Raw genomic sequence first — 57,671 nt, 5'->3', positions numbered from 1 at the left:
GCGCGGAACAGGTCGGCCAAAAACTCAGGCTGTAGGAGCGGCTCGCCGCCGGATACCGTAATACCACCGCTGCGGTAAAACTCATGGTTGCTCTGGAACTCGTCCATCAGGTGCTCGACGGTCACCATCGTGCCACCGTTAACCGACCAGGTATCAGGGTTGTGGCAATACGCACAGCGCATGGGGCAGCCCTGAACAAACACCACAAAGCGGATGCCGGGTCCATCGACCGTTCCCATCGTCTCAATCGAATGCACGCGGCCCAGGGCAAACGCAGAGTCCTCGGGACGAGCGTCCACACCCTCGAGCGTCATCTCAGCCATTCCCGCTACCTTGCCTCTCATTGGTTTTAGCTACATAAATGCCAGAGTCATTCTAGCCCATATGCATGATGGCGAAACGGTTTAGCGGTCAATTGGGTTGTTCTATTTGACCCCACGCAAGAGCGGCGGGTAGGTTGTCGCAACCCGCCCGCCGCCGAGGCAATAGAAATCGATAGACGCCAGGCCTTACGCCTTGAGCGTGAGCACCGCGCCGAAGGCGGTCGGGCCGCAATGGCTCGAGATGACGCCGCCGACCTGAGTCCAGGTAATGTCCTTAAAGCCCAGGTCGTGCGCATAGACTTCCATGTCGTCGCGCAGCTCCTGGGAAAGGCCTACCGAATACGCCAGGCCAATGTGCGAGTAGTCAATCTCGCCCTTCGCAACCATGTGGTCAATAAAGGCACGGGCGCACTTGAGCATAGAGCCGCGGAACTTCTTGGTCGCCACAAACTTACCGCCCGTTACCTCAATGCAGGGCTTAATCTTGAGCAGGTGGGCGCCAAGGAATGCCACGTTGGACAGACGACCGCCTGCCTTAAGGAAGGCTAGGTCGGTAGGAACAAAGCCCAGCAGCACACGGTCCATGACGGAATTCGTAAAAGCAAAGATCTCGTCGACGGTGGCATCGGGGTGAGCCTCGATGTATTTGGCGGTCTCGACGACAACGAGCGACTGACCCACCGAGACAAAACGCGTGTCCATGGAGAACACGTAGTCGCGGCCCTTAGCCGCAATCTTGGAGGACTGATGCGAGCAGGTCGTGGCCTCGGAATACGCGAGATGCAAAATGGTCGCGTCAGGCTGCTCAGCGTGAATGCGGTCGTACACGTGAGCAAAATCCGCAGGCGCACAGCCACTGGTCTTGGGCATTACGCCAAACTCGTTGCAGCGCGAATAAATCTCGAGCGGATCGATCGAGCCGTCCTCGACGGTCTCGTCACCAATCGTGACATGCATAGGCACGCGCACGATACCGTAGCGTTCGCAGAGCTCCGGCGTCACATCCGACCCAGACTCAACCACGATTACGTACTTGCCCATTATTATCACGACCCATCTCTACGTTGGTTTTTCAATACATGACACGCGCCGCCGCACTGTTGCACAACGGCGTCCAAGCGCCAAAGAGACGCCGCCCCTTGCACACAACAAAGGACAGCGTCTCCCTGGAAAACTCAGTGCTTATCTAGGATTCCACACGGTTTATTAAGGAGGGTTACTTATTCCGCAAACGGTCGCTATATGCGGTAAGCGGTAGTTGGCCGCGACAACTGCGACACATTCCGTCCAGCAAATCCAATCGTGCCCCATGCACGGTTAATGCACGAGGCGGTAGAAATTCATCGATGCCGCACCCTCGGCGTGCAGCTCCATCGCCGGAACCGCCGGCGAATAGGTACGGCTCGTAAGTGCCGCCTCGCCGCCATTTGCAAAAATCTCGACCATCGTAGTGTCCGAAAGCACGCGCAGGTCGCGAAGCTCGCTGAGCTCGATCGACCTCTGGTCGCGCCCATAGCCTTCGTCACCCATGTCGAGGGTAAGCATCCCGTCTGCATAGCGCACAAAGACACCCTTGCGGATTTCGAGCTCGATCACCTGGGCGCCCTCACAGGAAACCACAAGATCAAACAGGCGGCCCGGCTCCTCAACGGTTTCACCGCCTGTCGCGCGAACGCAGTCGCCGCGCATCCTCTCAATCTCGTGCGCCGGTTGCTGGCAGAGCTTGCCATCGCGCATGCTCAGCTCTCGCGGCACCGTCAACGCGCACTGCCACCCGCGCGCCACCGTCGGGTTTTCTGCCGTCGCATCGGGGCAACCCGACCATCCGATCATCAAACGCCGGCCTGCAGCATCCTCAAAGGACTGCGGAGCATAGAAATCAAAACCGGCATCGACCATCGGGGGCATGCCCTGCCCGACGATTTTAAAGCTCGGCGCCTCCCAATCGGCCTCGATAGGGAACCACACGCACTGATGCGGATTGCGGTAACGCCAACCATCGGCAGGCACACCCTGCGGACAGCAAACGAGAATAAGCTCGCCATCGAGCTCAAACAGATCGGGGCACTCCCACATAAAGCCAAAGTTCTCGTCCAGCTCAATGCGCGTCGCATAGCTCCAGACCCCTAAATCACGCGAAGTATAGACAAGCACGCAGCCACGGTCGTCTTTCGTACGAGCGCCCAGAACCATGTAGTAGATACCATCGTGCTCAAGGATCTTGGGGTCGCGCACGTGCGTACCGATATCGTCGGGGTAATCGACTGGTCCAACAGCCATGCGCTTCTCGCCCAATTCGTCGGGATTCTCGGCAACCATATGAATCTGGTTTTGCTCACGGCCCGTCAACACGTAGTCGTAATCATCGCGGTCAAAATGCTTGACGTTGCCGGTATAGAAGTAGTGAATCTTGCCATCACGTACAAAGGCAGAACCAGAATACGCTCCGCTCGAATCCAAATCGGAATCGGGGAACAGCACGGGGCCGTGATTCTCGTACGTCACAAAATCCTTTGTCGTCAGATGGTTCCAAAGCACTGGACCGCCATGCGCAGCATCGAAAGGATCGTATTGATGATAGATGTGATACGTATCACCAATCTGAACCAAACCGTTGGGGTCGTTGAGCCAGCCAAGCTCAGGCTCCACATGGAACAGAAGCCTATCGGGGTCGGACGCGATGCGAGCCGCCGTCTCATCCTGTCCGGCACGCCACTGCTCATAGTCCGCGCGTGTCACCTTGTTTTTTTGATTTAACATCGCCGTTGACTTTCTCGTCTATGGGGAAGGACGCTCGACTCACACGAGTCGAACGCCCTTCCTCAAATGGACTTATCCGCACATTGCACTGAATGGCTCAACTAGAAGCTGACATCGAAGCCAGCGCCAGCGCCCTCTTCATCGGTGGTCGGCACGCCCCTTGCCTTGTTGTAGGCAAAGATCAAGACGATCGGCACGATAAAGGCGATGAGATTGCCAGCCACATACCACACGAGGGTCTCGGGCGTGACGATGAGCAGGCCAAGCACGCCGGTCAGACCCTGACCGATAGCGCGCACCTCAAAGAGCTTGACGAAGGCACCGCCGCAGCCTGCACCGATGCATGCGCAGATGAACGGAATGACAGAATAGCGCATGTTTGCAGCAAAGATAGCGGGCTCGGAGATTCCGACCAGCGTCGGGATAAAGGACGACATGCAGATGTTGCGCTCTTTGGAGTGCTTCTTGTGAATGAGGTACATACCGATGGCGCCGCCGCCCTGGGCGATGATGGAAACCGACCAGATGGCCTGGATGTAGTTGAAGCCAGTCGTGGCAACAAGGTTTGCCTCGATACCCTGGATGAACTGATGCGTACCGGTAACGACGAGCGGCTGCAGGAACGCGGCGAAGACAAAGGCACCAAAGACGCCCATCCTGTTGTACAGGATATCGATTACGCCGCCGAGGACGTCGCCGATCAGGTTGCCGAGCGGGCCGAACACGGTGAACAGGGCGACGTTAGCAAGAATCAGGGTAACGGTCGGGACAAAGACGAACGAAACGACCTCGGGGATGTACTTCTGGGCAATCTTTTCGACCTTGGCCATAAACCAGGCAGTCAGGATTGCAGGGAACACGCCGCCCTGGAAAGCAACCATGGGAATGGATAGCGGACCAAAGTTCCAGTACTCAGCACCCGTCGGGTCCATAACGAACGTGTTGCGGTTCATAAGGCTCGGGTGAACCATGACGATACCGACGAGGATGCCCAGGATCGGGTTACCGCCAAAACGCTTGACCGCGCTGTACATAACCAGGACAGGCAGGTAGTCGAACGTGGTGGCGATAATGGCAAAGAAGCTTGCGAGGTTCTTGAGGAACTCGCTGTGATCGGCGAGGCTGCCTTCCATGCCAAAGAGGCCGTTGGCAACGATCAGCGACTTAAGGCCGATGATGATTGCAGCGCCGACGAAGGCAGGAATGATGGGGATAAAGATATCCGAGAATACCTTGAGGACCGAGAAGAACTTGCCCTTCTTGTCCGCCTCGGCGCCCTTGACCTCGGAAGCACTGATCTCCTTAACGCCCGTCAGAGCCATAAACTCATCGTAAACCTTGTTGACGGTACCGGTACCGAAGATGATCATGAGCTGGCCGCTGTTGTACAGCACGCCCTTGACGCCATCGATGTTCTCGAGCTCGGCCTTGTTGTATTTGCTCGTATCCTTGAGCACCAGACGCAGACGGGTCACGCAATGCGTGGCGCCCTCGATGTTCTCCAGTCCGCCGACGTTGTCGACGACTTGCTGGGACACTGCCTTGTAGTCCATGTTCCTCTCCATTCCTTTTCTAAATCATAAAACGGTTCGTTGCCGCTACAGAGACGCGATCGTTGCGTTTGCGCACTTGAGCGCACCGTCGGTGACGGTAAGCGCCACACCCTGGCCCTGCTTGTTGCAGAAGCGAGCGTTGAGCGCAACATCATCGACAAAGATGGTCGCGATGTCGTCGTCGACGACCAGACGCACATGGTGAGTGCCCTCGCCCTTAAAGAACAACGGACGCTCGAGGCCCATGTTGTTGACCTGGAACCACGGATACTGGGGGGCCGCCGTAAACTCGAGTTTGCCCTCACGCAGGTTGGCGCGGAACTCATAGGCAAGACCGGACTCGGCGTCCTCGGCAAGCTTCACCGAGAAGCCGGCAGCGTCACCGGCGAGCTCGATGTCGGCGTCGAGCATATAGGTAGAACCGGCATCCGCGGCGAGCACCTGCTCGACCTTGCCCGACTCGCACGAAAGCTCAAAGGCCTCGACTGCCTTAGCCTCGCCAAAGGCGCCAAGCATGCTGTCGGGAAGCTTGGTGCCGAGCGTTCCGTCGGCACGCTGAACGATCTCGAGAGGCATAAAAGTGCCACCCCACAGGTAAGAGCTGGGGTCGCCGCCCTCGTCGCGCGTAGGAACCCAACCAAAGAGAACGCGGCGCTCGCCGTCAAATGCGGTACGTGCAGCATAGTACGCGCGGCCATCGAAGGAATCGTCCGCAGGAGTGATCCAAGGACCGTTGATGGACTTGGACATGCGGTAACGGGTCTTGTTGCCGTCGCTGTACTCGGAAAAGACGAGGTACCACCAGTCGCCCATCTTAAAGAGATCAGGCATCTCGAACATGGTGTACAGGCCCGGGTTCCACCAGTCGCCCTGGAACTCCCAGTTGGTCAGGTCCTTGGAGGTGAACTTGACCAGACGACCGGTCATCAGACGCTTGTCCTCGCCCACACGTGTGCCGAGGATGAGCATGTACTCTTCGTTCTCCTCATCCCAAAGCACAAAGGGATCGCGCCAGTTGCGGTCGTCGTAGCCCTCCTGGGGCGGAAGCAGCGTCTCGGCGATGTTCTTCTCCCACTTGACGGCGTCGTCGCTCGTTGCGTGAAGAAGAACCTGCTTCATCAAACGTGCGCGGACCTTATCGCGATTGCAACCAGTGTAGAGCGCATGGTACTTGTCGCCCACCTTAAACACCGTGCCGGCATAAATGTACTGGTCGACTTCCTCGTCGCCGCCACGCTCAAGGCTCTCGCCAAAGTCCTTGTAGTTGACGAAATCCTTGGTCGTAGCGAGTGCCCAGCCAAACGGCTCTCCGAAAGGTTCGGGGTTACGCGTGTCACGCTGATGATAGAGATAGAACGTGCCGTCCTCGCCGTACGGCATGATGTCGCCTACCCAAATTCCCTCAGGCTGGTAATACACCTTGTGCATCCGAGACTTCCTTTCCACGACATGCTAACTCGGTACAATGGCAAGATATGTCAATCGTTTTCATATGTCAAACGTTTTCATATCAATACGTCTTTTCGCAGTTCCAGTCGTCGGTAAACGGTTGACATATGCCGGCGAACGGTCATCAGAGGCGTTTGAGGAATTCTTTTCGCACGGGATGAACTACGCGGTTTTGCCCTCAATGAGTTCAACGGGGAGCTTGATATTCGATTCGGGATTATCGCCGTTAATAAGAGCGATGATGGATTGCGCCGCGAGCTCTCCGATGCGATCGATATCTTGACGTACGGTTGTTAAGTCAGGCATAAACGTCATAGTTCGGCGGGCACCATCCGCGCCCACGACCTTAATATCGTCTGGAGCGCTCAAGCCACGCTGCTTCATCACGTTGAGACAGATGGCCGCCATCGTATCGTCTCCCGCAAAGATGCCGTCAATATCGGGGTTCTCATCGAGGATCTTCGCAACGACCGCGCCCTTTTCGTCGTCGGGCTTAACGAACTCAACCTCACGGACAAGCGCGGATAAACCGGCCTGCTCAACAACATCGAGGTAGGCATCGGTACGCTTATTGGCAGGCATGCGCATGCGGCTATTGCTGCGCAGGCACAGGATACGCCTGCAGCCGTCATCAATCAGACGGCGCGTGGCGAGCTCGCCGATGCCATAGCTGTCACTTGCAATCTGGACAGAGCCCTCGCCGAGATCGCAGTCGATGCCAACCAGGCTCAAGCCCATCTCGGCATATGCCTCGGCACCGATATTGAGGGAGTTGACGATGACACCGTCGACCATATTGCGGCGGAGCATGTCAATATAGGAACGCTCAAGATCGGGTCGATTGGCGCTGTTGCACAGCAACATCTTAAAGCCGTTTTCCGCTAACGTGCGCTCGACCGCCTGCACAACCTGAGCATGGAACGGGCTGCTCACAAAGGGAACGATCATACCGATAAGATTCAGGCGACCGTTGAGCATGGCACGGGCGATATCGTTGGGCGTATAGTTGATGCGCTCCATCGCGGCATGGACCTTATCGCGGGTCTCTTGGCTAATATAGCCGCGATTATTAAGCACGCGAGATACCGTAGTAGGCGAAACCCCCGCCACCGCTGCAACTTCCTTGATACCAGGCTTAGCCGTATCCTTAGAACGAGCACCCTCGCGAGCCATAGCACCCTCCCCCATCAACATGTCATACGTTTACATACGAACAAAGCATACCCCAACAACAGCGGGAAGACGGTAACAGCACAAGTAAGTAAACGACTCATCCAAATAATTAGGAGAGTTCCACCTAAAGGGTGACTACACAGGACCCAGCCGGGGCTGTTTGGGCTACCTCCCAAAACATTCCGCAGGACGCAAAGAGGCTCGCCGCACGAAGTGCGCAGCGAGCCTCTTTGCATGTCCGAGGACACCAATTTAATTTAGCGTGGTTCCCTAAAGGACGACAACGCAGGAGACCCGGCAAGGCCGGGAGCACTTTGTCTCGCAAACATTCCGCAGCCGCGAAGCGGCGAGGACGTTTGAGAGGCAAAGTGCGTAGGCCTTACCGGGTCTCCGGTGGGAGTTGAGTCCCTTTAGAACTTGTCGTGGAAGGTACGCGAAATGACCTCGTCCTGCTGCTCCTTGGTGAGCGTGTGGAAGTTCACGGCATAGCCGGAAACGCGGATGGTCAGCTGCGGGTACTTCTCGGGGTGAGCCTGAGCGTCAAGCAGCGTCTCACGGTTGAAGACGTTGATGTTCAGGTGGTGGCCACCCTTCTCGGCGTAAGCGTCGAGCATGTGGACCAGGTTATCGGCCTGGGTCTCGGAAACTTCAGAAACCTTCATAATGTGTCTCCTTCGATTAATAGGCGCCGGCCGAAACCGGCGCGCTAATCAGTAATCGTTATTGTTAGTATAGCACTAACAATAGTTACTCGCCCAGCTGATCAAGGTCGATATCGCCAAAGAACACCTGATCCTCCTTGCCGAGCGCACTCGGGATAATGGAGAAGGTGTTGGAGATGCCGTCCTGAGCATCGCGGAACGGGAGCTTGGAAACCGAAGACAGCGAAGCGATGGCGCCGTGGCTATCGCGCTTGTGCATGGGGTTAGCACCCGGGGCGAACGGCTGGCCAGCCTTGCGGCCGTCGGGCGTGGAGCCGGTCTTCTTACCGTACACGACGTTGGAGGTAATGGTCAGAACCGAGGTCGTGGGCACGGAGTTGCGGTAGGTGTCGTTCATGCGGATGTACTCCATGAACTGGTGCACAACGTCGTGAGCAATCTGGTCGACGCGGTCATCGTCGTTACCGTACTTGGGGAACTCGCCCTCGGTCTCGAAGTCGACGATGATGCCGTTCTCATCACGGACGGGGTGGACCTTGGCGTACTTGATGGCGGACAGGGAGTCAGCCACGACGGAAAGGCCAGCGATGCCCGTAGCGAACCAGCGGTGCACGTGCTTGTCGTGCAGAGCCATCTGGATGCGCTCGTAGCAATACTTGTCGTGCATGTAGTGAATGATGTTCAGCGAGTTGACGTACACGCCAGCGAGCCACTTCATCATGTCGTTGTACTTGGCCACAACGTCGTCGTAATCGAGCGTATCGCCCTCGACGGCGCGATACTTGGGGCCGACCTGCTTCTTGGAGACCTCGTCAACACCGCCGTTGAGTGCATACAGCAGGCACTTGGCCAGGTTGGCGCGAGCGCCGAAGAACTGCATCTCCTTGCCAATGCGCATGGAGGACACGCAGCAGGCAATGCCGTAGTCGTCGCCGTGATAGACGCGCATGAGGTCGTCGTTCTCGTACTGGATCGAGGAGCTGGCGACGGAAGTCTTGGCGCAGAACTTCTTGAAGTTCTCGGGCAGACGGGTCGACCACAGAACGGTCATGTTGGGCTCGGGGCTGGTACCCATGTTCTCGAGCGTGTGCAGGTAGCGGTAGCTCATCTTGGTAACGAGCGTACGGCCGTCAACACCCATGCCGCCGATGGACTCGGTGACCCACTGCGGGTCGCCGGTGAACAGGGCCTGGTACTCGGGAGTACGGGCGAACTTGACCATGCGGAGCTTCATGATGAAGTGATCCACGAACTCCTGGATCTGCTCCTCGGTGAAGGTACCGTTGGCAAGGTCGCGCTCAGCATAGATGTCGATGAACGTAGAGGTACGGCCGATGGACATAGCGGCGCCGTTCTGCTCCTTGACGGCAGCAAGGTAGGCGAAGTACATCCACTGGATGGCCTCCTGCGTGTTGGTAGCAGGGTTGGAAATGTCGAAACCATAGGTCTCGGCCATCATCTTGAGCTCGCCGAGGGCGCGGATCTGCTCCTGCAGCTCCTCACGATCGCGGATGTTGTCGGCGGTCATGACCGTCGGGGTGGAAGCCTTCTGGGCCTCCTTGTCCTTAATCAGGTAGTCGACACCGTACAGGGCAACACGACGGTAGTCACCGATGATGCGGCCGCGGCCATAGCCATCGGGCAGACCGGTGATGATGTGAGCCGAGCGGCAAGCACGCATCTCGGGGGTGTAAACATCGAAGACGCCGGCGTTGTGGGTCTTGCGCTCGAAGGTGTAGCGCTCGACAACGTTCTCGTCGACCTTGTAGCCGTGCTGGCTGGCGGCCTGGCAAGCGATGCGGATACCGCCGTTGACGTGCAGAGCGCGCTTGAGCGGCTTGTCGGTCTGGAGGCCGACGATGGTCTCCTTCTCGCGGTGGGCGTTATCGATGTAGCCAGCGGGGTGGCTCACGATACCCGTGACGGTCTTGGTGTCCATATCGAGGACACCACCCTGCTCGCGCTCCTTAAGCAGCAGGTCGAGAACCTCGCCCCACAGCTCCTTGGTACGCTCGGTCGGACCGACGAGGAACGACTCGTCGCCCTCGTAAGGGGTGTAGTTCTTCTGGATGAAGTCTCGGACGTCAACCTCTCCCGTCCAAATGCCTTCCTTGAAGCCTTCCCATGCCTCCTGCATTGTGTAACCACGCTCCTAGTTACGTGTAATGCGGCGCTCTCTCACACCGCTGCTTATTGAATTCTTGAATTTTCGGCTTGCACTACCGGCTTCTTCCGTTCTTCACCACACGTTGGTGCAGGGAAAAACGTTTGTCCACCTTGGAACTGCAACCCAAAACCCAAGATTTCACCCGTTTGAGAAGGATAACATAGCGACCCTCTCCATCTGGGCTGTTATATGTTTCTTTTTTTATATCATAAGGGCGTTTTTTACAAACCCGCAGGAAATGCGAGCGTGAACAACTACCGTTCACCGATTTGTTTAGTTTTTTCCTTGCCTTTGTACGACGTTCGCTCTAGCTGTTATGCCAGCTTTAGCAGGGTAAAGTGCCTCTGAGTAGGCTTTGGGACATGCCTAACGATCTGCCCCAAACTTTACTGGCACCGACGGTGTACGGAGGTCGCCTAAAGGTAGTTTTCTAGGCATGTCCCAAAATCTACCGTATAGGGCGCGCGTGCAGGGGTATCATCTTTCACCGAAAATAGTTTCTAGTGTTAGGGGTTTTCGGTGGAAGATACCGATTTCCATGAACTTGGGCGTCAGCTCCTTACCGAGTTTGGCAGCATGCATCAGCGCATTTCGCGCTTTGCGGACAAAGCCCTCGGCGGCGAGATGGCCGTCATGCGCGCCCTCATGCTCGCTGGCGGTTCGCTCACGCCGAGCGAACTCGCTGATCGCGCCTGGGTCTCGAGCGCTCGCATCGCCAATATCTTGCGCGCCCTCGAGGCCAAGGGTTGGATTGAGCGCGAGCACTCAAAGACCGACCGTCGTCGCGTACACGTCATAGTGACCGACAAGGGATTCCAGGATCTCGAAATCAAACGCCGGGAATTCGAGGACCGCACCGCGGCTTTCCTCGAGCAGCTCGGCGAAACAGATACCCAAGAGATGGTGCGCCTTCTAAGACGTGCCAACGAAATTATCGACCGCAATCAAGAAAGGAGAGATGCCGAGTGAGGATTCTCAAGCTCTTTAAAAAGCATATCCTGGCACTGCTCGCAGCTATCGTGCTCATCGTAATCAGCTGTAACGCCGACCTGGCGCTGCCCACCTATATGAGCGACATCGTCGACGTGGGCGTACAGCAAGGCGGCATCGCCTCGCCCGTGCCCGACACCATTCGCGCCGAATCGCTCGACGACCTCGAACTCTTTATGAGCGCCAAGGACGCCAAAGCTGTGGAGGCCGTGTTTAGCAAGGCGGACAATAACGGCATTCGAACGTACAAGGGCACCGAGGAGGAGCGCGCCGACGGCGGCAAGATTGCCGACATCATGAGCCTGCCTGAGACCGTCGTGCTCGCCTTCAACCAGGGCATCGACGCCGACTCCATGGGCGACATGACCGGCGCATCCACCGAGGCAAGCGATGGCGGCGCCGCCCAGGCCATGCCCACCCCCGAGCAGATGGCGGCGATGACGCCCGAGCAGCTCGCCGAGATGCAGCAGAAGGCCGCAGCGGCGCAGAACATGCAAAAGCAGATTGATGCCGATGGCGGTAAGATCACCATGAAGAGCCTGCGCCTAGGCGTTGAAGGCGGTCTTATCGGTCAGGGCAAGCTCGTCGAGGGCGCCAACGATATGGCAGACAAAATGGGCTCCATGTCGGGCTCCATCGTCACCCAGCGCGCCGTGAGCTATGTACAGGACGAGTACAAGGCACAGGGCATCGACCCCGCCGACGTGCAAAACGCCTACCTGGGCCGCATGGCGACCACGATGTTTGGGCTGTGCCTGGTGTCGCTCGTCGCCACCATCCTGACCGGTGCCGTGGCTTCGCGTACCGCCTGCTTCATCGCCCGCGACCTGCGCCGCGAGACCTTCAATAAGGTTATGCACTTCTCGCCGGCCGAGGTGGGCAAATTTAGCCAGGCCTCGCTCATTACCCGCTGCACCAACGACATTCAGCAGATTCAGATGGCCGCAACTCTGTTTATCCGCATGTGCCTGATGGCCCCCGTCATGGGCATCGTCGCCGTCATGCGCGTCCTGGCCAACCACACCGGCCTTGAGTGGACCATCGCTGTGGCCATCATCGCGGTTTCGGCCGTCGTCGGCGTGCTCATGGGCCTCACCATGCCCAAGTTCAAAAAGATGCAGAGCTTTGTTGACCGCGTGAACCTTACCGCCCGTGAGCTGCTCGACGGCCTTATGCCCATCCGCTCATTCAACCGCGAGGAGCATGAGCTCGAGCGTTTTGACAAGGCTTCGCTCGACCTGATGACCACGCAGCTCTACACCAACCGCGCCATGAGCTTTATGATGCCGCTCATGATGCTCGTCATGAACTGCATCACCGTACTTATCGTCTGGTTTGGCGCGCAGGGCGTGTCCGACGGCGTGATGCAGGTCGGCAACATGATGGCGTTTATCTCCTACACCATGCAGATCGTCATGGCGTTTATGATCCTCACCATGGTTTCGGTTATCCTGCCCCGCGCCGAGGTCGCAGCCGAGCGCGTGGAAGAGGTCATCACTTGCCCCACCAGCATCAACGACCCTGTCTCGCCCAAACTGCCCGCGGCCAGCGCGCCGCGCGGTGAGCTCACCTTCCGCGACGTGAGCTTCCAGTATCCCGATGCCCGCGCCGACGTCATCAGCGGCGTAAACTTCACCACGCACGCCGGTCAGATGCTCGGCATCATTGGTTCCACGGGCTCGGGCAAGTCCACACTTGTGCAGCTGATTCCGCGCCTGTACGACGTCACGGGCGGCAGCATTTCGCTTGACGGCGTCGACGTGCGTGACATGACTCTCTCCGAGCTGCGTCGCCGTATTGGTTACATCCCGCAGCAGGGGCGCCTGTTCTCGGGCACCGTCGAGAGTAACCTCAAGTTTGCCGGCGACATGGTGAGCGACGAGGACATGCACCGGGCGGCACGCATCGCCCAGGCCGAGGACTTTATCGCCGAGCGCGAGGACGGGTACGACTCCCCCATCAGCCAGGGTGGCTCCAATGTTTCGGGTGGTCAGCGCCAGCGTCTGGCCATCGCCCGCGCGTTGGCTAAAAAGCCCGAGGTCGTGGTGTTCGATGACTCGTTTAGTGCCCTCGACTACAAGACCGACGCGCGCCTACGCGAGGAGCTGGCCAAAAACGTTACCGACGCCGCGCTCGTGGTCGTGGCCCAGCGCATCGCGACCATCATGCACGCCGACCAGATCATCGTGCTCGACGACGGCCACGTAGTGGGCACCGGCACGCACGAGGAGCTGCTGCGCAGCTGCCCGGCGTACCTGGAGATCGCACAGTCGCAGCTTTCCGCCGAGGAGCTGGGGCTTACCCAAGAAGAAATTGCAGCCGTCATGGAAGGAGGCGAGCGCTAATGGCAGACGAGACCAAGACTCAGATTCCCAAGCCCACCCGCCAGCGTGGTCCCATGGGCCGCATGGGCGGCATGCGTCGCGGCGAAAAGGCCAAGGACTTTAAGGGCACCATGAGGCAGCTGCTCGGCTATATTGGTCAGCACAAGATTGCCGTGTTTACCGCCGTCGCCTTTGCCGTGTGCTCGGTCATCTTTAACATTGTGGGGCCCAAGGTGCTCGGTCAGGTTACCACCAAACTGTTCGAGGGCTTAGTTGCCAAGGTCAACGGCACCGGCGATGTCGACTTTGCCTGGATTGCCAAGACGCTCGGCTTTTTGCTCTGCCTGTATCTGGCGAGCTCTGTTTGCAGCCTCATCCAGGGTTGGCTCATGACCGGCGTCACGCAAAAGATTTGTTATCGCATGCGCAAGGAGATCGCCGCCAAGATCGCCGTCGTGCCGATGAGCTACTTCAACGGCCACAGCAAGGGTGACGTACTCAGCCGCATCACCAACGACGTCGATACGCTGGGCCAGTCGCTCAACCAGAGCGTGACGCAGCTCATCACCTCAGTGACGCAGATTATCGGCGTGCTCGTCATGATGCTGTCGATCAGCCTGCCGCTCACCGGCGTCACCGTGCTCACGCTGCCGGCCGCCGCGATTATCTTGACCGTAATGATTCACTTCTCGCAGCCGTACTTCCGCGAGCAGCAGCAGGTTCTGGGCGCCGTCAACGGCATTATCGAGGAGGACTTTGCCGGCCAGAACGTTATTCAGGTGTTCGACCGCGCCGAGGCCTCAATCGAGGAATTCGACCGTCAAAACGACCGCCTGTTTATTAGTGGCTGGCGCTCGCAGTTCCTGTCGGGCCTGATGATGCCGCTTATGAGCCTGGTGGGCAACATGGGCTACGTGGGCGTCGTCGTGGTGGGTGCGCAGCTCGCGCTGACCGGCAATGCCACGCCCGGCGACATCCAGAGCTTTATCCAGTACGTTCGCAACTTTACGCAGCCCGTGCAGCAGCTGGGCAACGTGAGCAACACGATGCAGTCGATGGCCGCTGCCACCGAGCGCGTCTTTGAGTTCTTGGCCGCGCCCGAGGAGGAGCAGAAGGCCGACGCGCAGATTCCCGAGAGGCGTCCCGGCCACGTGGAGTTCGACCATGTCAAGTTTGGCTACACGCCCGACAAGACCATCATCCACGACTTTAGCTGCGAGACGCAGCCCGGCCAGACCGTGGCCATCGTCGGCCCCACCGGCGCTGGCAAGACCACGCTCATCAAGCTGCTGCAGCGCTTCTACGATGTGGACGGCGGTTCGCTGCGTGTCGAGGGCGTCGACGTGCGCGATTGGGACCGAGCGGCGCTGCGCGGCGAGTTTGCCATGGTGCTGCAGGATACGTGGCTGTTTAACGGCACCATCCGCGAGAACATCCGCTACGGACGCCCCGATGCGAGCGATGCCGAGGTCGAAGCCGCCGCACGCGCCGCACGCTGCGACCACTTTATCCATACGCTCGCCGGCGGCTACGACTTTATGATCAACGAGGAAGGCACCAACCTGTCGCAGGGCCAGCGCCAGCTCGTGACCATCGCCCGCGCCATTTTGGCCGACCGCCCGGCGCTGATTTTGGACGAGGCGACCTCCAACGTCGATACCCGCACCGAGGAGCTCATCCAGCGCGCCATGGATGCGCTGATGCAGGGCCGCACCAGCTTTGTCATCGCGCATCGCCTGTCCACGATCCGCAACGCCGACGTGATCTTGGTAATTCGCGACGGCGACATCGTCGAGAAGGGCACGCACGACGAGTTGCTCGCCCAGGGCGGCTTCTACGCCGACCTGTACAACTCGCAGTTCGACGAAGCGGCGTAAATTCTGCCGCAGGGAACGAATAACGCCCGAGAACGGGGGCGCAGGACAACCTGCGCCCCCGTTTTTGTTCTGCGGCCCTTGAGCCGCCTCCCCTGGGACCTGATTGACAGCCCCTTCGAGGCCCCGTGGGCAAAAAAGGGCAAATATGAGTACTGTTACTTTTTTAGTATCAGCCAAAACAGCCTCAAACGACCTCCTTGCGGCCTCTATACGCCTTCAAATTAATCAAAACGCCCGTTAGCGGGCTTCTGCGTGCCAACGTTAATGAACATATTTTTCACTTTGTCTATTATCTTGCTAGACCGATATGATACTAAGATAACAACCGTACTCATATTTGGCATTTTTTGCCCGCGGGGTGTTTCCTGGGGAACCGACAACAGCCTTAGGGTCGCGCGCGGTGCCACTCCCTCCCGACATCCGCCGACGTTTACCCAGATAAAACCTGCCAAAATAAACCTGTCCCTTTTTGGCAGGTTTCGGGGTAACAAGGGCTTGCACTTTAGCGTGCGACAGCGGATAATGCCGAACACTCAACAGTACGCTTATTGCTCTTTCTATAGATTGAGGAGGCCCCTATGGCCATGGAATTCAAACGCAAGTTGCCGATCCCCATGGAGATCCGCGAGGAAATGCCGCTTTCTGCCGAGCTTACCGCCAAAAAGCAGGCATTTGACGCCGAGGTCGCCAAAGTCTTTACCGGTGAGGATGCACGCAAGGTGCTCATCATCGGCCCGTGCTCTGCCGACCGCGAGGATTCGGTGCTTGAGTACATGAACCGACTGGCCAAGACCGCCGAGGAGGTCAAGGACAAGCTCATTATCATTCCGCGCGTCTACACCAATAAGCCGCGTACCAAGGGCACCGGTTACAAGGGTCTTCTACACAACCCCAACCCCGAGGCTCCCGACGACCTGCTCGAGGGTGTCAAGGCCATCCGCCATATGCACCTGCGCGTTATTGAAGAAACGGGCTTCTTTACCGCCGATGAGATGCTCTACCCGTCCAACTACCAGTACCTCGTTGACCTGCTGAGCTATGTTGCCGTGGGCGCACGCTCGGTCGAAAACCAGGAGCATCGCCTGGTGTCGAGCGGCATTTCGGTGCCCGTCGGCATGAAGAATCCCACTGCCGGCTCTACCACCGTTATGCTCAACTCCATTTACGCCGCGCAGGCGCACCAGAGCTTCATCTTCCGCAACTGGGAGGTCGAGTGCGGCGGCAATCCGCTCGCGCACGCCGTTATGCGTGGCTACATCGGTCTCGATGGGCGCACCTACCCCAACTACCACTACGAACACCTGGAGCGCCTGGCCGAGCGCTACACCGAGCACGCCGGCTATGCTAATCCGGCAGCGGTCATCGACTGCAACCACGACAACTCGGGTAAGCGTCCGCTGGAGCAGTATCGCATTTGCAAGGAAGTGCTCGACAGCTGCCGCCGCAACGAGTCCATCTCCAAGCTGGTCAAGGGCTTTATGATCGAGTCCTACCTGGAGGACGGCAACCAGCCGGTCGACGGCGGCGTCTTTGGCAAGTCCATCACCGACCCGTGCCTGGGCTGGGAAAAGACCGACTACCTCATCCACGAGATCGCGGAGCGGATTTAGAGTTACGGCGTTTTACCAAACGCCGTAACGGCTCGACGCTGCAAGCCCGCCAGAGCGGCAATCTGCCTTTCAGCTTCGGCGGCATGACCAGAAGGTCAATGCCGCCTCGCTTCAAGGCACCTTGCTCGCTCTGGCGGGCTTTCGCTGACTTTTGCTCTACCTGCGGTGTTGGCGGGGTAGCTAATTTAGGATGGGGCTCTTTTAGCTGCCCGCAAAGTAGTCATTGGGGACGTTCTTGTTTGACTAGTCGTTTAAGAACGTCCCCAACGACTACCCGGGGGAGTTGCCTTCCCTCGTGGCGGTCTTCTAGCAGAAAAACCAAGTGAGTAGGCTTTTTGCAGAAGGCCGAGCACGCCCTAAAACGCCACAGCTCTGACCTGCAGTTTTATAGATCATTTGTCGCGATGTGCTCGGCAGGTTCAAAAAAGTCTACTCACTTGTATCTGAGACGCACCAGATTGGCAAAAACCGCCGCGAAAGGGCCCCTAGTCCCTTCGCGGCGGTCATACGCCTCTAATTTTGCGACGGTTTTGCCCGCTTGTTATTCGCTGTAGCGGGTGGCGATGGCAGCTTGTACCATGCCGGCGCTCATGAGGTAGGTCACCAGGAAGTAGCCGCCGTAGGCTGCCAGGAAGATTGCACAGGTGAGGCCCACGGTGCCACCGATGCTCATATTTCCGAATATGCTCACCAGCTCGATGATCACCTTAAGTGCCACAAAGGAGTGCGCCAGGCCCACTGCCAGCGGGAACAGGAAGAATACCGCTTGCTGTGCCATCACCGAATGGCGAATCTGGCGGTCGTCGCAACCGATCTGTGCCAGCACACGATAGCTGCGGCTGCCGTCGGGCACATCGGAGAGCTGCTGGATCGACAGTATCGCCGCGCATGCAACGACCAATACAAAGCCGATGTAGATGGCTAGGTAGCTAATAAGACCGTTCATCTGCGCTGCTTGCGTGTACATCTCGGAACGCGTGACGAAGACTCCCCATCCCCCCGGCTCCTTGCCGTCAACGAGCAGATTGTCGAGCAAGGTGTATTTAATGCTCTCGTCTGCCTCGGTCGTATCCATACCCTGTTTGTAATTAACGAGCAGATTACTGGAATACGGCTGCAGATTAAGCTGGGACAGCAGCTCATCGGCTACGACCACGGTACCGGGATTGCTGCCCATCGCCGAGTTGGCGATGGCCGCCGTGTCCTCATCCGACTTATCGGTTGCGGGCTTGAGCTCATGCCCGCCCAAGGTGAGGATATGGCCGCCGGCCATATATTTGGTGTACAGGTCGCCCAGCTCACCGCCCATATCACACGTAAGCAAGTACTGGTCCCGGCCAATGCTCACCGGCTCCTCGCCCATCATCTGGCGCAATTTGTTGTACTGGCTCGCCGGCGTCACAAACAGACCCATCGCATCGGCGTTGCTTCCCTCGAGCGCCTTGGGAAACTTTTCGCCCATGGCCTTGCACATCTCACCCGCCACCACCGAGGGACCCGAGCCGCCAAGCGGGTAACTCAGATACGAATCGATCTGCACATGCTCACCGGCAACATCGGCGATATTGACCTTCTTGCCGGTCTCGTCGTTGTTGTCCGCCGACTTGCCCTTAATACCGTCTGCAACGTTATCGGGATCTTTACGATCGCCATGCCATGCAGCGTACAAATCGACCGTTGCATCTGCCAGCACCATGCGATCGGCCTCAGACGGATTGACATACTCCTTGTAGTAGTCGAGCGTTTCGGGCGTGTAATAGACATACGTCTGAGACACGTCAACAGGGTTATAGCGCTCCAGGTTTTCGTTCATCACGTTGGCAATCGACATACCGCACGTCACCGAGGTAATGGCCAAAAACAGAATCATCGCGATGACGCCCATCGAAAAGCACGCCGTGTTGACCTTGGCCGCAAGCTGGCGCACGGTAAACATGTTGAGGCCGCGCCAATACACGCCGCGCAGGCTCTGCAGCAGCTTGATGAGCATGCCCGAGAGTCCCCAGAACAGGGCAAAGGTGCCCACCGTAACCATAGCGGTCGTAATGCCAAACTGGCTCATGGCCCCGTCCAGCTTGTCGCCCGTCTCGGTTAGCGGGAACCCATCACGTAGCAGACGGTAATAGGCCACGCCCACCAGCACCGCGCCCACGGCAAAGATGGCAATCGCGATCCAGGGGTTGCGTGTCTTGATGCTCTCGTTGCGGCGCTCGGCACCCATGAGCTCAATGAGCTTAGTGCGACGAACGGCGCGCAGGTTCAGCAGTAACGTGAGTACGAACATCACGAGCATGCAGGCAAGGGTCAGGTTGAACGCATGCACCGAGAAAAAGAAGTGAAAATCGGCGATCTGCGTCTTAAAGAGCGAGGCCGTAAAGAACGTCATGAGCTGGGAGAGTCCCACGCCCAGCACAATGCCGGCGACAAAGGCCACGACCGATACTATCACGGTCTCGAGCGCCATGATCGTGGCGACGCGCCCGCGCCCCATGCCGAGCACCTGGTACAGGCCAAACTCCTTCTTGCGGCGTTTCATGATGAAGTTATTGGCATACACCATCAAAAAGGCCATGACACCGGCCAAAAAGTACGTCAGGTAGCCGAGCATGCTGCCCATAACCTGTGCCAAGCCCTCTTCATCGATTCCGGCGATGTCGACCTGCATCGAGATGGTATTAAAGGCATAGAAGACCGTGACGCCCAGGGTGAACGTCAAAAGGTAGACGAGGTAGTCGCGGCCGGCGCGGCGGACGTTGCCCCAAGCGAGTTTACAGAGCATCGGAGCCCTCACCGCCCATCATGGCAACGACCTCCATAATGCGGTCGAAGAACTCTCGGCGGTCGGTGTCGCCGCGGCGCAACTCGGTGAAGATCTTGCCGTCGCGAATAAACAGTACACGGCTCGTGTAGCTGGCGGCAAAACTGTCGTGCGTAACCATGAGCACGGTGGCGCGCAGGCGGCGGTTGAGGGCCTCTAGACTCTCGAGCAGCAGGCGGGCGCTTTTGGAGTCGAGGGCGCCGGTGGGCTCGTCGGCCATAATCATAGTGGGGTCGGTGACGAGCGCGCGAGCCGCGGCAACGCGCTGCTGCTGACCGCCTGACATCTGGTAGGGATACTTGTCGAGCACCTGACTGATGGACAGGCGCGCGGCCACGTCCTGCACGCGGGTCGAAATTTCGGCCGAATTCACACGGGCGATGGTGAGCGGCAGGGCGATGTTCTCGCGTGCCGTGAGCGTATCGAGCAGGTTAGAATCCTGGAAGATAAAGCCGAGCTCCTCGCGGCGGAACTGCGAGAGCTTGGCCTGCTTCATGCGCGTAACGTCCTGCCCGTTGATGCGGATGGTGCCGCTCGTGGCGCTATCGATGGTCGAGACGCAGTTGAGCAACGTCGACTTGCCCGAGCCCGAGGCGCCCATGATGCCAACAAATTCGCCGCGATTGACGGTAAAGCTGACGTCGTTGAGCGCACGGGTCACGTTGCCCAGCGCTCCATATACCTTTTCGAGATGCGCGACCTCCAATACCGGGGTCGCCATGTGCGTGGTTTGCATACCGAGTCCTTTCTTGCGATTAGTCTACGGCATCTATAGTCGCAAGAAGCCGAGTCGGCTACCATCGATATGGCTTACGCTTGCCTTACCGTTGTGTAAGGTGCGGGTAGTTAGCCTGTCACGTGTTGATGTTGAGAGAGGACTCCTGTTGAAGACTGTTCATGTTGCCGCTGGGATCATTCGCAAGGAAGGATCCGACGAGCTACTGGCCGTACAGCGCGGCTATGGCGACATGCAGGGACTTTGGGAGTTTCCCGGTGGCAAGCTCATGCGCGGCGAGACGCCCGAAGACGCCGTACGCCGCGAGCTCATGGAAGAGCTGCAGGTAAAAGTCACCAACCTGCGCGATTTCTACACCGTCGAGTATGACTACCCCGATTTCCATCTCTCCATGGAGTGTTACTACTGCTCGCTCGCCGATGAATCCGATGAGCCTCAGAAGCACGACCGCCAGCTCGATATCCGCTGGATTCCGCGCACCTCGCTTGCCACGGTTGAGTGGATGCCCGCCGACAAAGGGCTTATCGATGCCCTGATTGAGTTGAAGGAAGATCGGCTTAAGGTCAACAGCACTGCCAAAGATGCCGAGGCCGCCACGACCGAACGCCCCGTCGCCAAGCCCAAGCGCGCACCTAAGCGCCGCAGCAAAAAGCGCCCCAAGCCCGGCCTGCTGGACGGCATCGACACCTCGGACCTCTCCGCCGACGAGCGTGAGCTCGTGCGCCGTCGCGCCGCCATCAAAAAATCCATGAAGGGCAACAAGCGTGCGAACACCAAACCCGAGCTGCTCGTTCGCCAGCGCCTGCGCGCCGCAGGCCTTACGGGATACCGTCTGGAATGGAAGGTGCCCGGAAAGCCCGACATCGCCTTTCCCGGGCGCAAGATCGCCATCTTCGTCAACGGCTGCTTTTGGCACCGCTGCCCCAAGTGCAACCCTAGCCAGCCCAAGCGCAACGTTGAGTTTTGGGAGGCAAAGTTCCGTCGCAACGTCGAGCGCGACCACGCTGCCGTGGCAGCACTCACTCAAATGGGCTGGACGCCCATAACCATCTGGGAATGCGAGCTCAAAAAAGACCACATCGACGCCACGATGGAAAAGGTCATCGAACAAGTACGCGCCGCCGCACCGCAGCGCTAAGAACGAGCCGTCCACACGCCCCACACAGGCGAGCCACATCCGCGCCACAAACCTTAGAAAGCCCTTAAGCTCAAAACCTTTCAAGAGTGTTACTCGATAGCTTTGACCTGCGGTTTCATCGCAACGTCAAACCTCATTAAGCCTTTCTTTAGCACTTCTTTGCAGCAGCCGCGGCATAATACTGCCAACGCACGGGACCTAGCAGCACACCCCGTGCGCAACCTTTTGGTGGACATCGAGGAGGCCGCATAAGCATGCATTCTTCCAATGACGCAGCACAGCAGCCATCCCTAACACATGCAGACCTTTTCTCCTTCCCCCCGACACAGAGAAACGGCCTCCTCGACTCCCCAACCACAAAAGCCAAACGCTCAACCGACCAGAGCCACAACTTACGAGCATCGTTCGAAAAGCTCCAAGCATCCCTAGACAAGGCGTTCCCCGAACAGGCAAGAGCAATCTAAGCCCATCGCGCTTTATACTGATGCCATGCGAAACATGGATCACATAGAATTGCACCGCGGAGGACGCGAGGAAGCTTTTCCCGAGACCGCCGAAGACTGGCCCTATATTGCCGAACGCGCAGAATTCGCTCGCTATCCGGGCAATTCCGTCCCCTGGCACTGGCATTCCGAAGTTGAGCTTTTCTACATGGAGCAGGGAGCGATTGACTATCGAACGCGCGCGGCTCATGAGCACGTACGCTTTGAGGAAGGGTCCGCCGGCTTTATCAACGGCGGCGTTTTGCACAGCACGCTGCAATCACCCAATTCGGCGCCAGCCATTCAAATGCTGCATATCTTTCAGCCGTCGATGCTCGGCGATCCCGCGGGACGTCTCCAAAAGCGCTACATCAACCCATTGCTTCAATGTCGAGGCGTCGATGTGCTCAAATGGTCGCCCACCAATCCCGACGATATGCCCTTTATTGATTTGCTGAAGAGCTCCTTTAGCCACGACCTTCAACGGCCGCAGAACGAGATGGCGCTTCGAAATAGTTTGTCAGAGCTCTGGATTCAGATTAACGCCAAGGCCGAACCGCTCTTTTCCTCCGACAACGCCTCTTGGATGACCAACCGCGACGTACAGTTCAAGGCAATCCTGGACTATATCCGCGCAAACTATGCAGCCGCTATAGATGTGCCCCAGATGGCATCTGCAGCCGGCGTAAGCGAAAGAGAGTGTTACCGCATTATCGAAGCTTGCGCAGGAACGACCCCGGCGGCATATCTGCGTGCATACCGCGTAAACCGTGCTTGCGAACTTTTGGCACACACCACGCGAACGGTCCAGACAGTCGCGCGCCAATGCGGCTTTGCGACAGCAAGCCATCTTGGCCAGGTATTTAAAGAACAAATGGGATGCACTCCTTCGAGCTATCGAGCAGCGAGGCAGAATCTCGATAGCACCAGGCAGAAATCCCGCTAGCCCTTCTTCTGTCACTGCATCAAACTTGCAGGCAAACAACAGAGAGGGGCAATCATATGAAGCACTTTGACCATATCGTATTTGACGTTGATGGGACATTGGCAGATACAGAAGAAAGCGTTCTGTCATCGCTTGTCCAGATTGTCCAAGAAGAGACCAGCAAAACGCTCCCCCGACACGAGCTTGATTTTGCCCTCGGCATACCCGGCAAGGATGCCCTTGAGAAACTTGGGATCTACTCGCAGGCAACGTTGGATCGCTGGTGCCAAGTTGCCGCCAGCTTTAAAAGCACCATCAGCGTGTTTCCAGGTTTGCTTGAAGTCATCGCAACACTCGCCGACAACGGCTGCAAACTTGGCATCGTCTCCTCACGTGCGCGCGACGAATACGCAGAAGAAATTGCACCCCTTGGCTTCGATAAGTATTTTGAGCACATCATCCTTGTCGAAGACACAACCGAACATAAACCCGCACCCGCTCCCATGCTCGAATATCTCCGGCGTACGGGCGCGAATCCTGGCAACGTCGTCTACGTTGGCGACACCGTCTACGACGAACAATGCGCAACTTCGGCAGGGGTCAGTTTTGCCAGAGCGGCATGGGGATCACACCAAGACATCCCAAATGCCACCTACAACCTCGAAACCCCCAACGACCTGTTAACCCTAACAACCAAGTAACCCTCCCATCCCAAATTCGCAGTCCTAACGCCACAAGGGCGACGACCTCGAGAAGGTCAACTTGGGAGGGACGAGGGCTTAGTTCCCCAATCTTTCCGCAGGGGGCAAAAAGCAACGTCTTATTTTTCCGACACTAACGCCACAAGGGCGATTGAGCAGGACGGTTTGGGCGGGTCCCGTACTTAGTTTCCAAAATCATTCCGCAGCGCGAAGGCCCCCGTTGTCAACGCTTCGAAGAAGCGAGACAACGGGGGCCTTCATGCGCGAGGACGTTTTGAAAACTAAGTACGGGACCCGCCCAAACCGTCCGGTGGGATCAGAGTACCCTTGCTGTTACTCTGCTTTGCCCACAGAGTTGAGGTTGGTCATGCGGATCTTAACCAGCTCGGTGATCTCGCGCATACCCTCCTTGGCCGGCTTCTTGGGATCGAAGCAGGCGGGGTTCTCGGCCATGTAGGCCATGAAGCCCTTGGTGTAGGCCTGACGCAGCTCGGTGGCGTAGTTAACCTTGCAGATGCCGTTCTTCACGGCCTCGGCAACCTGCTCATCGGGCACACCGGAAGTGCCGTGCAGAACCAGCGGCACGTCGACGGCGTCGCGGATGGCCTTGACCACGGACTGCTCGATGTGCGGATCGCTCGTGTACACGCCGTGGCTGGTGCCAACGCCAATGGCCAGCGAGGTGCAGCCGGTGCGCTCGACGAACTCCTTGGCCTCGGCCGGATCGGTGTAGGGGCTCTCGCCCTCAACTGCGGGACCGTCGTCCTCCTTGCCGCCAACCTTACCAAGCTCAGCCTCGACAGGCACGCCCATGGCGCGGCCAGCATCGGCGACGGACTTGGTCAGGGCGATGTTGTCCTCGAAGGACTCGTGCGAACCGTCGATCATGACAGAGGTATAGCCGGTGCGGAAAGCCTGCATGCAGCGGTCATAGCCATCGCCGTGATCGAGGTGCAGAGCGACGGGCACGGAAGCGCGCTCGGCGGCAGCCTTGACCATGCCGTAGAAGTAGTCCAGACCAGCGGTCTTGATGGTGCCCGGGGTGGTCTGCATGATGACGGGGGACTTGGTCTCCTCGGCAGCGGCCAGAACGGCCATAACGAACTCGAGGTTCTCGACGTTGAACGCGCCAACGGCGTAATGACCGGCCTGAGCGTCCTTGAGCATCTTTTCGGTGGTAACAAGTGCCATGAGCGTTTGCTCCTCTCCCTCGCCCGCATCTGGACATCGGGCGTAGTTGTTCACAAGGCGTTTTACCTTGCGTTTTGCTGCGCTCATTGTATGAAATTCAGCGGCTTTACACGCGCGAGATATTGAGCCCATGCAGGTCAATACAGTCGTTTTTGAAAAGTAAACGGAAGGAATTTGAGCCGAGTGGACATGTTCGATATTGAATTTTGGGCGTTCAGCGTCTTTCTTTTATAGAAAAGATAAGTAATCGAAAGGTGTTTTCTTACTCAAAAAGAAAATGAACGAAAATAGAGTCAACACAATTCCTGCAAATTTAGCCGAGAATGGAGTAAACATGGCCCAAGCCACCAACCGTGCTTTTGCCGACGAGCGTCGTTCCGCCATCATGGAGATGCTCGATCATAATGCCTCGGTGCAGGTAGCAGAAATCGCCCAGACCTTTGGCGTGTCCTCCGTCACCGCCCGCGCCGACCTGGACGCGCTCGCCGAAGCAGGCAAGCTGCGCCGCACGCACGGCGGTGCCGTATCACTCCACAAACGTCTGACCGTCTCCACGCAGGATCGCCGCATCAATGTCAACGTCGCCGCCAAGCAGGCCATCGCGCAAAGCGCCATCGAGCTCGTCAATGACGGCGACACGCTGCTCGTCGACTCGGGCACCACGGCGCTCGAGTTCGTCCGGCTCCTCGATCAGCGCGACGGTATCACCGTCATCACGGCCGACATTACCATTGCCGATTATATCGACGAGAGCATGCCCTCGGTCGATGTCGTCATGCTGGGCGGGGCGCTGCGCAAAGGCCATCGTTATCTGTACGGACCGCTCACTATGCAGGCGCTTCAAACGGTCCACGCCGACCTTGCCGTCATGTGCCCCGGCGCTTTTGTTCCCGGCTGCGGCTTTACGACCGACTTTCCGCAGATGGCCGAGACCAAAACAGCCATGATCTCCGCCGCCCGTCAAAGCGTCGCCCTCATGGACAACAGCAAGGTTAACGGACGAGGCATGTACCGCTTTGCCGAACTGACCGATGTCAACACCATCGTGATGGACCGCGACCCCGATCATGCCGTCGCCACCTCAATCGCCGAGACCACCGGCAGCGCGCGTCCGGCCCTCATCATCGCCACCAGCTAAAATAAAAACCACCACAAAGATGCCTTTGTGGTGGTTTTGCTCGTTAAAAGCGAAATATCGCTACTTGGACAGCTCGTCGGCGAGAACCTCGATCTGAGCGCGCGAGGCGTCGTTGAGCGAGCCCAGCACAGTCACCTTGTTCTGCGTCAGGGTGATGTCCTTCATGCCCTCGAGCTCCTTGGTCATAATCTTGGCAGCTGCGGGCGCCCAGGAACCGGACTCGACAAGCGCCACGGTACGGTTCTGGTAGGCATGCTCGGCGAGCGTGTGGATAAAGGTGCTCATGCACGGGAAGATCTCGCCCTGATAGGTAATGGAGGCGAGCACCAGACGGTCGTAGCGGAACGCATCCTCAACGGCCTCGGCCATGTCGTCGCGAGCCAGGTCAAAGACGGAGACCTTCTGGCCGCGAGCCTCGAGCGCAGATGCGAGCTCCTCGACGGCAGCCTTCAGATGGCCATACACGCTCGCATAGGCGATCGTGATGCCCTCGTCCTCGGGCTGATAGCTCGACCAGGTGTTATAGGTGTCGAGGTAATAGCCCAGGTTCTCGGTCAGCACGGGGCCGTGGAGCGGGCAGATGATCTGGATGTCCAGGCCGGCGGCCTTCTTGAGGACGGCCTGCACAAACTTGCCGAACTTACCGACGATGCCAAAGTAGTAGCGGCGAGCCTCGCAAGCCCACCCCTCGGGATCCTCGATGTCGTTGGCGCCAAACTTGCCAAAGCCGTCGGCACTAAAGAGCACCTTGTCGGTGGACTCGTAGGAGAAGATCACCTCGGGCCAGTGAACGTTGGGGGCGCCGATAAAGGTCAGGCTGTGGCCGCCCAGATCGAGCACGTCGCCCTCTTTGACGACCATCTTGCGCTCGGGGTAGTCGGTGCCAAAGTAGTTGACCATCATGCGGAAGGCGCCCATGCTGGCCACAATCTGTGCCTGGGGATAGCGCTCCATAAAGGCGGCGATACCGGCGGAGTGATCGGGCTCCATGTGATGGACAACCAGATAGTCGGGCGTACGGCCATCGAGCACGGCCTCGAGGTTGCCGAGCCACTCGTCAACAAAACCGCCATCGACTGAATCGGCGACAGCGATCTTTTCGCCCAAGATAACGTAGCTGTTGTATGCCATGCCGTTCTCGGACACGTCGTACTGGCCCTCGAACAGGTCAATGTCGTGATCGTCGACACCGATGTAGCGGATATCCTTGGTGATCTCCATCAGGCAAAGCCTCCTAGATAGACAAAAGAACCCGTCTATCATAACACTCGGCAGTATCCCAGCTGTTATCTGCCGGCATCCATACCGATTGTTATTGAAATACGATAAATCGCCATTTACCTGCGCAAACTATGCGCGCGGTATCGCCGTGCTATGTCGAATAATGAGCTGGCCGGGAATACGAATGGCAACGGTTTTGCCCGCCGTACCCGCCTCGGGAACCGCATGCTCGAATACCTCGCGTCCGCGCTGATGTAGATCAAATCGCACGGTCGTGAGCTCGTTGTGTGCCACAAAATCATCGAGCGAATCATCGACGCCCACCACGCTCACGTCCTCGGGCACGCGCAAGCCACTATCGCGCAGCGCTGCAATTGCGCCGTTTGCCATCTGGTCGTTTGCCGCGTAAATCGCCGTCATGGTGCGGTCGTGCTCGGCCAGATATCTGCCGGCCTCGTAACCGCTGTTGGCAGACCAGTCGCCCTCGAGCGGCGTCTGCGGCTTAATGTGCCTACGCTCGAGCGCATCCTGCCAACCGGCTCGACGAAATTGCTCGTCGACCGAGAACGACGGGCCGCCAATATAGCGAATTTGCTCATGCCCCAGCTCAAACAGGTGATTCATAAGCAAGAGCGAGCAGCCGTAATGATCGGAGTCTACCGTGGTCACCCGCGGGTGCGCGTACATGGTAACGATGACCGTGCCAATGCCCGGCAGTGGATCAAACGTCTCAAAATCGGGCGCCATACGGCTCATGCCGATAATGATGCCGTCCACAGGCAGCGCGGCCATACGACGCGTTGCCTCGGCAAGCGAAAACTCCTCGGTCTTGGACATCTCGACCAGCGTGATGGCGCAATTATGCTCGCGAGCAGCGCTGGCGATGCCGTCGATCATTGAGAGGTTGCCAAACTTGGTGACATCGTTGACGCACAGACCGACCGAATGGTAGCGGCCGTCGCGCAGCGAGCGACCGGCATAACTCGGACGAAAGCCGAGCTCTTGCATAGCGGCCTGCACGCGCTGGCGCGTCTGCTCGTTAACGTTGGGCAAGCCGTTGGCGACGCGCGAAACCGTCTGCTGCGAAACGCCAGCAGCGCGGGCGACGTCGGCCATGGAGACCGGACGCGTACCTGTATCGTTGGACGGGCGCCTTGCCACAGGATCACCTTCACCGTTGCGAGATCTGAATAGCGTGCATGCCGGCCCGGGCAGAAATACACCCCGCGCCGAGGCCCGCTATCGTCGGACGCATGTTAACGTACTCTACTTTTTCAATCCGCAACTCTTCTGCTCTATAAGTCCATACGGCAATACCGTTCACGGCTGAATTTCTACCGATTACCAGATTCTCAAAAAGTGACAAGCGATGTGTTATGAGTACGTTAACATAGCCCGTAACGTGCGGTATCGTGAACACTTGGTTCATGCCGCTTTAAGTTGTTAACGTACTCATAACGACGCAAAACCCACCCGGGCGCGCCAAGGAAAGGACTCCCATGACCACCCCCGACGAAAAGACATTCGCCACGCTCACCAAGCTGTTCGAAGAGGAGTTTGGCCCCATCGGCGACCGCCAGGTGCTCTACGTGCACGCGCCCGGCCGCTCCGAGATCAGCGGCAACCACACTGACCACGAGGGTGGCCACGTTATCGCCGGCTCGCTCGATGTCGCCGTTGACGGCATCGCCGTGGCAACCGATTCCAACAAGGTTCGCGTAGCCGACGAGGGCTATCCCACGTTTGAAATCGCGCTCGACACGCTAGACGTTCAGGAGTCCGAGAAGGGCACGTCCGCGAGCCTCGTCCGCGGCATGGCCCACGAAATCGCTGCTCTGGGCGTTGAGCCCCAGGGCTTCGACTTCGCCTTCACCTGCTCTGTCCCCTCGGGCGGCGGCCTTTCCAGCTCCGCTGCTGTCGAGGCGGCATACGGTCGCGCCATGGAGACGCTCTGGGGAGCACCCGCCATCGAGCCCGTCGCGCTCGCCCAGATGAGCCAGCGCACCGAGAACAACTATTACGGCAAGCCCTGCGGTCTGATGGACCAGGCCGCTGTGTGCCTGGGCGGCCTCGCCTACATGGACTTTGAGGACCAGGCTCAGCCTAAAACCCAGAAGCTCGAGCTCAACTTTGAGGATCACGGCTATGCGCTCGTGCTCGTTAAGGTCGGTGCCGACCACGTGGCCGCCACCGACGACTACGCCGCCGTTCCGCGCGAGATGCAGGACGTTGCCGCCGAGTTTGGCAAGGCACGCCTGTGCGAGGTCGACGTTGCCGATTTTGACGCCAAGCTCCCCGAGCTGCGCGCCAAGCTGGGCGACCGCGCCTGCCTGCGCGCCGTTCACTACTGGTACGAGAACGGCCTGGTCGACAAGCGCTGGGCTGCTCTGAACGCCGGCGACATCGATCAGTTCCTGGTCCTGACGCGCGAGTCCGGCGCCAGCTCTGCCATGTACCTACAGAATGTCGTTGCCAAGCTGGGCTCCGAGCAGCCCTCGATGTATGCCCTGGCACTGGCCGAGCACGTGCTCGACGGCCGTGGCGCCGTCCGTATCCACGGTGGCGGCTTTGGTGGCACCATCCAGGCCTTCGTGCCGCTCGACCTGGTCGACACCTTTATCACCAAGATGAACGGCTGGCTAGGCGAGGGCTCTGCCCGCCACTACGCAATTTCTGACAAGGGGGCTTACGCGGCATGGCTGTAATGACTGACGTGCGCGAGGCCGCGCAGAACCTGATCGAGTACGCTATCCACCGATCGATGATCGGCCAGGACGATCGCATCTGGGCGTATAACACCATTCTCGAGTGCATCGGTGCTACGGGGCCGGCGCTCGACATGGCCTGGGCGATCCAGGTCGAGAAACTCTCGCTCTTGCACCCCGACACCCTGCCCAACTTTGACCTTGAAGGCACACTTGCCGCGCTTTCCGAGGCCGCCGTTGCCAACGGTGCTGCCGAGGATACGGCATCGGGCCGCGATCGCATCGCCATGCGCATCATGGGTGTGCTGATGCCGAGGCCTTCGGTTGTAAACGAGGAATTCAACGGCCGCATTGGTGTCAACGAGCCCCGCGCCGCAACCGACTGGTTCTACGGTCTATGCTGCGACGCCGGCTACGTGCGCCGCGCCGCCATCGCGCGCAATATCAAATGGAGCACCCCCACCAACTGGGGCGACCTGGAGATCACCATCAACCTGTCCAAGCCTGAGAAGGACCCGCGCGATATTGCCGCGGCCGGTGCCGCCAAAAACACGAGCGAGAAGTATCCCGCCTGTCAGCTGTGCATCGAGAACGAGGGGTATCCCGGACGCTCCGCCGCAGCCGACGGCGGCGCTCACCCCGCCCGCCAGAATCTGCGTGTTATCCCCATCCAGCTCGACGGCGAGCGCTGGGGTTTCCAGTACAGCCCGTACGCGTACTTTAACGAGCACTGCATTGCCATGAGCTCCGAGCATCGCCCGATGCACGTCGACCGCAAGGGTCTGACCTGCCTGCTCGATTTTGTGGACCTGTTCCCGCACTACTTCATCGGCTCCAACGCCGACCTGCCCATCGTGGGCGGCTCGATCTTGTCGCACGACCACTTCCAGGGCGGCGCGCACGAGTTCCCCATGATGCACGCCGCTGAGGTCTCGCAGTTTAGCGTGTCCGGCTTTGACCAGGTCAGCGGTACCGTGTTGCAGTGGCCGCTTTCGGTGCTGCGACTGCGCTCGCACGACCGCGCTCAGCTGCTCGACGCCGCCGAGAAGATTATCCTCGCCTGGCGCGAGTGGACCGATGAGTCGGTTGGCGTCATCGCGCACACAGCCGACGGCGTGGCGCACAACACTGTGACGCCCGTCATCCGCCGCGTCGACTCCCGCGGCAACGCCGGCGGCGAGATTTACGAGGCCTACCTGGCGCTTCGCTGCAACATCACGACCGACGAGCATCCGCTGGGCGTGTTCCACCCGCATGCCGAGTATCACCACATTAAGAAGGAGAACATCGGCCTGATCGAGGTCATGGGCCTGGCCATTTTGCCGCCACGCCTGGTTCCCGAGCTCGGCGCCGTCCGCGAGCACCTGCTGGCCGCCAAGGTCGACGCAAGCTACGACCTTGGCGCCGCACTCGAGGGCGACGACCTTTGCCGCAGCCACGCCGCATGGGCCGAGGATGTCTTTGCACGCCGCGCCGATGAACTTACGGCGGATAACGCCATCGACATCCTGCACGAGGAGGTCGGCGTGGTGTTTGGCCACGTGCTCGACAACGCCGGCGTCTTTAAATGGGACGAGGCAGGACGCGCCGCCCAGCAGCGCTTTATCGACTCGCTGTAGCACGCGAGCTCGAACGTTCAACAGCAGCCCGCACGACATAGCCACCTACACGACAACGGCGCCCGCCGGCAACATCGCCGACGGGCGCCGTTTTCTGATGCAAGGGTAGCTAATTTGCACCAAAACAAGGAGTGTTCCAAACTGCCGGCAGAGAAGGAACGCTCCCAGGTGCCGACCTAAACCCCCACACTATTCGATGGAAAAACGTGGTTGCCTCCCACATTATTCGATGGAAAAACGTGGTTTACTCACACATTTTTCGATGGAAAGACCGAAACGGTCTTATACTAACCATGATCGTTAGGAGGCAGTATGCAGCGACAGCTAATGGACGAACTCATCGCTTGGAAATCTAGGGCAAACCGCAAGCCCCTCCTGCTTAAGGGGGCCCGCCAGACGGGAAAAACCTGGCTTCTTAACGAATTCGCAGGCCAGCAGTATCAAAACGTCATCCGCTTTGACTTTATGCTCGAACCGGGCGCACGTTCGCTGTTCGACGGAAGCCTTGACCCCAAACGCATCATCTCCCAGATAGAGCTCCTGCGCGGCCAGACCATAACGCCGACAGACACGCTCATCATCTTCGACGAAATCCAAGAGGCACCGCGTGGCATCACCTCGCTCAAATACTTCAACGAGCTGGCGCCGGAATACCATATCGTGGCAGCCGGCTCCTATATGGGGCTCGCGCTCCGACGCGAAAACGAGTCGTTCCCCGTCGGCAAGATCGACCAGCTCACCATGCGCCCCATGGGGTTTGTCGAGTTCGTTCGTGCCGTCGATGGCGATCCGCTCGCAGATGCCATCCTTGCCGCAGACATGGACCTGCTGACAAACGTTTCCGAAAAGCTCGAGCGCCTGCTCAAGGAATACCTCGTTGTCGGTGGCATGCCAGAAGTTGTCTCCGCTTTCGCCGCCTCCCACGATTTCATCGAGGCCCGCAGGCTTCAGCAGCAAATCATCGAAGCTTATGAATCCGATTTTGGCAAGCATGCGCCAGCCCGCATCGTCGAGCGCATGAGGCTGGTTTGGAAATCCCTTCCCGGCCAGCTCGCAAAGGAAAACAAGAAGTTCGTCTACGGCGCGCTTCGTCCCGGGGCGCGCGCTCGCGATTTTGAGGAAAGCCTCCAGTGGCTCATGGACTATGGAATCGTTCATAAGGTACCACGTGTTTCCGCCCTAAGAGCACCGCTCACAAGCTACGAGGATCTCTCGGGCTTCAAGCTGTTCTGCATCGACACCGGCATCCTCGGAGCACTCTCCGGCCTCACGCCAGCCATTGTTCTGAACGGGCCCGCTGTTTTTACGGAGTTCAAAGGCTCGCTGACCGAGCAATACGTCGCACAGGAGCTTTTGCTCCAAGGCAAAACTCCCGCGTATTGGTCATCCTCCTCCGGCAATGCAGAGACTGACTTTGCCATCGACCATGCGGGGACCGTGCTTCCGCTCGAGGTCAAGGCGGCAGAGAATCTCAAAGCAAAGAGCCTGAGGACTGCCTGCGAGAAGTTCAAACTCGGGCGCTGCGTGAGAACATCGTTAGCGGCATATAGAGACGAGGACACGCTCGTCAACATTCCGCTCTGGGAGATTGGGCAAATCGACAAGCTGGCATAGGCGCTGTGGAGGGGGGGGTGCCCCGTAAGGAGTGTCCCAAACTGCCAGCAGAAAAGGAACGTCCCTATCTGCCGCAGTCATTTAAGAACGTCCCCAATGACCACGCCGATGTTTTGGCCACGACAGCGAAAGCCCACCAAAGCGAGCAAGGTGCCTTGAAGCGAGGCGGCATTGACCTTCTGGTCATGCCGCCGAAGCTGAAAGGCAGATTGCCGCTCTGGCGGGCTTGCAGCGTCGGCTGGTTACGCGGTTTGGTAAAACCGCGTAACTCTAAAGCTCCGTTACTTCAACACTGTTGTAGATCTCGTCCCAGCGGTCCATGACCAGGTGGCCGGTCTTGGGATCCATGGCGTTAAGCTTGCCGCAGGTATTGGCGGTCTTGAGCACCGTGACGTCGTCGGCGCCGGCAGCAATGGCATGCGCAAAGCCGGCGATGGTCGAGTCGCCGGAACCCGTCGCGTTCACAGCCGCAATCGCGGGCGTCTTGGCGCGGAACGCACGGCCCTCATGGAAGCCCACCGAACCGGCAGCGCCCATCGAAACGACAACCCAGGGAATACCGGCAAAGCGGCCATCGGCGGCAAGCGCCTCGCGCAGGGCATCGACATCATCGGTCGTAAAGGACGTACCCAGCAGACCGTTTATCTCAGTCAGGTTGGGCTTTACGAGCTCGGGCTTAGCGTCGGACTCCAGCGCGGCCTCCAGCGATGCACCCGAGGTGTCGAGCAGCACCTTGGCGCCCGCCTTCTCGGCGATCTTGACGAGCTCGGCATAGTAGCCGGCATCGACGCCGCGCGGCAGCGAGCCCGAAAGCGTCACAACGTCCGCCTTCGCCGCAAGCTCGGCGAACTTGGCCGTAAAGGCCTCGAGCTCGGCCGGGGTGATCTGCGGGCCGCTCTCCAAAAGCTCGGTCTGATTACCCTCGTGCAGAATATTCAGGCAAATGCGCGTCTCACCGGCGATGGGCACAAATTCGTTCTTGACGCCGTCAGCATCCATGAGCTCGGCCATATAGGCACCCATGTGGCCGCCGAGCAGACCGGTCGCGAGCACGTCGTCGCCCAGCTGCAGCAACACGCGGCTCACGTTGAGGCCCTTACCGCCAGCGGTCTTTTCGGGCGTCACGCGGTTCACGTCGTCGATGATCAACTTGTCGAGCTGATAGCGCGTATCAATCGACGGGTTCATGGTAACGGTCAGAATCATATTGAACTCCTGTTTCCGGGGCACGACACGCGCGGCCCCAAACATACGATAGCTCGTTAAAGGATCTCGATCTCAAAGCCGCGAGTAACGGTCTCCCCCGGCTTGGCCACCAGGCAGCCGCGCTTGTGCTCCAGAATATCGTCCTCGTCGGAGCAGGTGGACAGGCCGCCCCACGGTTCCACGGCCACAAAGTCACCCTCGGGCTTGCTCCACACAATCAGGTACGGCATATCGGGGAACGTCAGTCGCACGCCCTTGTCCTCGGTTTTCTTGGTCAGCGTAATCACGCGGCTCTCAAGCACGTCAAAGATGGTCTCTGCGAAGTCAAAGAGTTCGTGCGTCAGCGGCAGGTCATGGCCAACCATCGGGTTCTTGCTGCGATGCTCAACATCAATCAGGCCCGTCGAGGGAACGGCAGTACAGAGCTCGGCGGCCTCGCGCTGCTCAAAACGGAGCTCGTAGTCGTCATAGGACTCGCCCTCGTCAAGCGGGCACTTAAAGCCAGGGTGACCGCCCACAAAGAACGGCATGTCCTCGGTGCCCTCATTGGTCACCTCGTACGACACAGCCACCTTTTCCGCATCGATCATGTAACGAGCAACGATCTTAAACGGATACGGGTACTGCTCGAGCAACTCGGCATGGTCGGCAGAGCTTAGGCTCAGCGCGACCATGTTGTCGCCCTGCTCCTCGAGCTTCCACTCCTGTTTGCGAGCAAAGCCATGACGGGCGAGCTTAATCTCGCGGCCGCCCATGGTCATTGCGTGACCGTCGCGAAGGCCGCCGCAGATCGGGAAACAAATGGGTGCCTGGCCCGACCAGACCGCCGGGTCACCCTGCCACAGGTACTCACGGCCGTTGGCCGCAATAGAAGTGAACGATCCGCCAGCCGTGCTCAACGCAATGCGGACAGAGCCGTTATCAAGAACAAACTCCATAGGAGCCTTCCCTTTCTTATGACAGCCCGCCAAGTCAATAGGGCTGATAGAAAACCGGCCCGCGCCCCCTCACAGAAACGCGAGCCGTCAATTGAAAAGCTGCAGAATACTGGGTCCCGCCAAAACGAAGCCCACAAGCTCAGCAAGCAAACGTGTTATCGGAGCAGCTTACTGAACCAGAAAGCTTCGCAACAACAGCGGTAACCCCACAGGTACCCCCAACGTCAGCGAGAAGTCAGCTGGCGAGGCAAGGTGCCGTGAAGCGAGGCGGCATTGACCTTCTGGTCATGCCGCCGAAGCTGAACGGCAGATTGCCCGCCAGATGGCTTCGCAGCGTCGGCCGGTCCGGCGTTCGGCAGAACGCCGGAACCTAATTAGTCGTGGTATTCGCCGCGGTCCCACTTCTCGAGGAACTCGTCAAAGAAGTGCGGGTCAGCCTGAGCCTCGGCGTCGGCCTTGTTGCAGGCATCGATCTTGGCGATCAGGGCATCGTGCTCGGGGGTCTTCTCGTAGGGCTCCTCCAGGAAGGCAAGCATGATGTCGGCCATCAGGAACTCGCCGGTAATCTTGCCGCCAAAGCCCACGATGTTGGCGTTGAGCTCGCGACGGGCATACAGGGCAGAGGTCATATCGCGGACCAGGGCGCAGCGGGCGCCGGGAACCTTGTTGACGGCGTTGGTGATGCCGATGCCGGTGCCGCACAGGGCCACGCCAAAATCGGCCTTGCCGCTGGCGACAGCCTCGCCCACGGCCTTACCGTAGATGGGATAGTGCGTACGGGTGTGGCTGTAGGTGCCGCAGTCGAGCACCTTGTAGCCAGCCTGCTCCAGGCGGTCGGCCAGATAGATCTTCTCGTCCGTAACGATATGGTCGCAACCGATTGCGATGGTCTTCTTCATCAGAACGTCCTTTCGTCTGAATTCACAAGTTGAGGTAGAAGTTCGAGTTCTCGGTGGCTCTCGTTAGGCCATCTTGTTGAGCATGTCGACACGGATCTGGTGACGGCCGCCGGCGTACTGGGCACGCAGGAACTCGCGGGCGATCTTCTTGGCGACCTCGGTGCCCACAACGCCCGGGCCCATGGTGACCATGCGCGAGCCGTTGTGCTCGCGGGTCATGTAAGCGGAACGCTCGTCGGAAATGTTGGCGACGACCATGCCCTTGATCTTGACGGCGGCCATATAGGAGCCGACGCCGTACTTATCGAATGCGAAGCCCTGGGAATCCTTGTGCTCCAGCAGGTCCTTGGCAACGGCGGTCGCGGAATCGACAAAGTCCGCGGCAGGGGTCTCGGAATAGTCGACGACCTCGTGACCGTCGGCGATGAGCGTCTCCTTGATGGACTCCTTCATCGACATACCGTCGGCATCGGAAGCGATTACAACCCTCATGACATCCTCCTTGAGAGATACGCAGGTGCGTAGTTTCTGTTTGGAAGTGTTGAATCGCGTTCAGGTCCGGGCATCTGAATGTGCGGTTCTTCACTGTTCATGTTTATTTGAACACATTCGAACAGCGACTGCAACCATTATTTGTTTATCTTTGTTCTTTTTTGAACAAACACCGTTCACGGATGATTGCTGACCGTTTGGACCCGGCGCGGACGTAGCGACCATGTGTTCAACAAACAAAAGGGCGGCCGAGAACGTGTCTCGGCCGCCCTTCGGCGGTATTCCCCGGTATATACAGCTGTTTTAGCTACTCGGACTGCCCGCCCTTTTTGGCGTGCTTGGAAGGAGCGCTCAAGAAACGGCCCGTCAAATAGTTCGCCGGGCCGGAAATATCGATCCCCAGCAGCACGTGTCCTAGCCATAGGAACGCCACGAGCACCAGCAGCGGGATAACGCACGAGGTCACGATCATCACGATGACGCCTTCAATCAGATCGGTCACCTGCCGCACGATCTCATCGGTCATCTGCTTGGCGCCGCTGGTCACCGACGTAACAAGGCTCGATGCCCCATCAGTCAACTGCTCGAGCACGTTTTTGGACTCCGTGGTCTCGGATTTTTTCATGTTCGATTTTGAGCTGGTCTCGGCTGACTTGTCCGTGGTGTCGGCCGCGTCCGCAGCCTTTTGCTCAGCTTGCTCAATACTTACGCGATACGTTTCATCGACCTTCTGCGACACCCATACGCTCGCGGGCACGAGTGCCATACCGATCACGGCAACCACTAGCACGCGCGTCGCCACACGGCGCAGGACAGCGCTCGTGCTCCAGCGCCCGTGAATGCCGAGCGACACCGCAAAGAGCACCAACGAAAACGGGATTAAGATGCCCAAGCCAACCGACCACAAAATGGTTAGCAGGTATTTCTCGAGGTAGAGCACGGCAAGCACGATGCCCAAGTTACCCGAAAGCTGCGCGAGCTGCTCGGCAACCGGCGTTCCCGTATCGCCCGGCAGCGCAGTGATACCCGCAGATAGGGCGACGCACGAGGTCGTGAGCGCCAAAACATTGCCCTTCTTTTGATCGATGACCTCGATGGTGGAGTCCCAAGTCTTGGTATCGGCAAAACGCGGACGAGCCACAAAGCCCGACAGTAGCGCCAGCACCACGAGCGCAACGATAAAGCCAATCTGCAGCTTTTTGTTTGCGCACACGACATCGGACAGGCTGGGCTGCAGCTCGGTTACCGTCGTATGCTCGGTTATCTGGACAGGACGCCCATGAGCCATCTCATGCGCGTCTCTTTTTTGTATTGACCCGTTATCCGGCATTTGGATACCTCCTCAGTCCGGCGTTTAATGCGAAAGGAAGTATACCCACCGAGCAAAAAACGAACGGGAAGACGAACAGAGCGCACCAAGACTGTCCCCAATGACTATCTCCGGATGAGTTGCGGTGGAATAGGGATTGTTTTGCGCCCGTCGGCCCCTATTCAGTCCCTATTTCACCGCAACTTGGAGGAGGACAGAAAAAGCCCTGCCGCGGGTAGCGGCAGAGCTTTTGGAAGGGGACTTGGTTGTGAGGGCTCGTTAGGCGAGCTTGGCCTCGAGCTCGGCGATGCGCTTGTAGGCATCGATGGTAAAGCGGGCCTGCTTCTCCAGGATCATAGTGGTCATGAGAGTGTCCTGAGCGTGAGCCATGATGAAGGTCATCTCCATCTCGCCACCGCCGGCCTCCTGCGAAAGCAGCTTGGTCTGCGTGTCGTGGGCGCCGATAAGTGCATCGCTGGCATCCTTGTGCAGCTGTTCGGCCTTCTCAAAATCGCCCTCGCGAGCAGCATCGAGCGCTGCAAGCAGATCGGTCTGGGCGTCACCTGCGTATGCGACAATCTCGAATCCAACCATCGAGATTTCTTCTTTGGTTGCCATATTGCGTTCCTTTCACATATGAACCAATGGAGAGCATCGCGTCCGGGCATACGCGCTGCGTTCTGTATGACAGAAACATTAACATTCAAACAAAAAAGAACAGCGCAAAACGTGATTTCGAGCTATGAACGGTCGCTTTTCGCCCGTGAACGGTTTTTAAACCAATCTGAACAATATCGAACACAATTAGCGGCAACCCAAACAGACCTGCGCCCCTAGCGTACATCGCGCACCGTATCGCCCTCGACGAGCACGCCCGGAAACAGCATGTGCTCCACACCGGGCGCAACGCCCTCGGCGCCGGCAATCTTGTCGACCGCCCACATGCCGACGCGCTTGTTGTCAAAGCGCACCGTGGTCAGGCGACGGTCGGGCACGATATCGCCCAGGCTGTCATCAACACCCACCACACTCACGTCCTCGGGCACGCGCTTTCCGCGCGACTCGAGCCCGCGAATGCAGCCGTAGGCCATGGCGTCGTTGGAAGCATAAATGGCCGTACAGGTCGGATCATCCGCCAGGGCCTGACCTGCGGCATATCCGCTCTGCGCCGTCCAATCGCCACGGATAAGTCGCGGTGGCTCAATGCCATGCGCGCGCAATGTCTCGCGCCAGCCTTCCTCGCGCCGCATGCCCGAAAGCGAGCGCTCGGGACACGAGATAAAGTGCACGGTCTTGTGCCCCCGCTCCAGCAAGTACTCGACCACCTGGCGCGAGCAATCGAACTGGTCGTTATCGACCGTTGAACAGAGCGGGTGCTCCAACATCGTAACGAGCACCGTCTGCATGCCGGGCAGCGGCTCAAAAGTGCCAAAGTCTGCCGGCATGCGATTCATGATCACAACCATACCGTCCACTGGCAGTGCGCTCATGCGCGACGATGCGCTCTCGAGGGTATACGGATGCCCGTCTACTTTAGTGAGGGTGATGGCATAGCCGTGCTTATCGGCCGCGGCGGCAAAGCCCTCCATACGGTCGAGATTGCCGGTGCCGGTAATGTTGAACATGGCGACGCCGACGGTCTTAAACTTACCGCGGCGCAGCGATCGACCGGCAAAATTGGGGCGATACCCCAGCTCGCGCATGGCGGCACGCACGCGTTCCTTGGTCTCGGGGCGCACGCTGGGCGAATCGTGCACGGTGCGCGAGACCGTCTGCTCCGAGACGCCCGCGAGGCGCGCTACGTCTTTGACGGATACCGATTTTTTAACAGCGGCCATAGGTCGATCTTTCTATGTCAACGATGCCATTGGTGGCACCTTGCGCAGTCATTTTTAACGCCTTCAAGTATATCCAACGCCTCCCCCACCATACGCTCACCACCCAAAACCTACCGTTCACCGACATTTTTGCTTCCCCGAACGGCTTTTGTCGCCCAAATGTTAACGTTGCCATTGTGCAAACACAGAGCCACCGGGCGGCTCAAACGTTTACGCGCAAGGAATCGACGGTCCACAGGCACAGGGGCCATCGGTTCGCGTCTTATTTTGTGTCGCAAAATGGCAACGTCAACATTTTGGCAACCAAACGTCAAAAGCTACCATCGTTGCCAACCCACCGACTCTTAGGAGCTTTGCATGGAGCAACTCATCGCCATCATCGAAAAGGGGCAGCCCTTTTTCAACGCGATCGCCCGCAACAAGTACCTCAAGGCGATCCGCGACGGTTTTATCTCCGTCATCCCCATCATCATCTTCTCGTCCATCTTCTGCCTGGTAGCCTCGGTTCCCAATATCTGGGGTTTCTACTGGCCCGATGACATCAACAACGCCCTGTGGAAGTGCTACAACTACTCCATGGGCATCCTGGCCATCGCCTGTGCCGCCACCACGGCCAAGCACTTCGCCGACGCTCAGAACCGCGATCTGCCCAAGAACAACCAGATCAACTTCATCTCGTGCATGTGCGCGGCCATCATCGGCTTCTTGCTCCTTTCGAGCGACACGATCGCCACGGACGCTGCCAGCGGCTTCAACACCACCTACCTTGGTTCCAAAGGCCTGCTGACCGCCTTTATCGCTGCGTTTGTGACCGGCATCATCTACAAGTTCTTCATTAAGCGCAACATCACCGTCAAGATGCCCGAGCAGGTTCCGCCCAACATCTCGCAGACCTTTAAGGACATCATCCCCTTCTCCGTCTGCATCACCGTCTTTTGGGTCTTTGACATCGCCTTCCGCGCTGCTTTTGGCTTCTGCTTTGCCCAGGGCGTCATCCAGGTGTTCCAGCCCCTGTTCACCGCTGCCGACGGCTACATCGGCCTCGCTGTGATCTACGGCGCTATGAGCCTGTTCTGGTTCGTCGGCGTCCACGGCCCCTCGATCGTCGAGCCCGCCATCGCCGCCGCCCTCGTTGCCAACATGACCGACAACCTGGCTGCGTTCCAGGCCGGCCAGCACGCTTCCGCTGTCCTGACCCAGGGTGCCCAGTACTTCGTCGTCTGCATGGGCGGCACCGGCGCCACGCTCGTCCTGGTCTTTATGTTCTGCTTCCTGGCCAAGTCTCAGGAGATGCGCGCCGTCGGTAAGGCCGCCATCGTCCCCGTCTGCTTTGCCGTCAACGAGCCGCTGCTGTTCGCCGCGCCCATCGTGCTCAACCCCGTCTTCTTTGTCCCGTTTGTCTTTGCCCCGATCGCCAACATCTGGATCCTCAAGATCTTTATCGACTTCTTGGGCATGAACGGCTTTATGTACACCCTGCCTTGGACCGTCCCCGGCCCCATCGGCACCATCATGGGCCTGGGCTTCCAGCCGCTCGCTTTTGTGATGCTCGCCCTTATCCTGGTCGTCGACTTCGTTCTGTACTACCCGTTCTTCCGTGCCTATGACGCCCAGAAGTGCGCCGAGGAGGCCGAGATCTCCCAGGAGGAGCTCGCCGCCAAGAACGCCGAGAAGGCCGCCAAGCTCAACGATGCCTTCCAGGGCAAGGCTGACGCCAAGAGCGTTGCCGCCGGCGCTGCTGCCGAGGCCGTGAAGGCCGACTCCCCCGCCGCTTCCGCAGCACCCGCTGCCGAGACAACGACCGCCAGCGACCTCAACGGCAAGCGCGTGCTCGTGCTCTGCCAGGGCGGCGGAACCTCGGGCCTGCTCGCCAACGCGCTGGCCAAGGCCGCCAAGGAGCGCGGCATTAACCTCGAGACCGCTGCCGAGGCCTATGGCAACCACGTGGACATGCTCCCCGACTTTGACCTGGTCGTCCTGGCCCCGCAGGCCGCAAGCTACCTGGCCGACCTGCAGAAGGACTGTGAGCGCGTGGGCAACAAGTGCGTCGCCTGCCGTGGCAAGCAGTACATCGAGCTCTCCCAGAACGGCGACAAGTCTCTCGCCTTCGTGAGTGAGCAACTTTCGAAGTAAGTAACGCCCAGGGCCAGCCGACCATCCAAGACCGGCTGGCCCTTCGATTTAGACGATTGGATCATCATGTCCGTTAATCCTGCTAGCGTCACCAACCCGCCCGCGCAGTTTCCCGAGGACTTTGTCTTTGGCGGCGCCACCGCTGCCTACCAGGTAGAGGGCGAGACCCGCGCTCACGGTAAGGGCAAGGTTGCCTGGGACGACTTTCTGGAGGCCCAGGGGCGCTTCTCCCCCGATCCCGCTTCGGACTTCTACAACCAGTACCCCGTCGACCTGGAGCTGTGCGAGGAGTTCGGCATCAACGGCATTCGTCTCTCCATCGCCTGGAGCCGCATCTTCCCCAACGGCACCGGCGAAATCAACCCCGAGGGCGTCCAGTTCTACCACGATCTCTTCGCCGAGTGCCACAAGCACCACGTTGAGCCGTTTGTCACGCTGCATCACTTCGATACGCCGCTTCCCCTCTTTGAGAAGGGCGACTTCCTCAACCGCGAGACCATCGACGCCTTTGTGGACTTTGCCACCTTCTGCTTTAAGGAGTACGCCGACCAGGTGACCTACTGGTTCACCTTTAACGAGATCTGGGCCGACGCCTCCAACACCTACATCGAGGGCACCTTCCCCGGTGGCGTCAAGGCGCATCTGGCCGAGGCCTTCCAGTGCGAGCACAACATGATGCTCGCCCACGCCAAGGCAGTACTGGCCTTCCACAACGGCGGTTTTAAGGGCAAGATCGGCGTCATTCAGTCGCTGGAGTTTAAGTATCCGCTCAACGAGAACGACCCCGCCGACATCAAAGCCGCCAACAACGAGCACGTGCTGCAAAACCAGTTTTTGCTCGACGCCACCTTCCGCGGCGACTACGCACCCGACACCCTCGAGTGCGCCAACCGCCTGGCCGCCGTCTCGGGCGGCACCATCGAAATCCTGGACGAGGACCTCAAGATTATGCGCGAAGCCGCGCTTTACAACGACTACCTGGGCGTTAACAACTACCAGTGCCGCTTCTTGAAGGCTTACGATGGCGAGAACGACCTGCACCACAACGGCACGGGCGAAAAGGGCACCGGCCGCTGGCGCGTTAAGGGCATTGGCGAGCACGTGAACAAACCCGGCATCCCTACCACCGACTGGGACTGGATCATCTATCCCGAGGGCCTGTTCGATCTGCTCGTCTACATTAAGCAGCGCTACCCCAACTACAAGCAGATCTTCATCACCGAAAACGGCATGGGCTACAAGGACCCCTACAAGGACGGTTTTGTGGACGACCAGCCGCGCATCGACTACATCGAGCAGCACCTGCGCTGGCTGCTTAAGGCCATGGAGGTGGGTGTCAACGTGGGCGGTTACTTCCTGTGGAGCCTGCAGGATCAGTTCTCCTGGACCAATGGCTACAACAAGCGTTACGGCTTCTTCTACGTTGACTTTGAAACCCAGAAGCGAACGCCCAAGGCAAGCGCATACTGGTACAAGCACGTAGCGCAGACCCGTCGTCTGGACTAGCGGCTTGCGACAAGCGGTTGGCGGAATTGCACCGCCCACATAACCTGTCCCCATTTCTCAGCCGGGGGCGGCACGTCACACGGCGCGCCGCCCCCGGCCTTTTTGGGCGGTTCGGGGTCTGTTTGTCTCAATCTGTAACATCTAGCCGAGTTTTTGGGTCCTAGCTGTTGCAGATTGAGACGAACAGGATTGCTCTTTCCGAAGAATCTAAATCTGTAACACGTAGCCCGCTTTTGACCGTCTACCTGTTACAAATCGAGACAAACGGAGTAGGACCTAACCCCGTATGTCCCTAACAGTCGAGCGTTCGACCAGCGTACTCGGCACATGAATCGCCTCGATAGACGAGCTCTCTCCAATCGCCGCCTCAAACGCAAGCTTACCGACACCGCGCAAATCAAATCGCAGCGTCGTCAGCCGATTGTGAGGAACAAGTCCCTCGAGTGCGTCGTCGATACCAACCACGCTCACGTCGTCGGGCACGGACAGGCCCGCGTTCTCGAGCGCGGCGATAACGCCCAGCGCCATCTGGTCATTTGCCGCAAGCACGGCAGTCGGCGCCTGCGACCCGCCGGCAAGCACCTCGGCCGCAATCCGCTCGCCCATGGCGTACCCACTGTCCGCACTCCAATCGCCACGCAGCATCGGAGCGGCATCGACATGAGCACGACCCAGCGTATCGCGCCAACCGGCCTCACGAAAACGCGAGGAAATCGAGTTTTCCGGACCCGCCACAAACCGCATATTCGAGTGACCATGTTCCAGCAGATAATTGGTCAACAGCTCGCACGAACCATACTGGTCGGAGTCGATCGTCGTGCAGCGCGGATGCGCATACATGGACAGGATGACCGTTCGCACTCCCGGCTGGGGAACAAACTCCTCAAAATCGGGAGCCATGCGGTTCATGTTGAGAATCATGCCGTCGACGGGTCGCTCGACCATGCGGCGCGAGGCATCGGCAAGTGTATAGGGCTTGTCGCCGCCCATCTCGATCATAGTGACGGCAAAATCGTGCTCGCGCGCCGCTTGCATGATACCCTCGAGCGTCGCCAGGTTACCGACACGTGTGATGTTGTACATGCACAGGCCAATAGAACGATACGACCCGCCGCGCAACGCCGCTCCAGCAAAATTGGGACGAAAGCCCAGCTCTTCCATGGCGGCCAGCACACGCTTGCGCGTCTTTTCCGTCACGTTAGGCATACCGTTGACCACGCGAGACACAGTCTGGCGGCTCACGCCAGCGAGCGCCGCAACCTCTGCCGCGCTCGCCGAATGACCATTCCTTGTTTGCTGAGCCATGCCTTCCACGCTAACCTGCTTCCCAACTATTCCCCGCGCCCATGGCGCATCGTACATACATTGATAACGTGCTCATGATACCCGAGCCATATACCACAACATGAAAACTTCTGTCAATCAAAACCGCTTACCGAACAAATACAACCGTTCGCGGCTGTTTGAAGTTGTTTTGTTTCTATACATCCCAGCCGGATGTTAACGTGCTCATTGTCAAATGTTCACGTGCTCATTTTGGTTCTAATCATTTTAAGATAGTGTTTATCGGGCTTTTTCACCGCTGAACGCTAACCAGGGAGCCTCCTGAGCGCAAACGCACAATATCGAACAGCGAGACGAGAGGATGTATGCATATGTCTTTGCTAAACCGCGTACAGCAGCTGCCGAAGGGCTTTGTTTGGGGCGCCGCAACCGCCGCGTACCAAACGGAAGGTTCCACGAAGGTGGCAGGCAAGGGTAAGACCATGTGGGACGATTACCTTGTCGCCCAGGGTCGCTTTTTGCCCGACCCGGCCAGTGATTTCTACAACCGCTACGAGGAGGATATCCGCCTTTCTGCCGAGCATGGACTCAACGCCATCCGTGTGTCCATCGCCTGGACCCGCATCTTCCCCAACGGCGACGATGCCGAGCCCCTCGCCGAGGGCGTTAAGCACTACCACGAGCTGTTCGCCTGCTGCAAAAAGTATGGCGTCGAGCCCTATGTGTCCCTGCATCACTTTGACTCCCCCGCCGCCCTGTTCAACCAGGGCGACTGGCTCAACCGCAAGACCGTCGACGCCTATGTGCGCTATGCCGAGTTCTGCTTCCGCGAGTTCCGCGAGGTCAAGAATTGGTTCACCATCAACGAGCTCATCAGCCTCTCGCACTCCCAATACATCCAAGGCAACTTCCCGCCCAACCATCACTTTGATGTGACGAGCGGCATCCAGAGCCAGCACAACGAGCTCGTTGCCCACGCCCGCGCCGTCAACCTGTATAAGGATCTTGACGAGACCGAGCACCTGGGCGGACGCATTGGCATGGTCAACGTCCTGACGCCGGCATATCCTGCTACCGACTCGCCCGCCGACCAGCACGCCGCCGACCTGTACAACGCCTTCTACACCGACTTCATCATGGACGGCGCCTTCCTGGGTCACTACTCCGCGCGCACCCTCTCACTCATCAACGAGATTCTGTGTGCCAACAACGCCACACTTACGGTTGAGGACAGCGACATGGAGGAGCTCGCCAAGGCGGCGCCCCGCAACGATATGTTCGGCCTCAACTACTATCAGTCGGCGTTTATCGCCGCCTACGATGGCGAGTCCACCAACAGCTTTAACGGCACCGGAGACAAGGGCACCTCGTGCTTTAAGTTTAAGGGCGTCGGGCAGCAGGTCGATATGCCGGGTATCCCCACCACCGACTGGGATTGGCTCATCTACCCGCAAGGCCTCTACGACACGCTCAAGCACATCAGCGCCACCTATCCCAACCTCCCCGTCATCTATATCACCGAAAACGGCCTGGGCCACAAGGACCCCGAGCCCGATGCGCTCGGCATCGTCGCCGATCCCGAGCGCATCGACTTTGTCGACCAGCACATGGAGAAGGTGCTCCAGGCGCGTGCCGAGGGCGTCGACGTCCAGGGCTACTTTATCTGGAGCCTGCAGGACCAGTTCTCGTGGGCCAATGGCTATAACAAGCGCTACGGCCTGTTCTACATCGACTTCGACACGCAAAAACGCTACATCAAGCAGTCGGCACTCTGGTACAAGGAGCTCGCCGACACTATGGCGGACGCGCAGTAGCGCATCGCCTCGCTTTCCCCCGAGGGGGAGCGGCCCCATGCGATACAAACCCAGCCGCTCCCCTCTCTCCCCCTGGGACCGACCCCGCCTGCACCCGGGCTTTTAGCAAGCGGGAGACCATATAGGTTTTCAACGTCCATGCCATTAAGATTTCATGCAAAGAGGAGCGTGAACTATGGAATCGATCGTTAAGTTCTTGGAGAAAGGTCAGCCGTACTTCGACAAGGTCTCTAAGAACATCTACCTTCAGGCCATTAAAGACGGCTTTTTGGCAGCAATGCCCATCATCCTGTCTTCTTCTGTCTTCCTGCTTATTTCAACCCTGCCGGGCGTTGTCGCCACGGTCGGCGGCTTTACGCTGCCCGACTGGTGGAACGTCGACGTCGTGAACTTCTGCAACAAGGTTTACAACTTCACGATGGGCGTCGTGGGCATCATGGTCGCCGGCACCACCGCAAGCGCGCTGACCGGCTCCAAGAACCGCCGCATGCCTGCCGGCAAGGCCATCAACGCCACGAGCACCATGGTCGCCGCCATGTGCGCTATGCTCATCTTGGCCGTTACCCAGACGAGTGCCAAGATCGACGGCGCCGATGTCTCGGTGTTCTTTACCGACAACATGGGCACCAAGGGCCTGCTGAGCTCCTTTGTCGCCGCATTTGCCACGGTCAACATCTATGCCTTCTGCATTAAGCGAGACATCACCATCAAGCTGCCCAAAGAAGTCCCCGGCGCCATCGCCCAGAACTTCCGCGACATCTTCGCCTTCAGCTTCTCCATCCTGTTTGTCGCCGTCATCGACGTTATCTGCCGCACCTGCTTGGCCGTCCCGTTTGCCAACGTCATCTCCACGCTGGTGAGCCCGCTGTTCGCCGCTGCCGATTCCTACGCCGGCCTCGCCCTCATCTGGTTCATGATCCCGCTGTTCTGGTTCATGGGCATCCACGGCCCCTCGGTCGTTAAGCCTGCCCTCAACGCCGCGCTGTTTGGCAACATCACCACCAACCTCGCCACGCTGCAGGCCGGCGGTCACCCCGCCCTCGCCCTGACCGAGAACTTCGGTAACTACATCGGCGAACTCGGCGGCACCGGCGCCACGTTCATTGTCCCGATCATCTTCCTGCTCTTTATGCGCTCCAAGCAGCTCAAGGCCGTCGGCAAAGCCTTTGTCGTACCCGTGATGTTCGCCGTCAACGAGCCGCTGCTGTTCGCCGCGCCCATCATCCTCAACCCGTACTTCCTGATCCCGTTCCTGTTTGCCCCCGTGGCCAACGTCCTCATTGGTAAGTTCTTCATCGACTTTTTGGGCATGAACGGCTTTATCTATGCCATGCCGTGGGCACTCCCCGGACCGATCGGCACCTTCATCGACACCAACTTCCAGCCGATCTCTCTGGTCCTGGTTGTCGTCCTGCTGGTCGTTGACTTCTTGATCTACTACCCGTTCTGCAAGGCCTACGACAACGTCCTGTGCAAGCAGGAGGCCGAGACCCTGGCCGAAGAAGAGGCCGAGGAGACCAAGGCCGTCAAGACCGCTGCCGCCCCCGCCGTTGAGGCTCCTGTTGTCGAGACCGCTTCTGCCACCGAGGCCTCCGCAGCTCCGTCCGCCCTTAAGGGCAAGGATCTGAGGGTTCTGGTTCTGTGCGCTGGCGCCGGCACCTCTGCACTGCTCGCCAACGCGCTTAAGGAAGGCGCCGACGAGCTGGGCATCGACATTACCGCCAACGCCGGTGCCTACGGCAGCCACTACGCCATCATGGACCAGTACAACGTCATCGTCCTGGCTCCGCAGGTTCGCACCTATTACAACGAGATGAAGGCCGACACCGACCGCCTGGGCATCACGCTGCTGTCGCCCAAGGGCAAACAGTACATCGACCTCACTAAGGATCCCAAGGGTGCCGTCGCCTGGATCGAGGAAAACCTCGAGGCATAAGACGCTGACACCACCTGCCGCTCGCAGACAATAAATGGCCCGTGCATCGATGTGTGATGCGCGGGCCATTTTGTTTAGACCGCACCCGTCCTCCTGTTCATCTCAATCTGTAACATCTAGCCGAGTTTTTCGGTCCAAGCTGTTACAGATTTAGACGAACGGGCGGCCCGGGCCGAACAATCTCGATTTGTAACATGTAGACCACTTTTGACCGTCTAGTTGTTACAGATCGAGACAAACGGAATAAGCTGGACCGAATTGTCTAAATCTGTAACATCTAGCTGAGATTTTCGGCCCTACCTATTACAGATTTAGACGAACAGGCCGAGCACGTCTACGCCCGCAGGTCCTTTACGCTGGAACGCTCGACCAACACGCCCGACACAAGCGTGCGGCTTCTGGAGCTCGGGGCTTCTAGGCCCGCGACGACCTCGTTGAGCGCACGGACGCCCAGCTCGCGGTGGCGAAACTTCACCGACGTCAGAATCGAGTTGGGAATCGTCTTGTAGAGCTCATCGTCGAAGCCGATCACGGACACGTCGTCGGGCACACTGAGCCCTTTGTCACGTAAAGCCATCATCACGCCGTTTGCCATGCAGTCGTTAGCCGCGAGGACCGCCGTGCAATCGGGTTTATCGGCAAGCACAAGGCCCGCAGCATAGCCACTATCCGCATTCCAATCGCCTTGCAGAGGCTCGGGCGGCTCAATGCCACGCGCCTCGAGTGCCGCACGCCAACCTTTCATGCGACACTGGCTCGACAGCGCCTCTTTCTTACCAGAGACGAAGTACACATTCTTGTGTCCGCGATTCAAGAAGTACTCGCACGCCATGCGCGCGCCACCCTCTTGATCGTCACTAACGGTAGAGCAGGCAGGATGCTCCATCGGCGTGATAATCACCGTCTTGAGGTCCTTCGGTGCCTCAAAGGTATCAAAGTCATCGACCATCTGACGCAGGTTGAAGATCATGCCATCAACAGGCAGCTGCGACATCCTGCGCGCCGCTTCGGCAAGGGTCATCTTCTCCCCCGCGCGCTTCTTAATCATCGTGAGCGCAAAGCCTCGCTCTGCGGCGGCATCGGCGATACCGTCAATCATGTCCACGTTGCCGCCCGACAAGTGGAACAGCACCACGCCGATGCACCCGTAACGGCCCAACTTGAGTGAACGCGCGGCAAAGTTCGCCCGGAACCCAAGCGCTTCCATGGCAGCATGGACCCTATCGCGTGTCGACTCTCGCACGCTATCGGGCTCGTTGATCACACGCGACACCGTCTTGAGAGAAACACCCGCGGCAATCGCCACATCGTTCATTGAGACATTTTTCTTGTCCATCGTTGCCACTACTTCTCCAGTCGGTTTTGCATCGCTTGTTTTTTGCGTTCTAGCATACACTACCTGCCCGACTGACAAATCAACCGTTTACCGGACAATATCGACCGCTCACCCGTAAATCCTTGTTGCTCTTCCAAAAATGTCTTACGTTGTCATTAACGAAATGACAACGTTGTCATTTCGCAATGCCTTCCTTAAGCAGGAAGGTTTCCGGGCAGTCCTGACCATCCATCGACGACCAGTTCCATCCACATGCATCGCGCATCAAGTAGCAAAGGAGCTCTATGGACGCCATCGTAAAGATGCTCGAAAAGCATCAACCGTTCTTCGAGAAGATCTCGAGAAACATCTACCTCCAGGCCATCAAAGACGGATTCCTTGGGTGCATGCCCATCGTCCTTACCTCTTCGATCTTTCTGCTGATCGCCACCCTTCCCGGCGTAGTTGGCATCACGTTGCCCCAGCCGCTCATCGACTGGTGCAACAAGCTGTACAACTTCACCATGGGCGTCATGGGCATCATGGTTGCCGGCACCACCGCCAAGAACTTCACGGCTTCCATGAACCGTCGCATGCCCGCCGGCAAGGTGCTCAACGACGGCTCCACCATGGTGGCCGCCCAGTGCAGCATGCTGCTGCTCGCTGTTACGCAGTTCACCACCAAGTTCGACGGCTCCGAGCTTTCGGTCTTCGATTGTACCAGCATGGGTACGCGCGGTCTGTTCTCGGCCTATATCGCCGCGTTCATTACCGTGTGGGTCTATAAGTTCTGCGTCTCGCGCGATCTGACCATTAAGCTGCCCAAGGAGGTCCCAGGCGCCATCGCTCAGAACTTCCGCGACATCATCCCCTTTGGCGGCGCCGTCATCATCTGCGGCATCATCGATGTGGTTGTGCGCAACCTCATGGGCGTTCCGTTCTCCGAGCTGCTCATCAAGCTGCTCTCCCCGCTCTTCACTGCGGCAGAGACCTATCCTGGCCTTATCCTTATCCAGGCAGCCACCGCGTTCTTCTGGTTCATCGGCGTCCACGGCCCCTCGATTGTCCAGCCGGGCATCGACCCCATCCGTCTTGCCAACCAGGCCGAGAACCTGCAGGTTCTGCTGGCCGGTGGTCACCCCGCCCATTCCCTCACCTTTAACATGTCGCTCGTGGGTGAGTTCGGCGGCACCGGCGCCACGTTCATCGTGCCGCTTCTGCTGATTCTCTTTATGAAGTCCAAGCAGCTCAAAGCCGTCGGTAAGGCCTCGATTGTTCCTGTTGCCTTCGCCGTCAACGAACCGCTGCTCTTTGGCGCGCCGATGATCCTCAACCCCTACATGCTCATCCCCTTTGTTGCCGCCGGCTGCGTCAACGTAAGCGTTGCCAAGTTCTTTATCGACAACGTGGGCATGAACGGCTTCTCCTTCGTGGTACCTTGGGCTACCCCTGCCCCCATCGGCATCTTCATCACCACGAACTTCCAGCTTATCGCCCTGGTATTTGTCGCGATCATCATCTTGCTGGACGCCATCATCTACCTGCCGTTCTTGAAGGCATACGATAAGCTGCTCTGCGACCAGGAGGCCGAGCGCGCCGCCGAGCTGGGTCTCGAGTCCGATGGTGCTGCCACCATCACCGCCAGCACCTCTGCGCCCGCTGTCGAGCAGACCGCCGCTTCCGTCGAGCCGACCGCCGCTGCCGCCGACAGCAAGCCTGTCGCCGATCAGCCCGAGCCCGCCTCCGACGCATCCGCTAAGAAGGATGTCGATGGCCTGAAGGTCCTCGTCCTGTGCGCCGGCGCCGGCACCTCTGCCATGCTCGCCAACGCCATCAAGGAAGGTGCTGCGCAGACCGGAGAGAACATCGCTTCCTCCGCAGGCGCCTATGGCCAGCACACTGCCATCATGGATCAGTACGACGTTATCGTGCTCGCCCCGCAGGTTCGTAGCTACTACAACGACATGAAGGCCGACACCGATCGCCTGGGCATTAAGCTGCTCGCTCCCCGCGGTAAGGAATATATCGACCTTACTCGCGACCCCGCTGGCGCCATCAAGTGGCTCCGCGAGAACCTCGACTAGTTCCTCCCTCTGTTGGTGCCCGGATTCCCGGTTCGGGCACCTCTCCCTATTCGTATCCCACAGAAAGGATGACTCATGACCAACCCCATGCAGTTCCCCGACGGCTTTGTGTTTGGCGGCGCCACCGCTGCTTACCAGGTTGAGGGCGAGACCCGTACGCACGGCAAGGGCAAAGTGCCCTGGGACGATTTCCTGGCTGCTCAGGGTCGCTTCTCCCCCGATCCCGCAAGCGATTTCTACAACAAGTACCCGGTCGATATCGACCTGTGCCAGCGCTTCGGCATCAACGGTATCCGCGTCTCCATCGCTTGGAGCCGCATCTTCCCCAACGGTACTGGCGAGATCAACCCCGAGGGTGTCGCCTTCTATCACGAGCTCTTTGCCACCTGCAATAAAGCCGGCGTTATCCCCTATGTCACGCTCGATCACTTCGATACGCCCGAGGCCTTTTACCAGAACGGCGGCGAGGGCTTCCTGACGCGCACGACGATCGACGCCTTTGTCGAGTACGCCAAGTTCTGCTTTGCCGAATTCACCGAGGTCAAGCACTGGTTTACCTTTAACGAGATCCCCGCGACCGCCGAGGGCAGCTTTATCGTCGGCAACTGGCCGCACGGCGAGAAGTATCGCCTGGATAAGGCCTTCCAGCTCATGCACAACATGATGGTGGCCCATGCCAAGGCCGTCGTCGCCTTCCACGAGGGCGGCTTTGAGGGCGAGATCGGCATTGTCCAGAACCTGGAGCCCAAGTATCCCCTCGACCCCAACAACGCCGCCGATTGCGAGGCAGCTCGCATGGCCGACGTCATCAACAACCGCTGGGTACTCGACGCCACCTTCCGCGGCCACTATGCAGCCGACACCATGGAAGCCGCGACCAAGCTGGCCCATATCGCCGGCGGCGAGCTCGACGTCCGCGACGAGGACATCGCCGCGCTGACCGCCGCGCTCCCCTACAACGATTGCCTGGGCGTCAACACCTACAAGTGCCAGTTCCTGCGTGCCGCCGAGGGCGAAAACGACATCAACCACAATGGCACCGGCGACAAGGGCTCCTCGCGCTGGTTCCTCAAGGGCGTGGGCGAGTCATGCGTACGCGAAGGCGTACCCACCACCGATTGGGACTGGATCATCTATCCCGAGGGCCTCTACGACCTGCTGCTCCGCATTAAGAACGATTACCCCAACTACAAGAAGATCTACATCACCGAGAACGGCATGGGCTATAAGGACGACTTCGAGGACGGCTTTATCGACGACGCCCCTCGTATCGACTACATGCGTCAGCATCTCGCGTGGATCCTCAAGGCAATCGACGGCGGCGTGAACGTCGACGGCTACTTCGTGTGGTCGCTGCAGGACCAGTTCTCCTGGACCAACGGCTATAACAAGCGCTACGGCCTGTTCTACATCGACTTTGAGACCCAGAAGCGCTATCCCAAGGCGAGCGCGTACTGGTACAAGAACGTCGCAGAGACCGGCCTGCTCATGGCCTAACTTTTGCCGCATACCCCCTGTCGGCCGCATACGAATCCCTCCACGGGTTCGCATGCGGCCTTTTTGTTTTGGTTCGGCCCGTGCAGGCCGTTTGTCTCGATCTGTAACATCTAGCAGCGGTTTTCGGTCCTAACTGTTACAGATCAAGACAAACAGGACGCCCAGACCGAAAGATCTAAATCTGTAACATCTAGCCGAGCTTTTCGGTCCCAGTTGTTACAGATTGAGACAAACGGAATCGGCCAGGCAGAAAATCTCGATCTGTAACATCTGACGAGCATTTGACCGCCTAGTTGTTACAGATCGAGACAACCAGATGGTCAAATCCTCACTTTCCAGGCAGCTACGAAGCGCTCCTCTTTCCTTATTATTATCGGTATCACGAACACACTTTCGGTATCCTTTAATGCCGAAATGATACCGAAAGCGTGTTCGAAAATACGGTTAATTCCATGCGTTAGCCCAATCAAGCCCCAGGCTTACAAACTCCGTTTTTTTAGAATGCCAATGCATTCGCGCTTGCGTGTCATTTCACGTCACTTTAACACGTAAAATAACACGCAATTTTTTTCGTGTCATAATTTTGACGCGTAAAATGACGTGTAAAGTTTTACGTGTCATATTTCATGTCAAGTTAAAGCGAAACGGAGCACTACGATGCAAGAGACAAAGGATCTTGAGTTCAAGGAAAGCGTCACCAATTCGTTTCTCAAAACCGTCTCCGCTTATGCAAACAACACGGGTGGGCGTGTCCTATTTGGAATTAACGACGCCGGAAAAATCGTTGGCCTCGATGACCCCAAGCAGACCTGCTTGGATATCGAAAACAAGATTAACGATTCGATCATCCCCCAGCCCGATTACTCCCTAAAAATCAACGAGCCCGATGCAACCGTTGAGCTTACGGTCTTTCCCGGCAGATCGAAGCCTTATCTATACCGCTCGAAGGCGTACAAGCGCAATGACACAGCGACTATACCAGTTGATACCCTAGGTCTTTCGCGCCTTGTGCTCGAGGGTCAGAATCTCTCCTTTGAACAGCTCCCGGCAAGCAAGCAAGATCTATCTTTCACCGTTTTAGAGAATCGTCTAACTGCAAAGTTAGCGCTTCAGTCGTTCACAACCGACACTCTCAAAACCCTCGGCCTGCTCGATGAGACCGGGACCTACAATAATGCAGCAGAGCTGCTCGCGGACGAGAACGGCTTCCCAGGCATCGACATTGCAGTGTTTGGTGACACTATCAACCTCATTAAGCAGCGCAAGACCCTTGAGCATGCATCAGTTTTAACTGAAATTGACAGTGCTCTTGAGCTATTCGAAGCTCAGTACTGCTACGAAGAGATCAAGGGAATGGAACGAATCCGCAAGGAGCCCATTCCACTTGAGGCGTTCCGTGAGGCAATAACCAACGCAATCGTTCATAGGACCTGGGATGTACCAGCGCACATCCGCATCTCGATGTTCGACGACCGGGTAGAAGTCGCCTCACCCGGCGGATTACCGGCAAGCATGACTGTCGATGAGTACCTGTCCGATATGCTGTCCGTTAGGCGTAACCGCATTCTTGCCGAAGTCTTTTTGCGCCTGGGCCTTATCGAGGCATTCGGTACGGGCATTATGCGAATTCGAGACACCTATAAAGACAGCATCAAAAAGCCTCGTTTTCAAGTTTCGGACAACGCTATTGTGGTCACACTTCCCCTACTCATGGATAACCCCGGGCTCGAAGGCGACGATCTTACCGTATTTGAACTGCTGAGTGAAGTGCATCCCCAATCGACAAGTGCGCTTGCGGCCAAAGTTACCTTTAGCCGCTCGAAGCTACTTCGCATCCTCAAAAAACTCGTTGAGACGGGCCTGGCTACAGTTGAAGGCGCCGGCAGAGGGCAGAAGTATCTCCTGCTGCGCTAGCTAGCAAATGACCTGCGTATGCTCCTCGATGGCGGCGCGATCCTCGGCGGTAATACCCGGCTCGCACACCACGGCGTCCAAATTGTCCAAGCGGCAGAAGGTGTAGAAGTCGCGCTTGCCGATCTTGCTGGAGTCGGCGATCAGATAGCGCGAGTCCGCTTTGCTAAAAGCGAGCTGCTGGATACGGCCCTCGTCCATGTTGGACGTGGACACGTCGCCGTCCAGAATGCCGTTGGCACCGATAAACGCCGCGTCGATGCCCAGCGCACGCAGGGTATCCTCGGCCGTTGGTCCCACAAAAGCGGCGGTGCGGCGACGGTACATGCCGCCCACCAGGCACAGGTCGCAGTCTTCGCGCGCCTCGAGCAGGTTAAACACCGAAAGCGAATTGGTCACAATGCGCAGGCGAAACGCCGGCAGCATCGAGGCCATCTGCTCAACCGTGGTGCCCGTGCCCAAAAAGATGGTCGAGCCTTCCTCGATAAGCTCCACAGAACGGCGCGCAATCTGCAACTTTTCCTCGGCATGCTTCGTGCGCTTTTCACTGTGCGAATACTCGTGGCGCAACATAGCATGTGGACGGCCCTGCGCACTGCGGGCTCCACCGTGCACGCGTTCGATCTCGCCCAGGCTCGCAAGTTCCTCAAGGTCGCGGCGGATCGTCATATCCGAGACACCTAACGCATCAGAAATCTCTTTAACCGAGACCGTGCCCTGCTCTTCGAGCAGCTGCCGAACCTTATCCTGTCGCTCTGCCTTAATCACGATGAATCCTCGCCGTTCTTTGCGCGCATATCATTCAAACAGTAACGAACAAATTGTATCAGACTCGTGCGCGTCAAAAATGAACGCCCGCACAGCTCCAATCATCACTTTTTTGAGAAAAATACCCCCTGCTTTAGTGGGGTGTAGTGATAATCTCGCCTGTTCGCGCTACAGTTTGTCGGAAATACCTCGATGTTAGGAACCAAATGATCACTTCCGAGCTTTTCGGCACCGCGCCGTGCGGTACCCCCGTTCATCGTTACACCCTCAACGGGCCCGAGATCTGCGTTCGCATTATGGACTATGGTGCCACCGTGTTGGGCATCGACGTGCCCGACATCCCCGGCAACGTGCGCGATGTGGTGCTGGGCTTCGATAAGCTCGAGGATTACTTTGACAACCCCGCCTGCTTTGGCGCGACCATCGGCCCCGTGGCCAACCGCACTGCGGGTGCCACGATCACCATCGCCGGCACGGACTGGCATATGCCCGCCAACGAGGGCACCAACAACCTGCACAGCGATCTTGAACATGGTCTGCACAAGCGCGTATGGGACGTTGAGCTCGACGAGGTCCACAATGCCGTACGCATGACCACCTCGCTTGAGGACGGTGAGCTGGGCCTTCCCGGCAACCGCACCTTTACGGCCGTGTTTACCGTGACGCGCACCGGCTGCTTCCGTATCGAATATGGCTGTGAGAGCGACCGCGCCACATACGTGTCCATGACCAACCACACGTACTTTAACCTTGCCGGTCACAACGCCGGCATGGACTGTGAGCACTTCTTTGTTGCTAACGCTGCCCACTACCTGCCCATCAACGAGCAGAACATCCCCACCGGCGAGATTGCTCCAGTCGAGGGCACGCCGTTTGACTTCCGTGAGCTGCGCCCTGTCGCACCTGGCATGGAGGCCGACGATCCACAGATTAAGCAGGCACGCGGCTACGACCACTGCCTGTGCATCGATGACTATCAGTACGGTCGCAACCTGCGCCGCGCCCTGCATGTCGAGGAGATGTGGACCGGCCGCGAGCTGGACTACTACACCACCGCCCCGGGTGTGCAGCTCTACACTGGCAATTGGCTGGGCGACGAGCACGCCAAGGACGATGCCAACTATAGCTGGGGCGCCGGCTTTGCCCTCGAGGCAGAGATGTACCCCGACACGCCGCACCAGCCGCTGTTCCCGCAGGGCATTGTGGGCCCGGGTCACCCCTACAGCAATGTGATCGAATACCACTTTATGAGGCACTAAGCCCATAACGCAACATATCGCACAGCAACGCCCGCCGGCACCACCGCCGACGGGCATTTTTTCATCTTTTGGGCTCTTTTTCGCTGTGACTGTATGAGTGACATATCAAAACTATGCCCATTTACTACGTTTAGCCCGGGATGCTCGACCATGCACCGGTTTTTGTTAAATGCGCGAGCCGTCTACCTGCACTGATAATTGTCCTTGGGGGAAGCGGGCACTGCGGGGGCGCGTCAACAGCGCGCGATTTCCGCGTCGCAGCGCTACCCTGATGCTGAACGCCGGGACGATGACCCACTGACCTGC

The 57,671-nt window shown here is 58.4% G+C and carries 42 protein-coding genes (1 of these 42 running past the window's edge); 19 read left to right on the top strand and 23 right to left on the bottom strand.

What is annotated here, in order from left to right:
- From pflA to pflB, 8 genes are all read right to left on the bottom strand, one after another.
- On the bottom strand, positions 1-323 hold the beginning of the coding sequence (gene pflA / locus AAA138_RS05110) for a pyruvate formate-lyase-activating protein (RefSeq protein WP_349089808.1). It extends 496 nt beyond the left edge of the window; the window shows 323 of its 819 coding nt (coding positions 1-323); its start codon is at positions 321-323; its stop codon lies beyond the left edge, outside the window.
- 186 nt (positions 324-509) lie between these two features.
- Positions 510-1,364, bottom strand: coding sequence for a DegV family protein (locus tag AAA138_RS05105; protein ID WP_349089807.1), 855 nt, complete (start codon positions 1,362-1,364; stop codon positions 510-512).
- Positions 1,365-1,640: 276 nt separating this feature from the next.
- On the bottom strand, positions 1,641-3,083 hold the full coding sequence (locus AAA138_RS05100) for a glycoside hydrolase family 32 protein (RefSeq protein ID WP_349089806.1): 1,443 nt from the start codon (positions 3,081-3,083) through the stop codon (positions 1,641-1,643).
- A 101-nt stretch (positions 3,084-3,184) separates the two neighbouring features.
- Positions 3,185-4,636 carry a PTS transporter subunit EIIC gene (locus AAA138_RS05095; RefSeq protein WP_349089805.1) on the bottom strand — a complete coding sequence of 484 codons (1,452 nt, stop codon included), beginning with the start codon at positions 4,634-4,636 and terminating at the stop codon, positions 3,185-3,187.
- Positions 4,637-4,681: 45 nt separating this feature from the next.
- Entirely contained in the window at positions 4,682-6,064 is a 1,383-nt protein-coding gene (locus tag AAA138_RS05090) for a family 43 glycosylhydrolase (protein ID WP_349089804.1), read from the bottom strand.
- A gap of 183 nt (positions 6,065-6,247) precedes the next feature.
- Complete coding sequence (locus AAA138_RS05085) at positions 6,248-7,258, bottom strand: LacI family DNA-binding transcriptional regulator (RefSeq protein WP_349089803.1); 1,011 nt, start codon at positions 7,256-7,258, stop codon at positions 6,248-6,250.
- 410 nt (positions 7,259-7,668) lie between these two features.
- Positions 7,669-7,920 (bottom strand): autonomous glycyl radical cofactor GrcA3, encoded by a 252-nt coding sequence (grcA3, locus tag AAA138_RS05080; RefSeq protein WP_117583521.1) that lies wholly within the window; start codon positions 7,918-7,920, stop codon positions 7,669-7,671.
- 85 nt (positions 7,921-8,005) lie between these two features.
- Positions 8,006-10,057 (bottom strand): formate C-acetyltransferase, encoded by a 2,052-nt coding sequence (gene pflB / locus AAA138_RS05075; protein WP_035137643.1) that lies wholly within the window; start codon positions 10,055-10,057, stop codon positions 8,006-8,008.
- Positions 10,058-10,606: 549 nt separating this feature from the next.
- On the opposite strand from pflB, the gene AAA138_RS05070 reads away from it, so the two are divergent.
- The 4 genes from AAA138_RS05070 to AAA138_RS05055 all read left to right on the top strand — a co-directional run bounded on the left by AAA138_RS05070 (position 10,607) and on the right by AAA138_RS05055 (position 16,888).
- The gene (locus tag AAA138_RS05070; RefSeq protein ID WP_349089801.1) at positions 10,607-11,056 is read left to right on the top strand and encodes a MarR family transcriptional regulator; all 450 of its coding nucleotides are present in this window, start codon (positions 10,607-10,609) and stop codon (positions 11,054-11,056) included.
- Entirely contained in the window at positions 11,053-13,422 is a 2,370-nt protein-coding gene (locus AAA138_RS05065) for an ABC transporter ATP-binding protein (protein WP_349089800.1), read from the top strand. Before AAA138_RS05070 ends, AAA138_RS05065 begins: the two co-directional genes overlap by 4 nt.
- Positions 13,422-15,278, top strand: coding sequence for an ABC transporter ATP-binding protein (locus AAA138_RS05060; protein ID WP_349089799.1), 1,857 nt, complete (start codon positions 13,422-13,424; stop codon positions 15,276-15,278). The genes AAA138_RS05065 and AAA138_RS05060 overlap by 1 nt, the downstream gene beginning before the upstream one ends.
- A 578-nt stretch (positions 15,279-15,856) precedes the next feature.
- Positions 15,857-16,888, top strand: a complete 1,032-nt coding sequence (locus AAA138_RS05055) for a 3-deoxy-7-phosphoheptulonate synthase (protein WP_349089798.1) — start codon at positions 15,857-15,859, stop codon at positions 16,886-16,888.
- 541 nt (positions 16,889-17,429) lie between these two features.
- Here AAA138_RS05055 and AAA138_RS05050 read toward each other — a convergent pair.
- On the bottom strand, positions 17,430-19,667 hold the full coding sequence (locus tag AAA138_RS05050; protein ID WP_349089796.1) for an ABC transporter permease: 2,238 nt from the start codon (positions 19,665-19,667) through the stop codon (positions 17,430-17,432).
- Positions 19,657-20,442 carry an ABC transporter ATP-binding protein gene (locus tag AAA138_RS05045; RefSeq protein ID WP_275689291.1) on the bottom strand — a complete coding sequence of 262 codons (786 nt, stop codon included), beginning with the start codon at positions 20,440-20,442 and terminating at the stop codon, positions 19,657-19,659. The genes AAA138_RS05050 and AAA138_RS05045 overlap by 11 nt, the downstream gene beginning before the upstream one ends.
- A 148-nt stretch (positions 20,443-20,590) precedes the next feature.
- Between AAA138_RS05045 and vsr the strand changes: the two genes are divergently transcribed.
- From vsr to AAA138_RS05030, 3 genes are all read left to right on the top strand, one after another.
- Entirely contained in the window at positions 20,591-21,580 is a 990-nt protein-coding gene (gene vsr / locus AAA138_RS05040) for a DNA mismatch endonuclease Vsr (RefSeq protein ID WP_349089795.1), read from the top strand.
- 498 nt (positions 21,581-22,078) lie between these two features.
- On the top strand, positions 22,079-23,008 hold the full coding sequence (locus AAA138_RS05035; RefSeq protein ID WP_158554577.1) for an AraC family transcriptional regulator: 930 nt from the start codon (positions 22,079-22,081) through the stop codon (positions 23,006-23,008).
- Between the two features lie 56 nt (positions 23,009-23,064).
- The gene (locus AAA138_RS05030) at positions 23,065-23,688 is read left to right on the top strand and encodes an HAD family hydrolase (protein ID WP_117821372.1); all 624 of its coding nucleotides are present in this window, start codon (positions 23,065-23,067) and stop codon (positions 23,686-23,688) included.
- Between the two features lie 333 nt (positions 23,689-24,021).
- Here AAA138_RS05030 and AAA138_RS05025 read toward each other — a convergent pair whose 3' ends face one another.
- A complete protein-coding gene (locus AAA138_RS05025) occupies positions 24,022-24,879 on the bottom strand; it encodes a class II fructose-bisphosphate aldolase (RefSeq protein ID WP_022095149.1) in 858 nt (285 codons plus the stop codon).
- Positions 24,880-25,213: 334 nt separating this feature from the next.
- Here AAA138_RS05025 and AAA138_RS05020 point away from each other — a divergent pair, with 334 nt between their 5' ends.
- Positions 25,214-26,017 carry a DeoR/GlpR family DNA-binding transcription regulator gene (locus AAA138_RS05020; RefSeq protein WP_349089792.1) on the top strand — a complete coding sequence of 268 codons (804 nt, stop codon included), beginning with the start codon at positions 25,214-25,216 and terminating at the stop codon, positions 26,015-26,017.
- A gap of 60 nt (positions 26,018-26,077) precedes the next feature.
- Here the strand turns inward: AAA138_RS05020 and AAA138_RS05015 are convergent, their stop codons facing one another.
- Positions 26,078-27,238, bottom strand: a complete 1,161-nt coding sequence (locus AAA138_RS05015) for an MBL fold metallo-hydrolase (protein ID WP_349089791.1) — start codon at positions 27,236-27,238, stop codon at positions 26,078-26,080.
- 129 nt (positions 27,239-27,367) lie between these two features.
- The gene (locus AAA138_RS05010) at positions 27,368-28,354 is read right to left on the bottom strand and encodes a LacI family DNA-binding transcriptional regulator (protein ID WP_225094228.1); all 987 of its coding nucleotides are present in this window, start codon (positions 28,352-28,354) and stop codon (positions 27,368-27,370) included.
- A 383-nt stretch (positions 28,355-28,737) separates the two neighbouring features.
- On the opposite strand from AAA138_RS05010, the gene AAA138_RS05005 reads away from it, so the two are divergent.
- From AAA138_RS05005 to AAA138_RS04995, 3 genes are all read left to right on the top strand, one after another.
- Positions 28,738-29,943: a galactokinase family protein gene (locus tag AAA138_RS05005; protein WP_349089790.1), complete on the top strand. Its 1,206-nt coding sequence runs from the start codon at positions 28,738-28,740 to the stop codon at positions 29,941-29,943.
- Complete coding sequence (locus tag AAA138_RS05000) at positions 29,934-31,562, top strand: UDP-glucose--hexose-1-phosphate uridylyltransferase (protein WP_349089789.1); 1,629 nt, start codon at positions 29,934-29,936, stop codon at positions 31,560-31,562. The genes AAA138_RS05005 and AAA138_RS05000 overlap by 10 nt, the downstream gene beginning before the upstream one ends.
- Positions 31,563-31,874: 312 nt before the next feature.
- Complete coding sequence (locus tag AAA138_RS04995) at positions 31,875-33,176, top strand: AAA family ATPase (RefSeq protein ID WP_349089788.1); 1,302 nt, start codon at positions 31,875-31,877, stop codon at positions 33,174-33,176.
- 270 nt (positions 33,177-33,446) lie between these two features.
- Here the strand turns inward: AAA138_RS04995 and AAA138_RS04990 are convergent, their stop codons facing one another.
- The 7 genes from AAA138_RS04990 to AAA138_RS04960 all read right to left on the bottom strand — a co-directional run bounded on the left by AAA138_RS04990 (position 33,447) and on the right by AAA138_RS04960 (position 39,858).
- Positions 33,447-34,382 (bottom strand): hexose kinase, encoded by a 936-nt coding sequence (locus AAA138_RS04990; protein WP_349089787.1) that lies wholly within the window; start codon positions 34,380-34,382, stop codon positions 33,447-33,449.
- A gap of 56 nt (positions 34,383-34,438) precedes the next feature.
- On the bottom strand, positions 34,439-35,320 hold the full coding sequence (locus AAA138_RS04985; protein ID WP_349089785.1) for an aldose 1-epimerase family protein: 882 nt from the start codon (positions 35,318-35,320) through the stop codon (positions 34,439-34,441).
- Between the two features lie 374 nt (positions 35,321-35,694).
- On the bottom strand, positions 35,695-36,219 hold the full coding sequence (lacB, locus tag AAA138_RS04980; RefSeq protein ID WP_006234831.1) for a galactose-6-phosphate isomerase subunit LacB: 525 nt from the start codon (positions 36,217-36,219) through the stop codon (positions 35,695-35,697).
- A gap of 63 nt (positions 36,220-36,282) precedes the next feature.
- Positions 36,283-36,711 (bottom strand): galactose-6-phosphate isomerase subunit LacA, encoded by a 429-nt coding sequence (gene lacA / locus AAA138_RS04975; protein ID WP_349089783.1) that lies wholly within the window; start codon positions 36,709-36,711, stop codon positions 36,283-36,285.
- Positions 36,712-37,018: 307 nt separating this feature from the next.
- Positions 37,019-37,999 (bottom strand): hypothetical protein, encoded by a 981-nt coding sequence (locus AAA138_RS04970; protein WP_349089782.1) that lies wholly within the window; start codon positions 37,997-37,999, stop codon positions 37,019-37,021.
- Positions 38,000-38,299: 300 nt separating this feature from the next.
- The gene (locus AAA138_RS04965) at positions 38,300-38,638 is read right to left on the bottom strand and encodes a PTS lactose/cellobiose transporter subunit IIA (RefSeq protein ID WP_055252615.1); all 339 of its coding nucleotides are present in this window, start codon (positions 38,636-38,638) and stop codon (positions 38,300-38,302) included.
- 215 nt (positions 38,639-38,853) lie between these two features.
- Positions 38,854-39,858, bottom strand: coding sequence for a LacI family DNA-binding transcriptional regulator (locus AAA138_RS04960; protein ID WP_006234826.1), 1,005 nt, complete (start codon positions 39,856-39,858; stop codon positions 38,854-38,856).
- A gap of 357 nt (positions 39,859-40,215) precedes the next feature.
- On the opposite strand from AAA138_RS04960, the gene AAA138_RS04955 reads away from it, so the two are divergent.
- Positions 40,216-41,991 (top strand): lactose/cellobiose PTS transporter subunit IIB, encoded by a 1,776-nt coding sequence (locus AAA138_RS04955; protein WP_022094686.1) that lies wholly within the window; start codon positions 40,216-40,218, stop codon positions 41,989-41,991.
- A 66-nt stretch (positions 41,992-42,057) separates the two neighbouring features.
- Entirely contained in the window at positions 42,058-43,497 is a 1,440-nt protein-coding gene (gene lacG, locus AAA138_RS04950) for a 6-phospho-beta-galactosidase (protein WP_349089780.1), read from the top strand.
- Positions 43,498-43,773: 276 nt separating this feature from the next.
- Here the strand turns inward: lacG (AAA138_RS04950) and AAA138_RS04945 are convergent, their stop codons facing one another.
- Positions 43,774-44,802, bottom strand: coding sequence for a substrate-binding domain-containing protein (locus AAA138_RS04945; RefSeq protein ID WP_055310566.1), 1,029 nt, complete (start codon positions 44,800-44,802; stop codon positions 43,774-43,776).
- Positions 44,803-45,146: 344 nt separating this feature from the next.
- Between AAA138_RS04945 and lacG (AAA138_RS04940) the strand changes: the two genes are divergently transcribed.
- Together lacG (AAA138_RS04940) and AAA138_RS04935 are read left to right on the top strand one after the other, a co-directional pair.
- Complete coding sequence (gene lacG, locus AAA138_RS04940; RefSeq protein ID WP_349089779.1) at positions 45,147-46,595, top strand: 6-phospho-beta-galactosidase; 1,449 nt, start codon at positions 45,147-45,149, stop codon at positions 46,593-46,595.
- Between the two features lie 175 nt (positions 46,596-46,770).
- Positions 46,771-48,531, top strand: coding sequence for a PTS lactose transporter subunit IIBC (locus AAA138_RS04935; protein ID WP_349089778.1), 1,761 nt, complete (start codon positions 46,771-46,773; stop codon positions 48,529-48,531).
- 334 nt (positions 48,532-48,865) lie between these two features.
- On the opposite strand, the gene AAA138_RS04930 is transcribed toward AAA138_RS04935, so the two are convergent.
- Positions 48,866-49,867: a LacI family DNA-binding transcriptional regulator gene (locus AAA138_RS04930; RefSeq protein WP_349089777.1), complete on the bottom strand. Its 1,002-nt coding sequence runs from the start codon at positions 49,865-49,867 to the stop codon at positions 48,866-48,868.
- A 284-nt stretch (positions 49,868-50,151) separates the two neighbouring features.
- Here AAA138_RS04930 and AAA138_RS04925 point away from each other — a divergent pair, with 284 nt between their 5' ends.
- The 3 genes from AAA138_RS04925 (at position 50,152) to AAA138_RS04915 (ending at position 55,341) form a co-directional block, all read left to right on the top strand.
- Positions 50,152-51,930, top strand: a complete 1,779-nt coding sequence (locus AAA138_RS04925) for a PTS lactose transporter subunit IIBC (protein WP_138113307.1) — start codon at positions 50,152-50,154, stop codon at positions 51,928-51,930.
- A gap of 75 nt (positions 51,931-52,005) precedes the next feature.
- Entirely contained in the window at positions 52,006-53,427 is a 1,422-nt protein-coding gene (lacG, locus tag AAA138_RS04920; protein WP_260699522.1) for a 6-phospho-beta-galactosidase, read from the top strand.
- A gap of 657 nt (positions 53,428-54,084) precedes the next feature.
- Positions 54,085-55,341, top strand: a complete 1,257-nt coding sequence (locus AAA138_RS04915) for an ATP-binding protein (protein ID WP_271747000.1) — start codon at positions 54,085-54,087, stop codon at positions 55,339-55,341.
- Here AAA138_RS04915 and AAA138_RS04910 read toward each other — a convergent pair whose 3' ends face one another.
- Positions 55,342-56,106 (bottom strand): DeoR/GlpR family DNA-binding transcription regulator, encoded by a 765-nt coding sequence (locus AAA138_RS04910; RefSeq protein ID WP_349089775.1) that lies wholly within the window; start codon positions 56,104-56,106, stop codon positions 55,342-55,344. It abuts the gene before it with no gap.
- Positions 56,107-56,312: 206 nt separating this feature from the next.
- Between AAA138_RS04910 and AAA138_RS04905 the strand changes: the two genes are divergently transcribed.
- Positions 56,313-57,365, top strand: coding sequence for an aldose epimerase family protein (locus AAA138_RS04905; protein ID WP_349089774.1), 1,053 nt, complete (start codon positions 56,313-56,315; stop codon positions 57,363-57,365).
- Positions 57,366-57,671 lie beyond the last annotated feature (306 nt).

The organism is Collinsella sp. CLA-JM-H32B (assembly GCF_040098065.1).
GTDB lineage: Bacteria > Actinomycetota > Coriobacteriia > Coriobacteriales > Coriobacteriaceae > Collinsella.
This window is presented reverse-complemented; position numbering and strand designations above follow the sequence as displayed.

Excerpts from the sequence above, each read along its gene's own strand:
- AAA138_RS04970 (WP_349089782.1), bottom strand. The coding sequence starts at position 37,999 with ATGGCTCATGGGCGTCCTGTCCAGATAACCGAGCATACGACGGTAACC.
- AAA138_RS05085 (WP_349089803.1), bottom strand. The coding sequence starts at position 7,258 with ATGGCTCGCGAGGGTGCTCGTTCTAAGGATACGGCTAAGCCTGGTATC.
- AAA138_RS04905 (WP_349089774.1), top strand. The coding sequence starts at position 56,313 with ATGATCACTTCCGAGCTTTTCGGCACCGCGCCGTGCGGTACCCCCGTT.
- AAA138_RS04995 (WP_349089788.1), top strand. The coding sequence starts at position 31,875 with ATGCAGCGACAGCTAATGGACGAACTCATCGCTTGGAAATCTAGGGCA.
- AAA138_RS05025 (WP_022095149.1), bottom strand. The coding sequence starts at position 24,879 with ATGGCACTTGTTACCACCGAAAAGATGCTCAAGGACGCTCAGGCCGGT.
- pflB (WP_035137643.1), bottom strand. The coding sequence starts at position 10,057 with ATGCAGGAGGCATGGGAAGGCTTCAAGGAAGGCATTTGGACGGGAGAG.
- AAA138_RS05035 (WP_158554577.1), top strand. The coding sequence starts at position 22,079 with ATGGATCACATAGAATTGCACCGCGGAGGACGCGAGGAAGCTTTTCCC.
- lacG (WP_260699522.1), top strand. The coding sequence starts at position 52,006 with ATGACCAACCCCATGCAGTTCCCCGACGGCTTTGTGTTTGGCGGCGCC.
- lacG (WP_349089779.1), top strand. The coding sequence starts at position 45,147 with ATGCATATGTCTTTGCTAAACCGCGTACAGCAGCTGCCGAAGGGCTTT.
- AAA138_RS05005 (WP_349089790.1), top strand. The coding sequence starts at position 28,738 with ATGACCACCCCCGACGAAAAGACATTCGCCACGCTCACCAAGCTGTTC.
- AAA138_RS04955 (WP_022094686.1), top strand. The coding sequence starts at position 40,216 with ATGGAGCAACTCATCGCCATCATCGAAAAGGGGCAGCCCTTTTTCAAC.
- AAA138_RS04965 (WP_055252615.1), bottom strand. The coding sequence starts at position 38,638 with ATGGCAACCAAAGAAGAAATCTCGATGGTTGGATTCGAGATTGTCGCA.
- AAA138_RS04930 (WP_349089777.1), bottom strand. The coding sequence starts at position 49,867 with ATGGACAAGAAAAATGTCTCAATGAACGATGTGGCGATTGCCGCGGGT.
- AAA138_RS04945 (WP_055310566.1), bottom strand. The coding sequence starts at position 44,802 with ATGGCTCAGCAAACAAGGAATGGTCATTCGGCGAGCGCGGCAGAGGTT.
- AAA138_RS05060 (WP_349089799.1), top strand. The coding sequence starts at position 13,422 with ATGGCAGACGAGACCAAGACTCAGATTCCCAAGCCCACCCGCCAGCGT.
- lacB (WP_006234831.1), bottom strand. The coding sequence starts at position 36,219 with ATGAAGAAGACCATCGCAATCGGTTGCGACCATATCGTTACGGACGAG.
- AAA138_RS05020 (WP_349089792.1), top strand. The coding sequence starts at position 25,214 with ATGGCCCAAGCCACCAACCGTGCTTTTGCCGACGAGCGTCGTTCCGCC.
- AAA138_RS05050 (WP_349089796.1), bottom strand. The coding sequence starts at position 19,667 with ATGCTCTGTAAACTCGCTTGGGGCAACGTCCGCCGCGCCGGCCGCGAC.
- AAA138_RS05095 (WP_349089805.1), bottom strand. The coding sequence starts at position 4,636 with ATGGACTACAAGGCAGTGTCCCAGCAAGTCGTCGACAACGTCGGCGGA.
- lacA (WP_349089783.1), bottom strand. The coding sequence starts at position 36,711 with ATGAGGGTTGTAATCGCTTCCGATGCCGACGGTATGTCGATGAAGGAG.
- AAA138_RS05000 (WP_349089789.1), top strand. The coding sequence starts at position 29,934 with ATGGCTGTAATGACTGACGTGCGCGAGGCCGCGCAGAACCTGATCGAG.
- grcA3 (WP_117583521.1), bottom strand. The coding sequence starts at position 7,920 with ATGAAGGTTTCTGAAGTTTCCGAGACCCAGGCCGATAACCTGGTCCAC.
- AAA138_RS05055 (WP_349089798.1), top strand. The coding sequence starts at position 15,857 with ATGGCCATGGAATTCAAACGCAAGTTGCCGATCCCCATGGAGATCCGC.
- AAA138_RS05090 (WP_349089804.1), bottom strand. The coding sequence starts at position 6,064 with ATGCACAAGGTGTATTACCAGCCTGAGGGAATTTGGGTAGGCGACATC.
- AAA138_RS05100 (WP_349089806.1), bottom strand. The coding sequence starts at position 3,083 with ATGTTAAATCAAAAAAACAAGGTGACACGCGCGGACTATGAGCAGTGG.
- AAA138_RS05045 (WP_275689291.1), bottom strand. The coding sequence starts at position 20,442 with ATGCAAACCACGCACATGGCGACCCCGGTATTGGAGGTCGCGCATCTC.
- lacG (WP_349089780.1), top strand. The coding sequence starts at position 42,058 with ATGTCCGTTAATCCTGCTAGCGTCACCAACCCGCCCGCGCAGTTTCCC.
- AAA138_RS05105 (WP_349089807.1), bottom strand. The coding sequence starts at position 1,364 with ATGGGCAAGTACGTAATCGTGGTTGAGTCTGGGTCGGATGTGACGCCG.
- AAA138_RS05015 (WP_349089791.1), bottom strand. The coding sequence starts at position 27,238 with ATGGAGATCACCAAGGATATCCGCTACATCGGTGTCGACGATCACGAC.
- AAA138_RS04990 (WP_349089787.1), bottom strand. The coding sequence starts at position 34,382 with ATGATTCTGACCGTTACCATGAACCCGTCGATTGATACGCGCTATCAG.
- AAA138_RS04925 (WP_138113307.1), top strand. The coding sequence starts at position 50,152 with ATGGACGCCATCGTAAAGATGCTCGAAAAGCATCAACCGTTCTTCGAG.
- AAA138_RS05010 (WP_225094228.1), bottom strand. The coding sequence starts at position 28,354 with ATGGCCGACGTCGCCCGCGCTGCTGGCGTTTCGCAGCAGACGGTTTCG.
- AAA138_RS04935 (WP_349089778.1), top strand. The coding sequence starts at position 46,771 with ATGGAATCGATCGTTAAGTTCTTGGAGAAAGGTCAGCCGTACTTCGAC.
- AAA138_RS05030 (WP_117821372.1), top strand. The coding sequence starts at position 23,065 with ATGAAGCACTTTGACCATATCGTATTTGACGTTGATGGGACATTGGCA.
- AAA138_RS04915 (WP_271747000.1), top strand. The coding sequence starts at position 54,085 with ATGCAAGAGACAAAGGATCTTGAGTTCAAGGAAAGCGTCACCAATTCG.
- AAA138_RS04985 (WP_349089785.1), bottom strand. The coding sequence starts at position 35,320 with ATGGAGTTTGTTCTTGATAACGGCTCTGTCCGCATTGCGTTGAGCACG.
- AAA138_RS04960 (WP_006234826.1), bottom strand. The coding sequence starts at position 39,858 with ATGGCCGCTGTTAAAAAATCGGTATCCGTCAAAGACGTAGCGCGCCTC.